The 57,671-nt window shown below is 70.0% G+C and carries 32 protein-coding genes and 1 pseudogene (2 of these 33 only partly in view); 13 read left to right on the top strand and 20 right to left on the bottom strand.

Annotated elements, in window-relative coordinates; genetic code table 11:
* From ACFVHO_RS15080 to ACFVHO_RS15090, 3 genes are all read left to right on the top strand, one after another.
* Window positions 1–516 carry the 3' portion of an RNA polymerase sigma factor SigF gene (locus ACFVHO_RS15080; RefSeq protein WP_385713618.1) on the top strand. 369 nt of this gene lie to the left of the window's left edge, so only the last 516 of its 885 coding nucleotides appear in the window; its start codon lies off the left edge, out of view; it ends in the stop codon at window positions 514–516.
* 243 nt (window positions 517–759) lie between these two features.
* On the top strand, window positions 760–1,632 hold the full coding sequence (locus tag ACFVHO_RS15085) for an RNA polymerase sigma factor SigF (protein WP_385713620.1): 873 nt from the start codon (window positions 760–762) through the stop codon (window positions 1,630–1,632).
* A gap of 99 nt (window positions 1,633–1,731) precedes the next feature.
* Complete coding sequence (locus ACFVHO_RS15090) at window positions 1,732–2,604, top strand: hypothetical protein (RefSeq protein ID WP_385713622.1); 873 nt, start codon at window positions 1,732–1,734, stop codon at window positions 2,602–2,604.
* A gap of 84 nt (window positions 2,605–2,688) precedes the next feature.
* Here ACFVHO_RS15090 and ACFVHO_RS15095 read toward each other — a convergent pair whose 3' ends face one another.
* The 4 genes from ACFVHO_RS15095 to ACFVHO_RS15110 all read right to left on the bottom strand — a co-directional run bounded on the left by ACFVHO_RS15095 (window position 2,689) and on the right by ACFVHO_RS15110 (window position 4,774).
* Window positions 2,689–3,357 (bottom strand): TrkA family potassium uptake protein, encoded by a 669-nt coding sequence (locus ACFVHO_RS15095; RefSeq protein WP_030357312.1) that lies wholly within the window; start codon window positions 3,355–3,357, stop codon window positions 2,689–2,691.
* On the bottom strand, window positions 3,357–4,025 hold the full coding sequence (locus tag ACFVHO_RS15100; RefSeq protein WP_030357311.1) for a TrkA family potassium uptake protein: 669 nt from the start codon (window positions 4,023–4,025) through the stop codon (window positions 3,357–3,359). The genes ACFVHO_RS15095 and ACFVHO_RS15100 overlap by 1 nt, the downstream gene beginning before the upstream one ends.
* A gap of 156 nt (window positions 4,026–4,181) precedes the next feature.
* On the bottom strand, window positions 4,182–4,421 hold the full coding sequence (locus ACFVHO_RS15105; RefSeq protein ID WP_385713624.1) for a hypothetical protein: 240 nt from the start codon (window positions 4,419–4,421) through the stop codon (window positions 4,182–4,184).
* Window positions 4,418–4,774 (bottom strand): winged helix-turn-helix domain-containing protein, encoded by a 357-nt coding sequence (locus ACFVHO_RS15110; protein WP_033263899.1) that lies wholly within the window; start codon window positions 4,772–4,774, stop codon window positions 4,418–4,420. The genes ACFVHO_RS15105 and ACFVHO_RS15110 overlap by 4 nt, the downstream gene beginning before the upstream one ends.
* 249 nt (window positions 4,775–5,023) lie before the next feature.
* On the opposite strand from ACFVHO_RS15110, the gene ACFVHO_RS15115 reads away from it, so the two are divergent.
* The 3 genes from ACFVHO_RS15115 to ACFVHO_RS15125 all read left to right on the top strand — a co-directional run bounded on the left by ACFVHO_RS15115 (window position 5,024) and on the right by ACFVHO_RS15125 (window position 10,992).
* Entirely contained in the window at window positions 5,024–7,282 is a 2,259-nt protein-coding gene (locus ACFVHO_RS15115) for an MMPL family transporter (RefSeq protein WP_385713626.1), read from the top strand.
* Between the two features lie 176 nt (window positions 7,283–7,458).
* Entirely contained in the window at window positions 7,459–9,507 is a 2,049-nt protein-coding gene (locus tag ACFVHO_RS15120) for an APC family permease (protein WP_385713628.1), read from the top strand.
* Between the two features lie 153 nt (window positions 9,508–9,660).
* The gene (locus ACFVHO_RS15125) at window positions 9,661–10,992 is read left to right on the top strand and encodes a class I SAM-dependent RNA methyltransferase (protein ID WP_385713630.1); all 1,332 of its coding nucleotides are present in this window, start codon (window positions 9,661–9,663) and stop codon (window positions 10,990–10,992) included.
* 168 nt (window positions 10,993–11,160) lie between these two features.
* Here the strand turns inward: ACFVHO_RS15125 and ACFVHO_RS15130 are convergent, their stop codons facing one another.
* Entirely contained in the window at window positions 11,161–12,885 is a 1,725-nt protein-coding gene (locus tag ACFVHO_RS15130) for a TIGR04141 family sporadically distributed protein (RefSeq protein WP_385713632.1), read from the bottom strand.
* Between the two features lie 119 nt (window positions 12,886–13,004).
* Between ACFVHO_RS15130 and ACFVHO_RS15135 the strand changes: the two genes are divergently transcribed.
* Entirely contained in the window at window positions 13,005–14,660 is a 1,656-nt protein-coding gene (locus ACFVHO_RS15135) for a class I SAM-dependent DNA methyltransferase (RefSeq protein WP_385713633.1), read from the top strand.
* Window positions 14,661–14,673: 13 nt separating this feature from the next.
* Here the strand turns inward: ACFVHO_RS15135 and ACFVHO_RS15140 are convergent, their stop codons facing one another.
* The 7 genes from ACFVHO_RS15140 to ACFVHO_RS15170 form a co-directional block, all read right to left on the bottom strand.
* Complete coding sequence (locus ACFVHO_RS15140; protein WP_385713635.1) at window positions 14,674–16,815, bottom strand: UvrD-helicase domain-containing protein; 2,142 nt, start codon at window positions 16,813–16,815, stop codon at window positions 14,674–14,676.
* A complete protein-coding gene (locus tag ACFVHO_RS15145) occupies window positions 16,815–18,059 on the bottom strand; it encodes an McrC family protein (protein ID WP_385713637.1) in 1,245 nt (414 codons plus the stop codon). Before ACFVHO_RS15145 ends, ACFVHO_RS15140 begins: the two co-directional genes overlap by 1 nt.
* Before the next feature lie 8 nt (window positions 18,060–18,067).
* The gene (locus tag ACFVHO_RS15150) at window positions 18,068–19,876 is read right to left on the bottom strand and encodes an AAA family ATPase (protein WP_385713639.1); all 1,809 of its coding nucleotides are present in this window, start codon (window positions 19,874–19,876) and stop codon (window positions 18,068–18,070) included.
* A gap of 66 nt (window positions 19,877–19,942) precedes the next feature.
* Window positions 19,943–22,447: an Hsp70 family protein gene (locus ACFVHO_RS15155; protein ID WP_385713641.1), complete on the bottom strand. Its 2,505-nt coding sequence runs from the start codon at window positions 22,445–22,447 to the stop codon at window positions 19,943–19,945.
* Between the two features lie 62 nt (window positions 22,448–22,509).
* Window positions 22,510–23,127 (bottom strand): nucleotide exchange factor GrpE, encoded by a 618-nt coding sequence (gene grpE / locus ACFVHO_RS15160; protein ID WP_385713643.1) that lies wholly within the window; start codon window positions 23,125–23,127, stop codon window positions 22,510–22,512.
* A 292-nt stretch (window positions 23,128–23,419) separates the two neighbouring features.
* Window positions 23,420–24,835 carry a hypothetical protein gene (locus tag ACFVHO_RS15165; RefSeq protein WP_385713645.1) on the bottom strand — a complete coding sequence of 472 codons (1,416 nt, stop codon included), beginning with the start codon at window positions 24,833–24,835 and terminating at the stop codon, window positions 23,420–23,422.
* Window positions 24,836–25,246: 411 nt separating this feature from the next.
* Window positions 25,247–25,747: an ATP-binding protein gene (locus tag ACFVHO_RS15170; protein ID WP_385713647.1), complete on the bottom strand. Its 501-nt coding sequence runs from the start codon at window positions 25,745–25,747 to the stop codon at window positions 25,247–25,249.
* Here ACFVHO_RS15170 and ACFVHO_RS15175 point away from each other — a divergent pair.
* A pseudogene (locus ACFVHO_RS15175) lies at window positions 25,655–26,335 on the top strand (DUF5753 domain-containing protein); the annotation flags it as partial. The gene ACFVHO_RS15170 and the pseudogene ACFVHO_RS15175 overlap by 93 nt on opposite strands.
* A complete protein-coding gene (locus ACFVHO_RS15180) occupies window positions 26,332–26,523 on the top strand; it encodes a DUF397 domain-containing protein (protein WP_385713649.1) in 192 nt (63 codons plus the stop codon). The pseudogene ACFVHO_RS15175 and the gene ACFVHO_RS15180, both read left to right, overlap by 4 nt.
* Before the next feature lie 69 nt (window positions 26,524–26,592).
* Here the strand turns inward: ACFVHO_RS15180 and ACFVHO_RS15185 are convergent, their stop codons facing one another.
* From ACFVHO_RS15185 to ACFVHO_RS15200, 4 genes are all read right to left on the bottom strand, one after another.
* Window positions 26,593–27,606 (bottom strand): EcsC family protein, encoded by a 1,014-nt coding sequence (locus tag ACFVHO_RS15185; protein ID WP_385713651.1) that lies wholly within the window; start codon window positions 27,604–27,606, stop codon window positions 26,593–26,595.
* Between the two features lie 181 nt (window positions 27,607–27,787).
* Complete coding sequence (locus tag ACFVHO_RS15190; protein WP_385713653.1) at window positions 27,788–31,915, bottom strand: Eco57I restriction-modification methylase domain-containing protein; 4,128 nt, start codon at window positions 31,913–31,915, stop codon at window positions 27,788–27,790.
* Entirely contained in the window at window positions 31,915–34,884 is a 2,970-nt protein-coding gene (locus ACFVHO_RS15195; RefSeq protein ID WP_385713655.1) for a DEAD/DEAH box helicase, read from the bottom strand. The genes ACFVHO_RS15190 and ACFVHO_RS15195 overlap by 1 nt, the downstream gene beginning before the upstream one ends.
* Window positions 34,885–34,961: 77 nt before the next feature.
* Window positions 34,962–41,288 carry a protein kinase gene (locus ACFVHO_RS15200; RefSeq protein WP_385713657.1) on the bottom strand — a complete coding sequence of 2,109 codons (6,327 nt, stop codon included), beginning with the start codon at window positions 41,286–41,288 and terminating at the stop codon, window positions 34,962–34,964.
* A gap of 801 nt (window positions 41,289–42,089) precedes the next feature.
* On the opposite strand from ACFVHO_RS15200, the gene ACFVHO_RS15205 reads away from it, so the two are divergent.
* Complete coding sequence (locus ACFVHO_RS15205; RefSeq protein ID WP_385713659.1) at window positions 42,090–43,280, top strand: cation:proton antiporter; 1,191 nt, start codon at window positions 42,090–42,092, stop codon at window positions 43,278–43,280.
* 4 nt (window positions 43,281–43,284) lie between these two features.
* On the opposite strand, the gene ACFVHO_RS15210 is transcribed toward ACFVHO_RS15205, so the two are convergent.
* The 3 genes from ACFVHO_RS15210 to ACFVHO_RS15220 are packed head-to-tail and all read right to left on the bottom strand — an operon-like array spanning window position 43,285 to window position 47,614.
* Window positions 43,285–43,878 (bottom strand): MBL fold metallo-hydrolase, encoded by a 594-nt coding sequence (locus ACFVHO_RS15210; RefSeq protein WP_385713660.1) that lies wholly within the window; start codon window positions 43,876–43,878, stop codon window positions 43,285–43,287.
* Window positions 43,875–46,730, bottom strand: coding sequence for a molybdopterin-dependent oxidoreductase (locus ACFVHO_RS15215; RefSeq protein ID WP_385713662.1), 2,856 nt, complete (start codon window positions 46,728–46,730; stop codon window positions 43,875–43,877). Before ACFVHO_RS15215 ends, ACFVHO_RS15210 begins: the two co-directional genes overlap by 4 nt.
* Complete coding sequence (locus ACFVHO_RS15220) at window positions 46,727–47,614, bottom strand: FAD binding domain-containing protein (RefSeq protein WP_385713664.1); 888 nt, start codon at window positions 47,612–47,614, stop codon at window positions 46,727–46,729. Before ACFVHO_RS15220 ends, ACFVHO_RS15215 begins: the two co-directional genes overlap by 4 nt.
* Window positions 47,615–47,902: 288 nt before the next feature.
* On the opposite strand from ACFVHO_RS15220, the gene ACFVHO_RS15225 reads away from it, so the two are divergent.
* Window positions 47,903–49,564, top strand: a complete 1,662-nt coding sequence (locus ACFVHO_RS15225) for a PucR family transcriptional regulator (RefSeq protein ID WP_385713666.1) — start codon at window positions 47,903–47,905, stop codon at window positions 49,562–49,564.
* 59 nt (window positions 49,565–49,623) lie between these two features.
* Here ACFVHO_RS15225 and ACFVHO_RS15230 read toward each other — a convergent pair whose 3' ends face one another.
* The gene (locus ACFVHO_RS15230) at window positions 49,624–50,019 is read right to left on the bottom strand and encodes a molybdopterin-binding protein (protein ID WP_385713668.1); all 396 of its coding nucleotides are present in this window, start codon (window positions 50,017–50,019) and stop codon (window positions 49,624–49,626) included.
* 751 nt (window positions 50,020–50,770) lie between these two features.
* On the opposite strand from ACFVHO_RS15230, the gene ACFVHO_RS15235 reads away from it, so the two are divergent.
* Together ACFVHO_RS15235 and ACFVHO_RS15240 are read left to right on the top strand one after the other, a co-directional pair.
* Window positions 50,771–57,316: an amino acid adenylation domain-containing protein gene (locus ACFVHO_RS15235; RefSeq protein WP_385713670.1), complete on the top strand. Its 6,546-nt coding sequence runs from the start codon at window positions 50,771–50,773 to the stop codon at window positions 57,314–57,316.
* A 1-nt stretch (window position 57,317) separates the two neighbouring features.
* On the top strand, window positions 57,318–57,671 hold the 5' portion of the coding sequence (locus ACFVHO_RS15240) for an amino acid adenylation domain-containing protein (protein WP_385713672.1). It continues 16,092 nt past the right edge of the window; the window shows 354 of its 16,446 coding nt (coding positions 1–354); its start codon is at window positions 57,318–57,320; its stop codon lies beyond the right edge, outside the window.

The raw sequence follows: 57,671 nt of genomic DNA on the forward strand, positions 1-57,671 counted from the left end.
ACCTTCGCCATGCCCACGGTCGTCGGCGAGATCAAGCGGTACTTCCGCGACAACGTGCGCACCGTGCACGTACCGCGGCGGCTGCACGAGCTGTGGGTGCAGGTCACCGGGGCGACGGAGGACCTGACCACGTCCTTCGGGCGCTCGCCCACCACCGCCGAGATCGCCGAGCGGCTGCGCATCACCGAGGAGGAGGTGCTCTCCTGCATCGAGGCCGGGCGTTCGTACCACGCGACGTCCCTGGAGGCCGCGCAGGAGGGCGACGGGCTGCCCGGGCTCCTGGACCGGCTCGGGTACGAGGACCCGGCCCTGGACGGCGTCGAGCACCGCGACCTCGTCCGGCACCTGCTCGTCCAACTGCCCGAGCGGGAACAGCGGATCCTGCTGCTTCGCTACTACAGCAATCTGACGCAGTCCCAGATCAGTGCCGAATTGGGCGTTTCCCAGATGCATGTGTCGAGACTGCTGGCCAGAAGCTTCGCGCGGCTTCGGTCCGCAAATCGGATCGAGGCGTAACCGTATCGGGTGGAACAGCCTTTCGGCCGTTACCGACGGAGCCGGGGCCGAAAAAGTCTCAGACCCCCTCTTTCCTGCACGGACGTCACCCTCACTTGTCGACAAGTCACTACAGCGTGTTGCCGACATGTGACATTCTGCTGGAACCGCGTTTGCCGGGGCCCCGCCGCCGGTATTCAGGTGGAGGCTGCGTTCCTTCGACGGGGCGCCGGCCGCGACCGTCCGCGACCTCAAGGGGGTGGCATGTCCGCAGACCAGGGCAGCTCGAAGGTGCTCACGCTCACGCTCGGCAGCGAGAGCGAATCAGCGCCCGACGCGCTCAACGGTTCCGAAGCCGTGACCACGGCGCCGGGAGCCATCGACACCCGCACCCTGTCCCGCTCCCTCTTCCTGCGGCTCGCCGCACTCGACCAGGACAGCCCCGAGCGTGCCTACGTCAGAGACACCCTGATCGAGCTCAACCTCCCCCTGGTGCGGTACGCCGCGGCGCGCTTCCGCAGCCGGAACGAACCGATGGAGGACATCGTCCAGGTCGGCACCATCGGCCTGATCAAGGCGATCGACCGGTTCGACTGCGAACGCGGCGTGGAGTTCCCGACGTTCGCGATGCCGACCGTCGTCGGCGAGATCAAGCGCTTCTTCCGGGACACCAGCTGGTCCGTGCGCGTCCCGCGCCGGCTCCAGGAGCTGCGTCTGGCCCTCACGAAGGCCAGCGACGAGCTCGCCCAGCGCCTCGACCGCTCCCCCACGGTGCCCGAACTGGCCGCCGTGCTCGGCGTGTCCGAGGAGGACGTGGTCGACGGCCTCGCCGTCGGCAACGCGTACACCGCCTCGTCCCTCGACTCGCCCGCCCCCGAGGACGACGGCGGCGAGGGCTCCCTCGCGGACCGCCTCGGCTACGAGGACACCGCCCTGGAGGGCGTCGAGTACCGCGAGTCCCTCAAGCCCCTCCTCGCCAAACTCCCGCCGCGCGAACGCCGCATCATCATGCTGCGCTTCTTCGCGAACATGACGCAGTCCCAGATCGGCGAGGAGGTCGGCATCTCACAGATGCACGTCTCCCGCCTGCTGACGCGCACGCTGGCACAGCTGCGGGAAGGACTCATCGCGGACTGATCGTCACGGACCGAGGGGTTCGGCCCCGCATCCGTTGCCGACGGCATGGATCCTGTTGACAGGGTTCCTAATTGACGGAGCGTCAGCCACACTGGCGCGATGCTTCGTGGTGCGTGGAGTGGCGGACGTGGCCGCCGGGGCGCGATAGCGGGTGCCTCGGCGGTCGTGCTGGGTCTGGGCGGGCTGCTCGCCGCGTGTGGCGGTGACGGGCGGGACGGCTATGTGGCCACCGGTGCGGCCGGGGGCGGGCCGGAGAAGGGGTCCGGGAAGGCCGTGGGCCCCAGCGGGGACGTGGAGTTCGTGCCGCTGGACGGGGAGGCTTCGGGCGGGAAGTCGCCCGGCGGACGCGCGAGTTCGGGTCCTGAGGGCCCTCAGGGGCCCCAGGGCGTTACGGGCGGGCCATCGACCGGACGGGCCGGGGACGGCAGGGAGGACGGCGGCGGAGACGGCGGCGCCGGAGAGGACGGCGCCGGGGACAGGAACGGTGACGGGGGCCAAGGCAGCGGCACCCGCCCCGACTCCCCGCGCGGCGGCACCACCGACCCCAGCACTCCCCCGAAGCCCAGGCCGAACCCGAAGCCCGATCCGGACCCGAACCCGGACCCCAAGCCGAATCCGGACCCCAGGCCGAACCCGAACCCGGACCCCAAGCCGGAACCCCCCACCCCCGCCGCCCTCAAAGTCGGTGAGCCCCGGCGCGCCGCCGGGGACAAGCGGTGGTGCGAGGACGTGACGGTCGCCTTCCGCAACACCGGGGGCTCCGCCGTGCGTTCGGGCAGCGTGACGCTCGGTACGCACATCATCGGCGCCCTCGGCGTGGACTGGGGGACCATCGAGTCCACGCGGAAGCTCCCGGCGCCCATCAAGGCCGGGAGGACCGTGAAGAAGACTTGGCCTGTTTGTGTCGACTGGTGGCGCGTTCCGCTCGGCATGCACATCGAGACGCGCGACGTCGACGTGGAGTGGAAGTAGCTCCCGAGGAGGCCGGGAGGTGCGGCCGCGGGGGGGGCCCCCCGCGCGGGGCCCCCCCCCCCCCACCTGCGTAGAGCCCAGGGGCTAGACGTCGCGACGTACGGACAGCAGATCCTCCAGCTGCTCCTCCCGCGCCTGCGCGGCCACGAAGAGAAGCTCGTCGCCCGCTTCGAGCGAGTCGTCCGGCGTCGGCGCGAGCACGCGCGTACCGCGGATGATGGTGACGAGCGAGGTGTCCTCGGGCCACTGGACGTCGCCGACGCGGGTGCCCGCGAGGGCGGACTCCGGCGGCAGCGTCAGCTCGACGAGGTTCGCGTCGCCGTGGCTGAAGCGCAGCAACCGGACGAGATCGCCGACGCTCACCGCCTCCTCGACGAGCGCGGACATCAGACGTGGCGTGGACACCGCGACGTCGACGCCCCAGGACTCGTTGAAGAGCCACTCGTTCTTGGGGTTGTTGACGCGCGCGACGACCCGCGGGACGCCGTACTCGGTCTTGGCGAGCAGCGAGACGACGAGGTTGACCTTGTCGTCGCCGGTCGCGGCGATCACGACGTTGCAGCGCTGCAGCGCCGCCTCGTCCAGCGAGGTGATCTCGCAGGCGTCGGCGAGCAGCCACTCGGCCTGCGGGACGCGCTCGACGGAGATGGCCGTCGGCGCCTTGTCGACGAGGAGGACCTCGTGCCCGTTCTCCAGGAGCTCACCGGCGATGGAACGGCCCACCGCGCCCGCTCCGGCAATGGCGACCCTCATCAGTGACCGCCTTCCTCGGGGCCTTCGGCGAACGCCGCCTCGACCTTCTCCACCTCGTCGGTGCGCATCATCACGTGCACCAGATCGCCTTCCTGCAGCACCGTCTGCGAGGTCGGCAGGACCGCCTCGCCGAGCCGGGTGAGGAAGGCGACGCGCACGCCGGTCTCCTCCTGCAGCTGGCTGATCTTGTGCCCGATCCAGGCGGCCGACGCGTGCACCTCGGCGAGCTGTACGCCGCCGGTGGGGTCGCGCCACAGCGGCTCCGCGCCGGACGGAAGGAGCCGGCGCAGCATCTGGTCGGCGGTCCAGCGGACCGTGGCGACCGTGGGGATGCCCAGGCGCTGGTAGACCTCGGCGCGGCGCGGGTCGTAGATACGGGCCGCGACGTTCTCGATGCCGAACATCTCGCGGGCCACGCGGGCGGCGATGATGTTGGAGTTGTCACCGCTGGAGACGGCGGCGAAGGCACCGGCGTCCTCGATGCCGGCCTCGCGCAGGGTGTCCTGGTCGAAGCCGACGCCGGTCACACGGCGGCCGCCGAAGCCGGAGCCCAGACGGCGGAATGCGGTGGGGTCCTGGTCGACGACGGCGACCGTGTGCCCCTGCTGTTCCAGGGTCTGCGCGAGAGCGGAACCGACTCTCCCGCAGCCCATGATGACGATGTGCACGTCGTTACCCCGCGCTCCTCATGGCCCTCGTGACCTGCGTAAATGCCCTACTCATGACTCTCGCCCTCGAATGTTCCCCGGGAATGCTCGAGTCCACGTTAACGGCTTCCGCACCCGGGTCGGATCCCGCGGGACGGTCCGAGGCCGGGCGCGGGCTCACTCGACGGCGCGCAGCATGCTCTCCATGGACTGGACCCGGACGTTCAGCTCGGTGAGCTGGGTCCGTATGGCTTCCTGCTGGGCCGCGACCGAGTCCAGCGCCTTGCGGTAGCCCTCCATCGCCTGCGCGTACTCGATGTCGCGCTCGCGGCTGCGCTGCGTCTGGAACTTGGCCACCGTCACAATTGCGCCGGCAAGGATCAGGAAGAAAGCGATCGGGATGATCGCGTCGCTCATTGGGGCGTCCCCTTTGGTGAGTGCTTTCCGGCTTCGCCCGTCCCGTCCGGTGGAGCGTCCGCCCCGTCGAGGCGGGCAGCCGCGAGAATCGTATCGACGTTCAACTGCACGTCAAAGGGCGCGAGTTCGAAGTACTTGAGGGCCTTGCCGTCGTCCGACAGCTCCAGCCTGCCGATCACGAGACCGGCCTTCTCCAGGCGTTCCAGATGCATGTACAGCAGGGGGCGGGAGACGCCGAGGCGGCGGGCGAGTTCGCTCACGTACAGCGGACCCGTGGCCAGCTCCGTGATGATCCGGATGCGCTGGGCGTGGCCCACGGCCGCCAGAAAGGCCAGCAGCTCCTCGCTGTTCATGGCCTGCATGGCCCGCCTTCGCGCCGTCCCGATACCCGTCGGCCAAGGCTTACGCATGGCTTGAACCACTGTCAAACCCTCCGTCGATCGGACTCATCCATTCCTGCGTGCCTGCTCACGGATCCTCCGTGCCTGTTCACGGGCCCAGCCTCGTTCGATCCTGACAGTTGACGTCTCAGTCCTTCACCTGTCAGTCTCAACTTACACATGGAGGACGGGAGAGTCGCTATGGCAGCGAGGGGGCCGGACATGAGGCGCGGAGCGAGGCAGTCGATGACGGTGCGGGTGGCGCGGTGGAGCGCGCTGCATCCGTGGCGGGCGATCGTCGGCTGGTTCGTGTTCGTGGTGCTGTGCCTGGGAGCGGGCATCACGGCGGGGATGAACCAGGCGACGTCGGCGGACTTCCGCGTCGGCGAGGCCGGGCGCGCGGAGGCCATGGCGGCGCGGGGCGACCTCCAGATCAAACCGCTGGAGCAGATCCTCATCAGCGCCGAGCCGGGGCAGCGCCTGGACGCGCGCGCCGCCGACGCGGCCGTCCGGGACGTCACCCGGCGCATGCGGGCCCTGCCCGAGGTCGACGAGGTCGCCGCGCCGGTCCGCTCCAAGGACGGCAGGGTCGTCCGGGTGCCCGTCACCCTGAAGGGACCCGAGCAGGAGGGCAAGAAGAACGTCATCCCGCTCCGGGCCGCGACCGAGAAGGTGAAGAAGGCCCACCCGGACGTCGTGGTGGAGGAGACCGGCGCCGCGTCCGTGAGCAAGGGCGTCAACGACCAGCGCGGCAAGGACCTGGCGTTCTCCGAGATGATCACGCTGCCGGTCACGCTGATCACGCTGGCCCTGGTGTTCGGCTCGGTCCTGATGGTCGGCGTACCGCTGCTGCTCGCCATCACCTCGATCATGGCGACCATGGGCCTGGCGATGCTCGCCTCGCACCTGCTGCCCGACACCGGCGTCGGGATGAACATGATCCTTCTCATCGGCATGGCCGTCGGCGTCGACTACACGCTCTTCTACCTCAAGCGCGAACGCGAGGAGCGGGCCCGCGCGGGCGGCAGGCTCTCCTCGGAGGCCCTGGTCGAGGCCGCCGCCGCGACCGCGGGCCGCGCCATCGTGATCTCCGGGCTCGCCGTGATCGTCTCCACCGCCGCGCTCTACCTGGCCGGGGACGTCATCTTCGACTCACTGGCCACCGGCACCATCCTGGTCGTCGCCGTCGCCGTGGTCAGCTCCGTGACCGTGCTGCCCGCCATGCTCGTCAAGCTCGGCCGACGCGCCGAGCGCCGCGCGGAGAAGCGCCGCGCGGCGGGCAAGACCGTGCGCTCCGACGCCGAGAAGAAGCCGGGCCGGGTCTGGAACGCCCTGCTCACCCCCGCCCGCAAGCGCCCCGCGCTCACCCTGTGCCTGTCCGTCCTTGTCCTGCTCGGCCTCGCGGCCCCCGCCGTGACCATGAAGCTCAAGGACCCGGCCCGGGACAGCTTCTCCCGCGAGATCCCCGCCATGCAGGGCTACGACCGGATGCTCGCCGCCTTCCCCGACCTGCGCATCCGCTACCAGGTCGTGGTCACGTCCGAGCCCGGACAGGCCGGGCAGGTCACCGACGCCCTGCGCGCACTCGACCGCAAGGCCGCCGCCGACCCGCTCCTCGCCCGCCACGACCGCCCCGCCATCAAGACCTCCTCCGACCGCCGCGTCAGCACCCTGGACCTGGGCGCCCCGCACGCCACGTACTCCGACAAGGCCGTCCGGGCCCTCGACCACATCCGCGACGACTACCTGCCCGCGACCGTCGGCAAGCTCGACGGCGTCGAGACCGCCGTCAGCGGTGACGTGCCGCGCGGCGTGGACTACGTGGACCACCAGAACCAGAAGCTGCCGCTGGTCCTCGGACTGCTGCTCCTGATGACGTTCGCGATGACGGTGTACGCGTTCCGGTCCGTCGTCCTCGGACTGCTCGGCGTCGGGCTGAACCTGCTGTCCGCCGCGTCCGCGCTCGGGCTCCTCGTGCTCGTCTTCCAGGGGGAGTGGGCCGAGGACCTGCTGTCCTTCGTTTCCCTGCACGGAATCTCCTCGCGCGTGCCGCTCTTCCTCTTCGTGATCCTCTTCGGGCTCTCGATGGACTACCAGGTGTTCGTGGTCAGCCGGATCCGTGAGGCCGCCCTGAACGGCGTGCCCACCCGGCAGGCCGTGATCGACGGGATCGCGGCGTCCGCCAAGGTCGTCACCAGCGCCGCCATCGTCATGGTCACCGTCTTCGCCAGCTTCGTGATGCTGCACATCCTGGAGATGAAGCAGATGGGCTTCGTCCTCGCGGTGGCCGTCCTGCTCGACGCGTTCGTGATCCGCGTCATGATCCTGCCGGCGGCGCTGCTGCTGCTCGGCCGGGCGACGTGGTGGCCGTCGAAGGCGGTGCGGCGGGCCGAGGAGCGACTGACCCGCGGGTACGCGGCCCCGGCCGACGAGGGCGCGGAGCCGCCGATGGCGGGAGCGGGAACGGCCCCCGGGCGGTGAGCGCAGGCGCCGCGCGCGGCCGCGGACGCTGAGCGGGTGGACCGGACGGTGTGAGCACACCGACCGGTCCACCCACTCACCTTTTGAACATCTCTTTAAGCTTCTGGCCAGAAGCTCTTGACAGGTCCGGGGTACTGGGTGGGCGGCGCGCTGACGGAGCGCTTACGATCCTCTGCGTGTCCAAACTGACCGACGTGCCCAAACGGATCCTCATCGGGCGCGCACTGCGCAGCGACCGGCTCGGAGAAACGCTCCTGCCGAAGCGCATCGCCCTCCCCGTGTTCGCGTCCGACCCGCTGTCCTCCGTCGCGTACGCGCCCGGCGAGGTGCTGCTCGTCCTGTCCGTCGCGGGTGTGTCGGCCTACCACTTCAGCCCCTGGATCGCGGTCGCGGTCGTCGTGCTGATGTTCACGGTCGTCGCCTCCTACCGCCAGAACGTGCACGCGTACCCGAGCGGCGGCGGTGACTACGAGGTCGCCAACACCAACCTCGGACCCAAGGCCGGACTGACCGTCGCGAGCGCGCTGCTCGTCGACTACGTCCTGACCGTGGCCGTGTCGATCTCCTCGGGCATCGAGAACCTGGGCTCGGCGGTCCCGTTCGTCGTCGAGCACAAGGTGCTCTGCGCGGTCGGCGTCATCGTGCTCCTGACCCTGATGAACCTGCGCGGCGTGAAGGAGTCCGGCAAGCTCTTCGCGATCCCGACGTACGTCTTCGTGGCGGGCGTCTTCATCATGATCGCGTGGGGCGCCTACCGGGGCCTGGTCCTCGACGACACCATGAAGGCCCCGACCGCCGACTTCGAGATCAAGGCCGAGCACGAGGGCCTCGCCGGCTTCGCCATGGTCTTCCTGCTCCTGCGGGCCTTCTCCTCCGGCTGTGCCGCGCTCACCGGCGTCGAGGCGATCAGCAACGGCGTCCCCGCGTTCCGCAAGCCCAAGTCCAAGAACGCCGCGTCGACGCTCGCCCTGATGGGCGCGCTCGCCGTGACCATGTTCTGCGGCATCATCGGCCTCGCCATGGCGACCGACGTGAAGATGGCCGAGAAGCCCGCCAAGGACCTCCTGGAGAACGGTGTCCCGCTCGGCGGCGACTACGTCCAGAACCCGGTGATCTCCCAGGTCGCCGAGGCGGTCTTCGGCGACGGCAGCTTCCTCTTCATCGTCCTGGCCGCGGCCACCGCGCTGGTCCTCTTCCTCGCCGCGAACACCGCCTACAACGGCTTCCCGCTGCTCGGCTCGATCCTCGCGCAGGACCGCTACCTGCCGCGCCAGCTGCACACCCGCGGCGACCGCCTCGCCTTCTCCAACGGCATCGTGCTGCTCGCGGGCGCCGCGGCCATGCTCGTCTGGATCTACGGCGCGGACTCGACCCGTCTGATCCAGCTCTACATCGTCGGCGTCTTCGTCTCCTTCACGCTCAGCCAGATCGGCATGGTCCGGCACTGGAACCGCCACCTGGCCACGGAGCGCGACCCGGGCAAGCGCCGCCACATGATCCGCTCCCGGGGGATCAACGCCTTCGGCGCCTTCTTCACCGGCCTGGTCCTGATCGTCGTACTCGTCACGAAGTTCACGCACGGCGCGTGGGTGGCGCTGCTCGGCATGGTCATCTTCTACGCGACCATGACCGCGATCCGCCGCCACTACGACCGGGTCGCCCACGAGATCGCGGCCGCCGAGGGCCCCTCGGACGACAGCGTCCGCCCCTCCCGCGTGCACTCCATCGTCCTCGTCTCCAAGATCCACAAGCCGACGCTGCGGGCCCTCGCGTTCGCCAAGCTGATGCGCACGGACACCCTGGAGGCGCTGAGCGTCAACGTCGACCCGGCCGAGACCAAGGCCCTGCGCGAGGAGTGGGAGCGGCGCAGCATCAGCGTGCCCCTGAAGGTCCTCGACTCGCCCTACCGCGAGGTCACGCGCCCGGTCATCGAGTACGTGAAGTCGCTGCGCCGGGAGAGCCCGCGCGACGCGGTCAGCGTGATCATCCCCGAGTACGTGGTGGGCCACTGGTACGAGCACCTGCTCCACAACCAGAGCGCGCTGCGCCTCAAGGGCCGCCTCCTGTTCACCCCCGGAGTGATGGTCACCTCCGTCCCCTACCAGCTGGAGTCCTCCGAGGCCGCGAAGCGCCGGGCGCGCAGGCGCCAGGAGTGGAACGCGCCGGGGTCGGTGCGGCGGGGGCCGGTGGAGAAGCGGGCGAAGGAGACGAGCAAGAAGGGGTGAGGGCGCGGCCCTCCCTGGCGAGCGGCCCGCGAAGGGCAACGTAGACTGGTGGGCTGTCGTCCGGCCGTCCGTTTTCTCGATGTTCTCGACGCCGCCGACCACCGTCCTTACCTCTTGCGTTCCTTACCTCTTACGTTGTGGAGTCACCCCGCCATGCAGGCTGAACCGAAGAACTCTCTGGTGGGCGAGGAGTACGAGGTCGAGGTCGGACCGGTCGCGCACGGCGGGCACTGCGTCGCCCGTACGGCCGAGGGCCAGGTGCTCTTCGTACGGCACGCGCTGCCCGGCGAGAAGGTCGTCGCGCGCGTGACGGAGGGCGAGGAGGGCGCGCGCTTCCTGCGGGCCGACGCCGTGACGATCCTGGACGCCTCCAAGGACCGCGTCGAGGCGCCCTGCCCGTTCGCGGGCCCCGGCCGCTGCGGCGGCTGCGACTGGCAGCACGCGAAGCCGGGCGCGCAGCGCCGCCTCAAGGGCGAGGTCATCGCCGAACAGCTGAAGCGTCTTGCCGGGCTCACGCCCGAGGAGGCGGGCTGGGACGGCACCGTCATGCCCGCCGAGGGCGACAAGCTCCCCGCCGGCGAGGTCCCGGCCTGGCGCACCCGGGTCCAGTACGCGGTGGACCCCTCCTCCGGCCGGGCGGGCCTGCGCCGCCACCGCTCGCACGAGGTGGAGCCGGTCGACCACTGCATGATCGCGGCCGAGGGCGTCACCGAACTGGGCATCGAGTCGCGCGACTGGCCCGGGATGGCCTCGGTCGAGGCGATCGCCGCGACCGGTTCGCAGGACCGCCAGGTGATCCTGACCCCGCGCCCCGGCGCCCGCCTGCCCCTGGTCGAGCTCGACAAGCCGGTCTCGGTCCTGCGCGTCGAGGAGAAGGACGGCGGCGTGCACCGCGTCCACGGCCGCCCCTTCGTCCGCGAACGCGCCGACGGCCGCACGTACCGCGTGGGCAACGGCGGCTTCTGGCAGGTCCACCCGAAGGCGGCGGACACCCTGGTGACCGCGGTCATGCAGGGCCTCCTGCCGCGCAAGGGCGAGACGGCCCTCGACCTCTACTGCGGCGTGGGCCTCTTCGCGGGCGCCATCGCCGACCGCGTCGGCGACGAGGGCGCGGTCCTCGGCATCGAGTCCGGCAAACGCTCCGTCGAGGACGCCCGCCACAACCTCGCCTCCTTCGACCGCGTCCGCATCGAACAGGGCAAGGTCGAGTCGGTCCTCCCGCGCACCGGCATCACCGAGGTCGACGTCATCGTCCTCGACCCGCCTCGCGCGGGGGCGGGCAAGGCTACGGTGCGGCACCTGGCGGGGCTGGGGGCGCGGCGGATCGCGTACGTGGCTTGCGATCCGGCTGCGCTGGCTCGGGACTTGGGGTACTTCCGGGAGGGGGGGTACAAGGTGCGGATGCTTCGGGCGTTTGATCTTTTCCCTATGACGCATCATGTGGAGTGTGTGGCGATCCTTGAACCGGCGGCGAAGGGCTCCTGAACTGCGGTTTTGCTCGTGCGCATTATGCGCGGTGTGGGCGTTACAGGCGATATCCTGACGCTCGTTCCGGTGGGGCGTCAGGCGAGCCATCGGGCAGGTCAGGCCCTGCCGAAAGGGCGAGCGTCGAAGGGGAAGTCCGGGGGCAAGCGAAACTGACGGCCGTGGCTGTCATCCCGCTGCATCGGTCGCCACCTCGCACTGAGGCTGTGAAAGTGCGTCGGTGCCGCCTTCAGGGATGCCGATGACCTCGACAGTCACCCCTCGTGCCGCCAGCGCCTTCGCGGTCTGCGCGATGGTGATCTGGGAGAAGCCGAAGATGGAGTCCGGGGTCAGGCTCGTGCGGTTCTTGAGGAGCATCGCAAGGACGATTCGCTTGGGCGTGTAGTCATCGGGAAGCAGGCGTGCGCCTCGACTCAGCCGGGCCACCTTAGCGGTGAACTCGCTGCGGACCTGGGCGGATTCCTGGAGCAGTTCCACCGCAACCCTGGCCTGGCTGAACAGATGGCTCAGCGGACTGGAACCGCCTGCCCGCTTGACGAGGATCAGGGTGTCGTCGGGCGCGAGCAGGTCGCAGATCTCGACCTGGTCCCTGGGGCGGAGAGGGTTGGCGACGTTCTTGGTGTCGAGGCAGAGCCAGCGGGGCTGACCGTCAGCCACCTCGCTGTTGTACTCGTCAGCCACTCTGTTGTTGTAGGTGTTCTCCGACTCGCCGTCCTCCCAAGTGGGGAGGGAGACGGAAGGCAAAGGAGAGAACAGCGCTCGCACCGTGGCCCGGCACTCTTCGACATAGGCGGCTCCGGCCTCGTACCACTCGCCGTCCATCAGGAAGAACCGTCTGGAGCCGAGGGACACACCGGTCTCCAGCCAGGTCAGCGCGCTGGTGACGGCGAGCGTGTCGGTGATCCCCTTCCGGCGGCCCCTGGCCAGGGTCACCGTCCCTTCGCGCAGTGCCTTCAGACGCCGGCCGGGCGGTGCGAGCCGAGCCCGGGTGATCACGTACCCGAGGTCGAAGTCATCCGAGCGCAGGGCTCCGTTGTCACTGTTGATCTGGGTCGTGTACGCGGTGGCCTCGGCGTGCGCCGTGTGATGTTCGGACGGGACACAGGCGGAGATGCTTCCGTCGTCGGGACGCCCGAGACGGTCGTCCAGGGTTTCGCCGAGGGTGTCGAGGGTCTCCGGGTCGCTGACCGGGACAATGTGGTCAATGAACTCCAGCTCTTGATGCGGGATGTCCTCGCGGCAGATCCTGGCGATGGTCCGCAGGTCGGAGAGCAGGGCCTCGGGTTCGATTCCGAGGGCGATCCGCAGCCCGCACCCACCTTGGGCGCTCACGGCTTTGCCGAGGCTGTACCGCGACCGGGTGAGCGGCAGGTTATCGAGGTATCCGCCCAGGCTGCGCACGATGCGCGAGTGGTCGCGAATGCCCAGCAACGGGACCGAGGCACCGCCCGGAACCAGGGAGATGTCCGTGCGAGCTTGCCCGAGAGATCTCGACACGGCTCCGCGGATCAAGTTCGGGTCCATCTGCCGGATGGCGAACGAGAGGCCGAAACGCTTGTCCTTGAGGTGTTCGGGGATCAACCGGTACCCCTGGTCACAGCCGATGGCATACACCATGCCATCGACTGCGAGCAGCAGTACGGCGGCGGTGCGGCGGACGCTCTCGTTGACCGCGATGCCCGTGGTGCGTGACATGGGCTCGCACCACGGGGCCTCAGCGTGTTCGATCCCACAGGTGATGTACACAGCCGGGACCCCGAGTGCCTCCGGCAAAAGTGGATCTACACCGAGGCTGTCCAGAAGTTCGACGTCAAGGGCGTCCAGCATGGCTTCGCTGTTGGGGGCGACGCCAGGCAGCCGATAGACGGTGCGTACTTCGGTGTGCGAGGGCATGGCGCGGCTCCGTAGGCCAGAAGGGAATTGAGTACACGCAACAGAAAAGCATCTGAATGTGTACATTGTCAACGGACTACATTCTGGAATGTGAGTGCCGTTCCGTGTACGCTGGAGGTATGACGGACAACGCCGCTCCATCGGTCGGCCCTCTGATCACCGGCGCCGAGATCGCCCGGCTGGCCGGAGTCACCCGGGCCGCTGTCTCCAACTGGCGCCGGCGCTACGACGACTTCCCCGCGCCGGCCGGAGGTGCCGCGAACAGTCCGCTCTACGCGCTCGCCGAGGTCCAGGAGTGGCTGTACCGACAGCGCAAGGGTCAGGAGGTGTCACCCGAGGTCGAGTTGTGGCAGGCCATGCGGGCTGCATACGGGGAACAGATGGTCTCGGGCCTGGCGCAGGTCGCCGCGGCCCTGGCCGGGCAGACAGGACCGGGGTTGGGGGACAACGTCGCCACCCGTGTACAGGCGCTCGTCCGAACCGGATCGTCCGTCGACCTTGTGAACGGACTTACCGAACGATTTATGGACTCCGCTCGGCGGGCCGGGTCCGACCAGGTGACCCCTGAGCGCGTGGTGCGTGCCGTCCGCCACTTCGCCCCCGAACTGCCGTCCAGCGCCACGGTCTTCGACCCTGCCTGCGGAATCGGGGTGCTCCTCCTATCTGTAGCCTCCGATGCCGGGACGCGTTGCTGCGGCCAGGAGATGGATGACGACAGTGCTCGCTTCGCACAGCTCCGCGCCGATCTCCTGGGCCGCTCCGGCGTACGCGTCGTGACAGGCGATTCACTGCGTGCGGACGTATGGCCGGACCTCAAGGCGGATCTGGTCGTCTGCGACCCTCCGGCCGGTGTGACCGAGTGGGGGCGGGAGGAGTTGCTGCTCGACTCCCGCTGGGACCTCGGCACCCCGTCCAAGGCCGAGGGGGAGCTCGCCTGGCTCCAGCACGCTTACGCCCACACCGCGCCCGGCGGCCACGTCCTCATGGTCATGCCGGCCTCGGTCGCCTACCGCAAGGCCGGCCGCCGCATTCGGTCGGAACTCGTCCGCCGGGGCATCGTGCGACAAGTGGTCGCCCTGCCGCCGGGGACGGCGACCTCGCATGCCCTGCCTGTGCACCTGTGGTGTCTCCAGCGTCCCGGGAACACGGAAGGGGTGGACACGCGCCACACCGTGAGCATGGTCGACCTGACAGAGAATCCACCCGACGGGGATCTGGAACCACGTCCCGACCAGGTGGCCGACGTGCCGCTGATCGAACTCCTCGACGACACCGTCGACCTGACGCCTGGGAGACATCTCCGTTCCCGGCACCGCGACTACCCTGCTGAATACGCCTCCCTGCGCAAGGAGTTGGAGGATCAGATCCGTCGACTCGCTGCCCTTCTGCCCGAACTCGCGACGGGCGGCGGGCCGGGCTCCCTGGACGGCGCCACCACCAGCGTCGCGGATCTGGCCCGCGCCGGGCTCGTGGCGTACGAGGGTCCGGAGCCCGTCTCGGCCAGCGAGCAGCTCGACACGGACTATCTGCAGGGGTTCCTGCGCAGCTCGGCCAACGCCCGCAGGTCCACGAGCGCGAGCGGGACCTACCGCTTCGACAGCAGGGGCTCACGCATCCCCCGTATGGGCATCGACGAGCAGCGTCGGTACGGCTCCGCCTTCCGCGCCCTGTCCGCGTTCGAGGCGGGGATGTGCAAGGTTGACGAGCTGAGCCGACAGCTCGCCGAGGTCGCCCGTGACGGTCTGGCCACGGGCGCCCTGACACCGGAGGAATGAGCCGGTTCGCCGGTCAGCCCACGGGCGGGAGGAAGGGACTCGCGGTCCCGCTCCACGTCACCTTCAGGGTTTCGCGAGCGCGTGTGCAGGCGACGAAGAGCAGGCAGCGCTCACGGAGCAGGTCGGCGTCGTGTTGGAGTGGGTCTTCCTCACGCGCGGTGATCTCACGGGCGAACGGGACCGTGCCTTCGGCGACACCGAGCACCGACACCGCCCGGAACTCCAGCCCCTTCATCGCGTGCATCGTCGCCAGCCGCACGCCCTCGGACTCTTGAGTGACCTGCCCTTTGACTCGTAGCACCGGAATCCCCGCGGCCTTCAACTTCTCCTCGGCCGCGTCCAGGGCGAGGTTGAAACGCGCGCACACACCGATCTCGTGCGGCGCGAAACCCTCGGCGACCAGGTTTCGGACCCGCTCCACCAGCGCCTCCGTCTCCTCTTGCCGGGTGGCGTACCCCCGCACCCGAGGGCGGCCGCCGTGAAGCAGCGAGCGGTACCCGGCCAACGAGTCCGTCCCCTCACCCTCGAGCGCATCGACCGTGACAGGCGCGAGGAGGCGGGCCGACCAGGCCAGGATCTCTTCCGTGGAGCGATAGTTGACGCGCAACCGGAAGCTGCGGCCGACTGAGGCGATGCCCAACGAGCCCAGTGACACCCGGGAGTCGTAGATCCGCTGATGCGGGTCACCGGTGATGAACAGGTCGTCGGAGCCGGGGGAGACGGCGGCACGCAGCACCCGCCACTGCGCGGGGTGCAGGTCCTGTGCCTCGTCCACGACGATGTGGGCGTACGGAGCCGGCCCGGCGCCGTCGGCGAGGAGTTCCGCCGCACGGGCGCAGATGCCCAGGTGCGTGGTCTCGCCGCGGTCGCGCAGGAACTGCTCGAACCGCTCCACGCACCTCCACACCTCCCGGCGGCGCGCGGCACCGAGACCGGTGCCGCGGCCGCGGCGGCTCGCGCCGAGGTAGGCGTCGACATCGCGGAGGTTCTGGCCGAGGACGACGTGCCGGTACTCCTGGGCCAGGAACCGGGCGGTGAACGGCAGATCCAGCTGCTTCACCACCTTCTCCCACAACTGCCGCTGCTCCCGGTCCCCGATCGGCTTGGGCGCGGTCGCCGAGTGGGTGCGCACGACGCCGTTGGCACAGGCGTCGACCGTCGTCACATCAACCCGTGCCAGCAGCTTCTCGTCCTCGTCGAGGAGCAGACCGAGCATCTCGCGCAGTCCGGTGGCGAGCGCGTTCGTGTACGTGGTGAGCAGGACGCGACCGTTCTCGGAGCGGCCGAGCAGATGCTTGACCCGGTGCAGCGCGGCCACCGTCTTGCCCGTGCCGGGGCCCCCGGTGACCTGGACGGGACCGCCGTACGACGTGCGGTAGGCGACGCGCCGCTGGGAGGGGTGCAGGAAGACCCGCCAGGCCGCGAACGGCTTCGCCAGCATCTCCTCCAACTCCCGTGGCCCGGTGACCAGTCGGATGCGGGCGGACGTGTTGGTGATCACCGTGGCCAGGTCCTCGACCGGTTCGGCGGGCGCGTCGGCGGGGCGACGCACGGCTACGACGTCCCGGTAGACCTCCTCCGGGCTGAAGCCCTCGGCGAGGTACTGGAGCACCTCCAGCTGGTCCTCCGGCAACAGCGTGGCGAAAGCCTCCAGTTGGGCCTTGTCCACCAACGATCGTGCGGCGCGCAGGACTTGGTCGTCGATGCCGAGCTCGCGCAGCGTGCCGTCGGAGACGTCCGCGAACAGCAACCGGGGAGCCGTGCGCGCGGCCGTCTCGTACAGCGGTGTCAGCTCGTCCAGGGCGACGGCGTTGCGCACCTCCAGGGCGCGCGTCGCGGAGTTCGCGCTGTACAGGCGCTTCGTCGCCCAGGTGTAGGCGTCGTCGTGCGGCAGGACATTGACCAGGAGGAACATGTCACTGCCGTCGTCGGGGGCGAGGACGACACCACGCCAGAAGTCGGTGATGCGGATCGTGCGCATCCGCGGGTCACGGGCGTTCTGGACGGACTCCAGGTGCAGCCCCTTGTCCGCGTTGAGTTCGGCCGAGCTCATGGCCTGGAACTTCGCCATGGCCTTGCGCACTCCGGCCCGGACCGGCTTCTCCAAGGCGTCGTAGCCGTCCCAGAAACTCTGGGCGAAGGCGAGCCGAGGCATCAGGTACCTTCCCTTCTGCCGGACGCCAGACGTCCGGCGATCTCCCGGAAAGCCGTGAGGAGTTGTTCTGATTCGCGGGAGAGATCGAGGCTGTGTTGATAGATCCGCATCGCCCGCCTGTCCGCCCCCGCAGCTGTCCCCCGCACTTCGTGGACACGCTCGGGCTGCCGTCCGGCCGCGTACACCAGGTGGGCCTCGCCCAGACCGAGCACCGTGGCGTACGCGAGCGCCTGGTACAGGTCGGCGTTGAGAAGCCCGTCGGCCTGCTCGACCTTGTACTTGGCGTCGACGACGGCGAGAGGAGTACGGCCGTCGCCACTACGGACGACCAGGTCGGGGCGCATCCCTACGCGGCCCGCCATGTCGAGGTGATGAGGATCCTGGAGGCGTGCGGTCAGACCGTGCTCCCGCAGCGCCTCGCGCAGGCCGACCGTGACGAAGTCCTCGAACAACTTGTTCATATCCAGCAGGAAGCCGTCCACAGCGAGCGGGTCGGCTCCGGCCGTCCGGTGCTCCGGCGAGGTGCCCCGTAGGACGGCTTCCGCGAGCCGAAGCGCGGGCTGGTAGCGGGAGTTGAGACGCGACGGCTGCCAACGTGGCAGTTCCTGCCCCCGTACCAACGGCAGCGCGTCGGCGAGTCGTACCCGCTGATGAGCGAGGCGCCGCCGGACGGGGCCGGGAACGTCCGGCAGCCGCAGCAGCCGCTCGGTGGCGGCGCGCAGGATGCGGTTCTCGGCGGTGTCGGCGGTGTACGCGTCGTGGGCGATCTCCACGGGCGGCGTACGGCCGAAGCGCCGCCGGATCTGCTCGGCCTCACGCAGCCTTCCGCGCACGACCAGCGCGGTCTCCTCGACCTCCCGGTAGCCCTGGAGGACACCCTGTCGCAGGGCCCCGTCGATCTGCCGCTCCACGGCATGGGCGAGGGCGGGCACGACATCGTTGTAGGAACCGGTGTCCACGGTGCCCTCGCCGCTGTCGCGCCAGGCGCGGGCCGGGTCGAGGCTGAACCCGAGGAGGAAGAACAACCGGCTCACCGGGGTCTTGGGCATGATCCGTACGACCTGACCGCCGGCCGTGCGGACGGCGCCGACGCGGCTGCCTGCCCGCAGCAGCCAGTGCCCGCCACGGCCGGGATCGGGGGTCGCGCTCTGCAGGATCCCGGAGGCGGCCAGAGCCCGCCCGGCCTGGGTGTCCAGCGCGACGGAGACGGCGGGCCCGTACTCGCGCAGCGACACCTCAGGCATGGGCAGTGTCACGGGCGCTGCTCGCGCAGGGCGTCGAGGCCGTAGCGAGCGGCGACGTCGAGGCCCTCGCCGTAGTGGTGCTCCTCCAGCAGCGGCAGGATCTTTGTGCGCCACGTCCGATCGAGGCCGCCGTCGCGGTACACGCCCGGCTTCATCAGGTACGACGGTCCGATGGCGAAGTCGGCGTCGTCGACACGGGCGTTGAGGGCGTCGAGCAGGCGGGCGGGTTCCAGGTCCTTGCCCTCGCGCTTCAGCCAGCGGGCGAGCAGCCCGGCGGTCGGTTCGGTGCGCGGGGACAGCTCCACGAACGCGAAGCGGCGCCGCATCGCCGCGTCCACGAGGGCGATCGACCGGTCGGCGGTGTTCATCGTGCCGATCACGAAGAGGTTGGGCGGCAGCCCGAAGTCGTCCCCGGAGTAGGTGAGTCGGACCGACCTCGTCCGGTACTCCAGGAGGAAGTACAGCTCACCGAAGACCTTCGCCAGATTGGCGCGGTTGATCTCGTCGATGATCAGGAAGTGTGGGATGTGCCGGTTGCCGTCGCGGGAGGCGAGATCGGCGAGCTCCCGGAGCGGGCCGGCCGTCAGCCGGAAGGCCACCTCCCGCGTATCGGGATCCTCCACGGGCCGGAAGCCCTCGAAAAAGTCCTCGTAGGCGTACGAGGGATGGAATTGCACGATCTTGACCTGCTCCGGACCGCCGCCGAGGTACTCGGCCAGCTTCATCGCCAGGTACGTCTTGCCGGTGCCCGGGGGGCCGTAGAGCACCAACTGTCTTTCATCGATGAGCAGTTCCCGCATCTCGGCCAGCCAGTCGCGGTCATGGACGAGGAGTTCGGCAGCGAGTTCCTCGGTGATGTCCGGCAGGGTCAGCTCCCGGGGCGCCGACCGTTCCCCGGTGGTGTCGGCCGCCTCTGGGGCCACGTGGTCCCCCGGTCCGGTGAGCACGTCCAGGGCGTCCAGGACACCGGTCAGGTCGACGACATCATGCTGAACGGACAACTTCTGCTGCAGCTCCTCCGGCAGCTCCTCGTACGCGTGGCTCTTCGTGAACCAGGAGACGGTCCTGCGCAGATTGGACAGACCGCCCTGCGACGAGGTCTGCACGGAGTCGCCAGTGAGCTGCCCGATGTGAAGTCGACCATCGCCTATGGTGGCCACGGTGTCGCCGATCCGCATCTGGGTCAGGAAGGCGTGCAGTTCGTCGACGAGACCCCGCTTCTGGTTGTACGAGGCCGATCCCTCGTACCCGTCCTCCACGAAGCGGCGCAGCATGCTCTTGGTCGGATCGCTCTCCTCAAGGGGCGGCAGATGCGCGGCCGGGAGCGAGACGAACCCCTCCTGGAGCCACAATTGCCGCACCAGGTTGTGCCCGGAGACATTGGAGCCGCGCACCAGCCATGCCTTGCGCGGGGCACGCCAACCGGTGGAGAGATAGTCGGCGAGCGGATGGCCTTCCGTGGTGCGCCAGGACTCCGGGCCGGAAGCGTCGTAGCCGTACACGAGCGCGGCGGCGGCCGAGGAGGAGTTGCACTCGATGTCCCGGGCCGCCCTCCACCGTTGCTGGTCCTTCGGCAGGCTGGGGTCGGCCGTCGCGTCGACGAGGCCGCCGCTCGCGCGCAGATCCGCGCGGTTGCGGCGGGTGTGGTCGCCGAGCCCGGGCCAGGCCTCGGCGGCCACCAGGGAACCTTCCCGCAGCAGGAACTTGTGCGTGCCGTTGCCGCCGAACTCGGCCAGCAGCTGCCCGCGCGCCTCACCGCCCTGGGGGAGCTTGATGCGGAACTCAGGAGTGCCGGGAAGGAGCTCGGGCTGCGACATGGCTCCACTCTACCTGTTGACACTGTCAATGGACTCTGGGTTGGTGAACTACGGTTCCGAGAGCCGTCACCGCTCCGTCGGCAGCACGCTCCCCACAGACGGCGGGGTGGTCACGTCCGCGAACTGGCCGTGGCCTTCCTTGGCGAGGCCCACGAGCCGTACGAGTTGGGCATCCTGCGCCGCCTGATCGCCGCGTTCCACCGCGCTGCGCAGCTCGTCGCGGGCGGCCACGATCTCCTTCCGCAGGGTCGCCGGATAGGCGTCCTGTTCGGCCAGTCGGATGGTCATGAGGGAGGTCCGGACCGCCGGGTCGATACCGGCCCAGAGGTCCTCCACGCGTTCGGTGTTCGCCCGCATGGCGTCTGGGTCCATGGCCTTGCGTGCGTCCATGACCGCCTCGGCGCCTTCCCGTAGTTCTTCCAGGAGCGGCGGCGGCAGCAGCCCGCGCCCGCTCCGGGAGGTGATGCTCGCCTGCGCGTGGGCACTTCGAACCCGCGTGCACAGGTCCAGGGTGGTGCGGGCGGATTCCAGGAGCCCGTCCAGGGAACGGCCCACGGTCTCTCCCTTGGCGAGCGCCGCCAAGTCGGCCTGGGCCTCGGTGAGAGCGTCGAGTTCGGCGGCGGTCAGATCGTGCTTGAAGCCGACCAGGAAGCGGGCGTACCGGTCGTGGAGTTCGGCTGCCTTCCGGCCCGTACCTGTGGAGACCAAGCTGCGGCGGAGCTCCGCGCCTCGCCAGTCGCCGGAGCCGAGGCGGTACTGCAAGGCGACGGTCCGGTCGGCATCGAGCTTCGCCTGAACGGTGAGCGGCACCTCTCCGCGGAGCCCCTCGGTGCGTTCGTCGACGAAGCTCCCGCAGAACTCGTTGCGCTGCGCCGAGCGCAGGTGTGGTCCTTCCCAGAGCTGGAAGCGCACGGATGCGCCGTTGTCGCTGCGTACCGCGAGGTCGTCGACCCGGTGCCATTCGGTCGGGTAGTGGGTGCCGCCGGGGAAGAGGACCTTGAGGGTGCCGTCGTCCAGCTCAAGACCGATGTGCTGGGCCGTGACCTGCTGGGGGAGTGCGGTGCCGAAGTCGCCGCCGCAGAACGAGCAGTTGCTGAGACCGGGGACGTTGACCATTGCGCAGCCGGGGCACTTCAGTCCCCCCATGTCCAGTGGCGCGTCGCAGTCGAGGCACGCGGTCGCGGAGGCGGGGTTGTCGTCGCGGCCGCACTCCGGGCACTCCGTGCGGATCTTCGCCGGGGTGGCAGCCCGTAGTCCGGACAGAACCGTGGCGCACACGGGGCAGACGGCGGTGAGTTCGGGTGCAGGCACGTGGCAGCCCGGGCAGTCCACGGTGGCGGCACCGAGGAGCGGGGTGTCACAGGACGGGCAGGCGTCCTCGGTGACGGGGATGCCCTCGATGGTGCAGCTCTCGGCAGGGCAGTCGAGGGTGTCGAGGAGACCTGCCTCCACGGCGGCACCGTGCGCGACGGCCATCATGGGGTCCACCGCGTCCGAGACCGTGTCCTCGCCGAAGAGCCCCTGAAGATCACGCCGGACGGCAGGGATGCGGGTGGAGCCGCCGACCAGGAGGACCTGCTGGATGTCCTCGGGCAGAGAGCCGCTCTCCGTCAGCACCGACGAGACCGTGTCACACATCCGGCCGAGGTGCTCGGTGAGGAGCTTCTCGAAGTCGGTACGCCGTACCGTCCCCGACCAGGATCCGCCCTGGTGACCGAGCGGTGCGAGCGTCACGTCGAATGCGTCCCGCGCGGACAGTTCGACCTTCGCGCGCTCGGCGGCGGCCCGGATGCGGGAGGCGTCGCCTTCGCCGCCGTGGTCACGTCCGTCGAGCCGCTCGCGCAAGTGGCGGTCCAGCAGCGCGTCGAAGTCCGCACCGCCGAGGAGGTTGTCCCCACCCAGCTGATCCACCGAGAAGTAGCCGGGGCCGATCGTCAGCAGGGACACGTCGAAGGTGCCGCCGCCAAGGTCGAAGACGAGCAGGGTGGCGTAGTCCGGGGTCCCGTTCTCGCCCGGCCTGATACCGAAGGCGTGCGCGGCGGCGGTCGGTTCCTTCACGATGCGCGCCACATGGAACCCGGCCAGCCGTCCGGCTTCGCGCACCGCATGGGTCTGCGGCTCGGCGAAGTACGCCGGCACTGTGATCACCGCACGCCGGAACGGCACTCCCGCTGTGTCCTCGGCATCCTTCTTCAGCCGTCGCAGCAGGACGGCGGAGACCTGCACGGGGGAGAGGTAGTGCTCGCCGAGCCGGATCTCCACCGAGCCGTCGGCTCCGGCCCGCACCGGCGGCGCGTCGTCCGGACGCGTGGCGAGTGCCTGCTGTACGAGGTCGTCGTCCCAGCGCCGCCCGATCAGCCGCTTGACCTCGGTGATGACGGAACGCGGATCCCCCGCACGCCAGTTGAGAGCCTCCTGCCCCACCAGCAAGGCGCCTCGGGAGTCGATTCCGAGGGCGGACGGGGTGGCCGGATCGCCGTGCCGGTTGGGCAGGACGGCGGGGACGCCGTCGTGCAGCCAGGCCGTGACGGAGTTGGTGGTGCCGAGGTCGATACCGAGAGTCCGGTGCATGGCAGGGTGCTTCCTGATCGTCATGGAGCGTCGGAGGCGAACGGGGCGGTGCGGTGTTCGGTTCAGGTACGGCGGGAGCGGCGTCCGCGCCAGGCCGAGGGCTTGTGTTGCAGGCGGCGCCGTTGGGAGCGGGTGGTGCGCTGTGGCTGCGCCCGCTTGCCACCTGAAGCGGCAATCGTGACCGAGGGCTCGGGCTCGGGTTCGGGCTCCGGTGCCGGTCCAGGCACGGAGATGACCACCCGCGGGGCCCGCAGGACGGCGCCGCCCAGGCGGAAGCCGGTGAGCTTTTCCCTGAGCACCGTGCCTTCCGGCCAGGTCGGATGCGGTTCCGTACCGACGACGCGCATCTCCGCCGGATCGACGACCCGGCCCATCACGTCCACCGGGACGACGTCGTGCTGGGCCAACTCGCTGCGGAGCATCCGTTGCGCCGCATCGACCTGCTCGCTCAGCGCGATCGCGGCCGAGACCGCCTCGCGTGGGGACCGCGCCTCCTGCAGGGAACCGGCCCGTCGGCGTGTGTCCGCGAGGACGTCGTCCAGCGGCAGCAGCGCGGTCAGCAGGTCACGCAATCGGGCCTCGGACTCATCGCGCTTGCGGGACAACCCCTCCACCCGGCGCCGCAGCTTGTCGACTTCGGACGGCGGGCTGGTGGCCACGGCCGGGGCGGGATCGGTCACGGACACTCCTCGGAGGCTTGCGGGGGCAAGGGCGGGGTGAGCATTTCGGCGACGAGTGCGGCGACGGGACTGCGAGAGGCTTGGTCGGCGCGCTCGATGAGCCCGTGCCTGACCGGATCCTGTCGGGCCTTCGCCAGCGCTTGTGCCGCCTGCCTGCGCAGGGGCTGGGGGCGGGTGCCCGGCGCGATGCTGGGCACGAGTTCGTGAAGCGTGGGGCCGAACCACGGAATCGGGGGGAGTTCGCTGTCACCACCGTTCGGGGCGGCGGACGTGTCGGTGGATGCGCCGGTGGTCAAAAGAGAGCCTCCTGTCCGGTGTCGCCATGACCGTGCCTGCCGGAGCGAGGCCCGGGGCTCGGGCCGAAGAGCAGGCCCTGGTCGGGCAGCCCGGCGCCGATCCGCTCCGCGCACACGCGGTCGTGCTGCGCCCCGTCAGGATCACCGGCCTGCTCGCGCTCCTGGGCGCGGTTCAAGTAGGCGGATTCCACGGTCTGATCGAAACGGGCACTCACACCGGTCCGCATCAGATCCCGGAGGAACAGCTCGATGACGTCCGACGGGGACGCGGTGGCTTCCAGGTGCTCCGCGAGCAGGCGAACGGCGGTGTCCAGCTGCTCCCTGACCTGGCTGGTCCGGCCAGGGCCCGCGATGCCCACGGCCATGCTCAGCAGTTCGACACGGCGCTCCATGGTGGTGCGGAGGCCGTCGGTGTCGGGGGCAGCGGTGGCGGTCATCGCCAGTTCCGCGTAGTGGTCGCCGAGCCATTTCCGGGCCGGTTCGCACTCGGGGTCACGTTCGAGCAGACCCTGCACGTCGTCGACACAGAGCTTGTCCCCCCGATCGAGTTCCGCCCTCAGGTGGCCGTCGAGGCCCGACCGGGCGTCCGGGTCCCCGGGCGTCACGTCCAGGGCGCGCGCGAAACGCCTACGGCTCTGCGCCGGGTCGCTCGTGAAGACCCGCCGGCCCTGACGCACCAGCTCGGCGGTCAACTCAGCGGCCACGGATGTGTCCTGTGGCAGGAGGGCATGGGCCAGGTCGAGGCCCTGGATCCGTGTGACGGGTGAGTTACCGCGACCGGTGTTGGTCCGCCCGACGTTCGCTGCGGCGCGCAGTACGGCCTGCTGTTCCTTGGCCGCGAGGCTGCGTCCGAGCTGCGCTGCCGTACTGAAGTCGGAGAGCGCCGAGGTCCACTCACCGGCCCGCACCCGGTCCTGGGCCCGCCCCGCCAGAGCCTGGCCCAGCGCGTCGGCGCAAGCACGGTGGTCGGGGGCGTCCACGGTCCAGGCGGTCGTGTCCGGATGGCGCGCGGTGTAGGTGTCGAGGAGGTCGATATGGCGGCCATGCCGTACGAGATGACCGGCGGCGAGCCCGAGGGGGATGAGACCGTCGGGCTCTGCGGCGGAGGGGACGACGACGGGGTCGAGGCCGTCGCGCTCGGCCTCCCAGGCTGTCCGCCAAGCGGAGAGGGCGTCGCGGCCGGCTCGGACGTCCAGGGCGTGCAGCAGGTCGGTGACGCGTCCGTGCAGATGTTGGCGGGCTTCCTCCCAGAGCTTCTCGGGTACGGGGGTGTCGCGCCGTTCGCTGAGGAGCCCGTGGAAGTCGCCCGGATCCTCCTCGTCCAGGAGGTGTGCCCACAGGACGATCGCGAGCGCGGCGGTAGCGGCTTCGGTGTGCCGTCCCTCTTCGCTCAGCCTGCGCAGGGCACTCACTGCAAGAGAGTGGACGATGCCTGTGTCCGCTCGGCCCAGGTCGTCTCGGTCAGGGCACCATCGGGCCGCCTCCGGCCAGCTGCCCGCACGAGCGGCCAGGGCGGCGCGGAGTATGGCGTAACGCATCGAGGTGTCGTCGGCGTCAGAGGTGCCGAACTCGTGCTGAAACCGCTGGAGGAGCGGTCGTACGGGGCGGAACTCCGCACGCAGAAAAGCGTGTTCGGCATCGAGCAGGAGGCCGTGTGCCGTGACGGTCCGGTCGGGTTCGCCGGTGTCTTTCACCTGCACGGTCTGTCGTCCCCCATGATCCCCGTCCTACAAGGGACCACCGTAGGGAGGCGTGTTGGCAACGTCAACGCGCGATCGGGAGGGATGGCTGATTTGCGTTGGGTGCCTCTCAGGCCGGACTGGTCAGTTCGGCTCGCACGGTCTTGCCGCTGGGTGGGGGAGCGTTTCCCAGTGGTCGGCGATCGCGGCGACGAAGGCGAGGCCGCGTCCGTTGGTGTGGAGTGCCGTGTCGGAGGAGGCGACGGTCGCGGGACGCGGCTGCGGCCATCTGTCGCCGCGTGCATCGGTTACGTCGATGCGGAGCCGGCCGGCCGAGGTGTCGAACGCGAGGGTCAGCCGGAAGCTACGACCGGACAGGCGCCCGTGGAGTACGGCGTTCGCGGCGAGCTCCGCGACGACGATCTCGGCACGCTCTGTGAGATCCGGCGGGGCGCCCCAGGACCGCAGTTGGCTCACGCTGGGCAGCCGGGCGAGGCGGGCACCACGCGGGGTGGGGGAGAGCAGCTGCGTGAAGGTGAGGGAGGAGGTGGTGAGTTGGGGCGCCGGATGCCGGACGAGGCGTTCATGGAGCGGGCGAAGGGGGCGACCGGCGGCACGGGTGGGCTGTGGCGGGCTGCGCGTCATTTGAGCCAGGGGGAGGTGGGGCTGGCGGCCTGGTTCCGGCGGTGGGCTCGGCTGGAGCGGGAGGCGGTGAGTCTGTGTACGTATGAGTGTCGGCTGGTGCCGGGGTTGTTGCAGTCGGAGGCGTATGCGCGGGCGGTGTTCGACAACAGCATTCCGCTGCTGACCGATGAGCAGACGGAGGCGCAGCTCACTGCGCGTATGGAACGGCAGCGGATGTTGACGGAGCGTTCGACGATGCCGTTCAGCTTCATCGTGGAGGAGTCGGTGCTGCGGCGCAGGCTGGGTGGAGTGCGCGTGCATGCGAGCCTGCTGAATCATGCGCTGGAGCTCACCGCGCCGCGCAACGTGACGTTCCAAGTGGTGCCGCTGGAGTCGGAGTTCCATGGGTGCTTGGACGGGCCGGTGCAGTTGTTGGAAACCCCGGCGGGGCAGCGACTCGGTTACTCCGAAGGTCAGCAGAATGGGCGGTTGATCTCCGATCCAAAAGAGGTGAGTCTGCTCTGCCGACGCTATGACACACTGCGCTCGCAGGCCCTGAACCCGATGGAATCACGGGACCTGCTGGAGCGACTGCGAGACGAGCTGTGAGCAGCGATACGACGGGACTCGCCTGGTTCAAGTCCAGCTACAGCGGCAGCCAGGGTGACAGTTGCGTGGAGATAGCGATCGCCGAACAGGCCGTCCACGTAAGGGACTCCAAGGACGTGAGCCGCCCGGCCTTCGCGGTGGGGCGTGAGGCGTGGTCGCGGTTCGCGGGGTTCGTGGCGGACGTCTGAGCGGAGGGGTAAGCGCGATGGCGTTCAGTGAATTCTGCGGAGTGTCATCGCGTGCATGCTGGCCATGTTCTATCCGGCGTCTGCTTGAGGATCGTCATCCTCGTCGGCCGCCAGTGCGGCTGGTAGAGGCAACCCGTACTTGTCGCACAGAAAACGCGTCTGGCAGTACCGCTGGGCGTCTGCAGCCACTCTGCCGAGGATCGCGGCATTCATTCCGGCACCGATGAGCACACCCACGACTGGCACGACCTTGGCGACGTTCTGCACGGGCACCCTGGAGCCGGCCGGACCCAGCTGCTGCATCAGCTTTTCAAGGGCGGCCAGGAGACGGTGGTCCTGCCGGAGCTTCGCCGACCACTTCACGCGTCCTTTGACCGCGCTCGCCGCCCGTGCGGTCTCACTCAGCGGCTTGGCTTTTGCCGCCTGCGCCATGAAGGACCGTCGTACCAGGCGTTCGATGAAGTCCTGTTCCTTAGGGTCCTTGGCGTCGTAGCCGTAGGCGTATGCGATGCGTGACGCGATCGACGTGCTCAGGACCTGGACGACGAGGATGTCTGCGGTCATCGCGGCGGGGATGCCGGCGACGGGGATCATGGCGAGCAGGCCCATGGCGCCGCCTTCGAAGGCCCCGGCGGTCCTCCACTTGAGCGTGTTGCGGGTCAGCAGCCGGTCGCAGACCTTGAGGTCTTGCTGCCGTATTTCGGTGAAACTGTCGATGTTGAGGCCCTGCTTGTGGGCGAGCTTCTCGACGTTCGTCGGGTCGTTGAGTTCCATGGCCCAGTCATTGACCAGTTCCACCAACGCTGCAGCGCCTGCGAGCGCCGGTCGCATGGCCTTGTCGGCGACTGCGTCGCCTGCGCGACGTATTGGCTCCGAGATCGCCTCTGGTACCGCGTCGGTCACCCGTCTCGCGGCGTTCCCCGCGACCTCTCCGGTGCGGTTGAGTGCGGTGTTCGCCCAATTCGGCAGGCCGCGGCGGTTGTTGCGGCGCTGCCAGTGTTCGTTGAGCGTGTCCCATACCTGGCTCTCGTATGCGCTCATCGGGGTTGTGGCGTCGAGGAGTTGGTCGGCGTGCGTGCTCATCGTGGTTCTCCGTTTCGGCTGTGATCGGTGGGGCCACGATGGGCTGGCCTTCGGCGCGTGGCTGAGGCCGCAGTGTGGAGGCTGCGGTGTTGTACGGGGCCACGCGGCGGTCAGCTCCTGGAGCGGGCCCGGGTGCGTCGGGCCCGCTCCAGGTCGATGTGCTGGCCGGGGTGACGTGCTGTCAGGCGGGGTGCCTGGGGCCCTGGCCGGGGGGCGGCGTGAGGGTCGAGCGGTAGGTGCCGGACTCGCCCTCGGTGAGGGGGTTCTCCAGGGTGAGGCCGGCGGCGGCCATGCGGTCGTACTCGGCGAGGATCAGGTTCTTGGTGCGGTACTCGCCGTGCGCCTTGATGTCGTTGTCGCGGGTGACGTTGAAGGTGTCCAGGATGTACGCCGTGTCGTCGCGGGTGATGCCGTAGAGGTGGAAGAAGAGGGCGTCCAGTTCGGCGCGGATGATGGCTCGGCGGTCTTCGTCCCAGCGGAAGGGGGTGCCGGAGTCGCCGAGGTCGTTGGCGAACGGGCGCATGTCGGTTGCGGTGTAGGTGAGTTCGAGCACGCGAGGAGAGATGAAGTCGGTGTGTGGTGTGAGCTGGTCGGGGGTGTGCACCGGCATCTGCTGGATGTACCCGTAGGTGAGGTGCGTGCCGCCGATCTTCTGGCGGACGGTGTAGTCGCAGGCCATGGATGACCAGGCAGCGGCAAGTAGCAGAGCATGGCTCGACAGGGCGGGGAGGGCCAGAGGATACGGATGGCCGAAACCGTGGGCCGGAGCGGCTGCCGCGATCAGCGTTCGTTCGTTGCTCTTGTTAGTGATGTCACGCCATCCCATCACCCAGCCCCGGTGCCACCCCTTGGCCGCTAGACGATTGTGGACGCCCGGTTCCATAATCGGTTTTCCATCACTGTCGACTTCCTCAGTCAGAAATTCTTGCTCAGGCACCCAGTAGCGGGGCACCGGTACAGCAGAAGCATCCTGATGCTGTTCCATCGTGAACCGAGGAAGCGTGCCCTTGTTGAGTTGCTTCTCCGTGGCATTCTCGTACGTAGAGAAGCGGTGGTCGTAGTGGTGGAGCATCTTTGCCTCGTATAGCGGGAGCATGCGTTCTTCGCCGCGAACGAACACGTTTCCGTCTAGGGTCCAGCCGCTCTTGAGTAGGTCGTCGAGCGTCTCGTCGTTCTGTGCGGCCGGGCGGAACAAGTGGGAGTCGTGCGACATTTCGAACATGCGCATGAATGAAATACCCCAAGGGTTCCCTCCTGCCCTATCAGCTTCCTTGATCAGGACAGGGATTCGACGGTAGATGCCCAGCGTGATATCCGCGTCTCGCTTGTAGTTGAACACGGGACAGGTTCCGGTGTTCGGGTTCATGGTCAGAATGTCCTCGGCTGTGAGCAGGTATCTTCGATCAGTGATCTGCTCGGGTTGCCGTACTTTGAAGGCCATCTGGATCGGCTCATGAAGATTGCCTGAACCGCGCAGCATGAACAGGCAGAAGCGCAGCTGGTTATGAACCTCGGGGAAGACTTTGTCCTCGTTCTCGAAGTCGTAGAGAGCCGCGACCTGACCCTTCGTGACAAGATCCTTGAAGAAATACTGAGTGCGCGAGTCTGTCGCAATGCCGGTGGGGATAATAACGCCGGTGCGTCCGCGATTAGAGGTGAGGATGCGATCACTCTCGGCGAAGAGTGCGTAGAGGTTGAGATTTCCTTGTCCGGTCAGGGGATACCGCGCTGAGGTACGCCAGAAGTGGCTCTCGCCGTACACCTTGCGCTTGGCGTCCTCGTATTCCCTGTACAGCCGGGCGGTGTCCGGGTCGTCCTTGAGCTCGCGGATCTTCTTCTTGCGCGCGGCCGTGTTGTTGGTTGCCGAAATCTCCGGAGCGCGTACAGCGAAGAATTCCGTCTCCGGAAAGTTCACACTATCCCACGGCGGATTCCCCACCACCGCGTCGAACCCCCCGGCCCACCCCGTTCCCGGCTGAACCCCAATTCCCGACTCCGGAACGGAGAAGACCTCCGGAAACTCCAAGTGCCAGTGAAAGAAGCTGTACTCATCCCGCAGTCGCAGAATGAACTTGTGCGTGTCATCCGGCACTGCAGACTGATCCCGCCCCCGCAACGCCCGAAACACCTGGTCGGTAGGCGCCTCCGGCGCACCCTCCCGCTTGGGCCACACAAACGCGGCGCACCATGCGTCGGCAGCATGCAGGTCCTGCACATACGCGGTCGATTCGGTGTAGGCCTGATAGGCAGACTCCTGAGCCCGCACCTGTTCCAAGAGGTTGGCAGGCGCAGCCGTAATGCTGGCTAGCTCGGCGGCGTAACGCTCGTTCCCCGGCAACGCATCCGCATCAAACAGCAGCTCGTCCTGCCCGCCCCGCTGAGCCTTGTTCCGCTTGACGAGCCCGGCCGCATACTTCCGATCGTCCCCCTCGATCGGCTTGAACGCGTCATCCGGAACACCGTCCGCCAACAACTTCGGCGTCGCTCCGATCAAGCCGTTCCCCTGCTTCACATGGGCATCCAGGAACCCGAGCGGCTTGCCCGGTTCCATCGCCTCGATCCACAAGGACACCTTGGCCAACTCCACGGCCATCGGGTTGAGATCGACGCCGTAGATGCACCGCGCGACGACCTCATGCAACGCATGCCGCATCGCATCGACCGTCGGCTCAGGGTTCCGCACCCGCACCGACGCCACCCGCTTGGCGATACGCCGAGCCGAAGCGACAAGGAAGTGTCCCGACCCACAAGCAGGGTCACACACCGTCAGCGACAGCAGCTCCTCGACGATGTCATCCGCCGGGTCGGGCCGCCCACCCTCAGTGGCCCGCTGCTCACCCCGCTTGACCGCATCGTCTATCACCGGGTCCAGCGTCGTATCCAGCAGACACTCGATCAGCGACGACGGCGTGTAGTAACTCCCTGTCGTCTTACGGCTGTTCCCCGCCACCTCGATCAACTCAAACGAGCGATCCGTCGCCGAGTGCTTCGGCTCCAGCTCCAGCAGGGACTCGTACACCGAGCCCAACTCCTCGGCATCCAGATGCCGATAGTCGACCGCCCGCCACCGCCGCGCACCCGGGTCACGGACCTGAGCGAGGTGCCGTACAGCCGCAAGCAGCGACTCATTGGAAAGCCTCAGCCCCTCCAGCGGTGCATCGGCCTCCTTCTGGGAGAACAACCCGCCAAGACCAGGCAGCCCCAGCTCACGGCGGCCACCCTCCGTCCCCAGCGCGTCAAGAACGATCCGCAGCGCCTCGTACTGATCACCATGAGCCGTCCCCTGACGCCGCCGCGCCCGCTCCCGCAGCCGTGCCGACGAGAAGTACCGCTCGTACGCCTCCCGCTGCCGCTCGCCGGCGTCCGGGTCGAGCAGCGCCCCACGGTCTTCCGCGACGAACACGAACAACAGCCGATAGACCAGCCGCAGCAACGCATCCCGAAGCGCTTTCGGATCTACGTCCTCCCGCAGCCGGACATTCTCCGGGTGCCGAAGGAACCCGGTACCCAGCACCGTCAGTGCGTTCTGAACCCCCAGTCGCAGCTGATCCAGAGCCCGCGCGCCCGAAGTGACCGCCTCCGTACGCCACTTCTCCAGCCAGCACCCCGAAGCGGCCGCCCCCTCCGGCACCTCGAACCGGGACGCGTGCAGCAGGCTGTACAGCAGCACGAACTCGCTGAACAGCTCACCGTCAAACAAGGCCTCAAGGTCGAACTCGACATACGCGGCCGTAGAGAAAGACGACGAGTCGCGCAGCAGACGCAGACGGCGGCCATTGGTGAGGACCGCCCACAGGTGGGCCTCCGTACGGTTCAGGCAGTCCTGGAGCATCGACTGCGCCGGGACCTGCCCCGCCGCCGGGCGCTTGTCCAACTCCTGGTTCCACGGGATCAGGTGGACCAGGGCTGGACCATGCCGGTGCGACACCGGGAACCGTTTCTCCGGGTCCGAGTCGGCCGGGATACCCGCCGCGCCGACCTCCGTCAGCGCACCGAAGTCCAGCTTCCGGAAGAGCTGCGCGAGCCAGTCGGTACCGGACCGGCCCGTCGGGTCGGGGGCGGGGGCCCCGGTGTTCGGGTTCGAGGGCAGGGCCTTGCGCAGGTCACGCCAGAGCGGCTTCAGATACTCCCAGGCGCGCTCGGCCTCGTCGCGTACCGGGACCGAGGCGGGCAGGCCGTAGTCGGCGGACTTGGTGCCCGGCAGGTTCCGCGCCTCGGCGATGCGCAGCAGCATGTCGGCGGGGAGCAACCCGCCGACCGTGGTGACGGCCGTGAAGGCCAGGGCGGTGCGGGTGGCGGTGACGGGCATCAGGCTTCGGCTCCGGACACAGTAGAAGCGGGCTGCTGCGGCAGGTAGACGTACACACCGAGGACGTCGGCGGGCTCCTGCGGGACGACCTTCAGGCCGCGGACGATCTCCTCGTTGGCCTTGCGCACGCGGCGGTGCGAGGCGTCGAGTTCGGCTGCCAGGCTCGTGCCGTACTCCGTGAGATGCCCGGCCAGATCCGGCAGACCGTCCAGCGCACGGCCGATCTGGTTGCGGGCGAGCTGCTCATGGGTGTTGGCACTGGCCCGCGCGGCCAGCAGCGCGGCGGCCGCTTCGTCGTCCAGCCAGCGGGCACGCGACGGCATTCCCTCGTAGGCGAGCAGCCGTGCGTCCTCCGCGACCAACTGCCGCTCACCGGTGCGGGACGGCAGCGTCAGATGGAAGCGGTAGCGGACCAGCAGGAGCGTGGTCCGGATCGTCACCGCGTCCGTCGTCACCACACCGCAGCGGCGTGCCGGGCGCGGGCCGGGGGTGTTCGCGTCGAGCGCCGAGTCCAGGACGTACGAGGCGATCGCACCGATCGCCGGGTCGGTGCGGACCAGCGCGGCCTCGCCCCGGCCGATCGCCGGTGTCGTACGGAACGGGATCTCCCGGTCCTCCTCGATCAGCCGACCCCCGAGGGTCGCTGCGAGCGCGTCCCGCAGGCCGGCCGGAGCGCCACCGGCCTGAGCCGTGAAGTCGCCGCTGTCGTCGCGCCCAGAAAATGTCGCAGTGCGGACCAGGGCGTCCAGGTCGCGCAGTGCCTCCAGGGCGAAGTCGCGCACCTCGTCGGCGCCGCCGAGCGCGGCCCGTACGGCGGCGACCTCCCGGGCCACCTCCTCCGGGTGGATGCTGCGCTGGGCGTACTTGGACTGGGAGGTCTTCTCCCGCTCGGCGGCCGAGGACCACTCGCGTTGGATGCGGTCGAAGGACTCCTGGTGGCTGTCGAGCTCGAACAGGCTCTCCTGGCTGCCCTGACGGCCGTGCAGCAGCAGCCACTCGACCACGGCGTCCGTCACCCCGGAAGCCGTCTCGTCGGGGACGGAGACCGAGATGCCCAGGTCTTTCTTGATCTGCCGGTGCTTGGCGAACAGCACCTCCAGGACCTTGCCGTCGATGCCGTTGTCCTCGCCGAACATGGTGATGACCCGAACCTGGTCGCGCTTCTGGCCGTAGCGGTCGACGCGGCCCTCGCGCTGGTCGTGGCGGGTCGGGTTCCAGGCCAGGTCGTAGTGGACGACGGCGTCGAAGTGGTGCTGGAGGTTGACGCCCTCGGAGAGGCAGTCGGTGGCGATCAGCACGCGGCGGACGGCCTGATCGCCCGCTTCCTCGGCGGACTCGGCGGATTCGGCGGCGAGCTGCTCGATGCGCTCCAGACGCTGCTGCGGGGAGAGGGTGCCGGTCACCGCGGCGATCTTCGTCTTCTTGCCGAGCTTGCCGTCGAGCTGGGCGGCCAGGTAGTCGGCGGTCGGGATGTATCGGCAGAAGACGATCGGGTGGTAGCCCTCGGCGATCAGGCTCTTCAGGTGCTTGGTGAGAGCTTTGAGCTTCACGTCTTCCGCCGGGCCGACCAACTCCGCTGCTCGCTGCGAGAGTTCGAGCAGCCGGGCACCCGCCTCCTCCGACTCGGCGGCGCCCGGAGCGACGTCCATGCCCTCCAGGCGGTCGTTCTCGGCGGAGTCGGCGGCGACCGGGGCGCCCAGCACGTCCGCCTCCTGCGCGGTGCGGGCGGCGGCGGACTCCGAGCGGGTCTTCAGGGTCTGGGCGGCGGCGGCCGGGGAGGAAACCATCGAGCGCAGCAACGCGATCACCGACCACCAGGCGACCCGGGCCTCCCGCTTGCCCTGCTCGCCGGCGGCCTGGACGCGGTCCCTGGCGTAGGCGATGGCGTCGTCGAGCAGCGCCCGGTAGGCGGGGCTGAGCTTGTACGGCTCGTCCTTCGTCCAGCGGTCGGACGGGAACGCGGTCCGCTCGGCCAGAGAGTCGTCGCTGAGGCCGTCCTCCTTGGTGAGGTAGGTACGGACGTCGGCACGCTTGCGGGCCACGAAGTACTCGGCGAGCTTCACCCGCCCGGCCTTGGACTCCAGGTCCAGCGTGGCGAGTTCGGGGCGCACCAGGCCGAGCAGGTTGCGGAAGGCGGACTCCTTGCCGGAGTGCGGGGTCGCGGTCAGCAGCAGGAGGTGGCGGTCGGCGTCCGCGGAGATCCGGCGCAGCAGCTCGTAGCGGAGCTGGTTGGAGGAGGACGAGGCGCTGCCCTGCCCGGCGTCGTCGGCGGCCACGCAGCTGTGGGCCTCGTCGACGATCACCAGGTCGGGGCAGTTCCGTACGAAGTCCTCGCGGTGCCGGGTCGACTTGATGAAGTCCGTCGAGATGATCGTGTACGGGTGCTTGTCGAACAGGGACTGGCCCAGCTCCAGGCCGCGTTCGAGCCGCGTCACCGTGGAGGCCAGGACCAGCTCGGCGTCGATGCCGAACTTCTCCCGCAGCTCACCCTGCCACTGCTCGGCCAGCGCGGGGGAGCACAGCACCGCCAGCCGGGTCGCCTCGCCCTGCGCGAGCAACTCCTTGGCGATCAGGCCGGCCTCGACCGTCTTGCCGATGCCGACGTCGTCCGAGATCAGCAGCCGTACCGTGCGCTGCCGCAGAGCCATCAGCAGCGGAACCAGCTGGTAGGCCCTGGGCTCCACCGCGATCGACGCCAGCGAGCGGAAGGGGCCCGCACCCGACCGGAACCCGATGCGCAGCGCCGTGCGCAGCAGACCGGCGGCCCGCTGATCGCCCAGGTCGGTCGGGCTCGGCGCCGCGAACTCGGCCGGCCGTACGTCCTCGAAGGCGGGGAAGACAGCCGCGATGTCGTCCTCGCTCCCGCCCAGCGGGCGCAGCACCAGCATGTCGGAGGCGCTCTCGGGCAGCACCACCCATTCCCGGCCCCGGGCGGCGACCAGGGAGCCGGCTGTGTACGTGAGGCTCATGAGTTGTCTCGGTTCCTAAAGGTCGTGAAGGTCGTGAAGGTCGGGAGCCGCTGAGACGAGCAACGAACGTGGTGCGGTCAACGGAGGTGGAAGTAGAGGGCGTTGGTGTCCGCGATGGTGTCCCAGTCGGCGTCCGTAGGGAACCGCACGACGTCCCAGCCGGCGTCCTCCAGGCGATACCCGGCCTCCATGTCGCGGGTGGAGTCGGGGGTGTGGCCCGGGAGGTCGACGAACACGGCGAGGTTGGCGCCGTCCAGCCGGAAGACGAGGTCCGGGCAGGCCCCGGCCTCCGGGACGAGGACTTCCACCTCGTCCGGCAGCCGGTAGCCCTTCGCCCTCAACCAGCCGAGCAGATCGCCCTGCGCGACCAGGGCCGCCAGATCCGCCTCCACCGGGGTCGGCGAGGTGCTCGCGGTGGCCAGCCTGCGGAACTGTTCGCTGCGGGACTCACCACGGTCCTCCCGTTCGGTGAGGGCCTCGGCCAGCCGGACCAGCAGCGGACGGGCGGCGTGCCGGCTCAGCTGGCGGTGGTGCGTCTGGTTGGCGTAGGTCAGCAGGCAGGCGTAGCAGCCACGTGCGCATTTCTCGCCGTCCGTCGGCCCGCCCTCGTCCTCACCGGTGTCCGGGTCGAAGTGGCAGATCTCCAGGGCGGTCCTCGAGGCCTTGGCGAGGGCGTCCTTCTCGTGCTGGATCCGGCGCAGCACACCGGCGCCGCCCTCGGCGGCCTCCGTGAACAGCATGCGGCGGCGCGGACCCTCGTCCGGCGGGAGCAGCTCCGCGGTCAGCTCGGAGTCCTCCAGTTCGAACGCCGCCTCGATGCCCCGCTCCAGCGCGTACAGGAACGACCATGCCACCGGCTCGGGCAGCGGCTCCTCCAAGGTGACCACGAGAATGTTGCGGCGGTCCTCCACGAAGGGCAGGACCCGCTTCTTGCGGCGCTTCTCGTTGCCGTCCTCGTCGACCACCGGCATACCCGTGCCCTCGATGGCGTCGGCGGCGGCCCGGTCGTTGAGCCAGCGGCCGTCGCCGAGGTCCAGCCAGTAGCCGTCCGGCTCATCCTCCTTGTCGCGGACGCGGCCGAGGTTGGTGATGCGCACGGTCGCGGAGTCGCCGTAGTCCAGGTCGAGAACGGGAGCCCCGTCGCCGTCGGCGACATGCGAGGTGAGGCGTCCCTTGCGGGCGCCGTGGTCCTGGAAGGCGTACGAGGTCTCCAGCCGGAAACCGGCCCGGCGGCGCTCCTCCTCGTCGGAGGAGATCCGCTCGCGCGGCGTGGTGTACACGGTGTGCAGGTGCAGAAGGCCGGTGCGCTTGCCGCGCAGTTCCTCCTTGCACATGTCGCACTGGTCGAGGCCGGGCTTGACGACGTAGTGGTAGCCGCAGCCGTCGCAGCGCCGGGCCTCCGCCGTCGCCAGCTCGCCCGAGGCGTCCGGCGGCAGTTGGACGCGGGTGACCTGGTAGCGGGCGCCCTCGTGGTAGATGAGCGCACCGGGGCCGAACTCGCGGATCGCGAGGAACCGGGGGCGCTGCAGATAGTCGCCGTCGGCGTTGCGACGGTTGCCGGAGCGCGGGATGTACGCGGCCAGCGGCAGCCGCGGGAAGCTGTAGCCGGGCAGGAACCCCTCGGACGCCAGATAGCGGTACGGGTTGAAGTCGCTCATCACCGACTTGCTGTCGGTGGAGCGGTTCAGCAGCAGATTCGTCTGGGTCTCGGCCTCCCGGCGGCGGCTGCGCGCCCGGCTCTGCTCGCCCTGTGTGAGGGTGTGGTCGACGACCCGCTTGTTCTGCTCGTACTGGTCGATGACAGCGGCCCGGAACAGCTGGCGCCACCGGTCGAAGGCCGCGTCGAACTCCTGCGGGGCCCGCTCGATCCGGTCCTCGATCCACTCGTCGTACCACCAGGTGGTCGACTCGAAGTCCGCGATCAGCGGAGCGAGCACGGTACGGGCGGTGGCGGTCGCGCGCCTGCGGGCGTCCTCGTCCAGGGACCGGTTGAGAATGTCGGAGCGGAGCGGGAGCGGCATCTGCGGATCGGGGCGGTCGTCACCGTCCGGGTCGTAGGCCACATCGACCACTTCCGGAATCGCGATGCCGAGCTGCATCTCCGTCTCCGCCAGCCAGATGCCCTGCAGATGCGAGCGGACGAGATCCTCGTTGGCCAGGTCGAGGCGCGGTGGGGCCACCTGACCCGACACCATGTCCTGGGAGCGCCGGAAGTAGTACTGGTCGTGGCTGTTGCCCGTCGCGCAGTACGTGGTCACGAGCGCGGGCTGACCGGAACGTCCCGCGCGACCCGAGCGCTGCGCGTAGTTCGCCGGGGTCGGCGGCACATTGCGCATCAGCACGGCGTTGAGCGAGGAGATGTCCACGCCCAACTCCATCGTCGGCGAGCAGTACAGGAGAGGCAGGTTGGCCTTTCGGAACTGTTCCTCGCGCTCCAGCCGGTCCTCCGGGAGGACCTGGGCGGTGTGCTCGCGTGCGTACAGACCGGCCAGTTCGGCGGCCGCGGTGCGGTACAGGTCGCGGAAGAACGGGTTGACGCGCGGGCCCTCGCCACTGCTGTAGGTGCGCGCGAGCGGGTCGACCGCGCCGCGTTCGCCGTTCCCGGCCCGCCAGATCAGCGCTGCGGCCGACACCCGGTAACCGGTGCGCTTCTGCGCCGCGCGGCGTCGGTAGGCCGGGCCGGAGAGCTCGGGGGTCGCGTCCACCTCGCGCACCAGGTCGGCGTCGACCAGTACCTTCAACAGGTCCTCGATGACGCCCTGGACGTCGTCCAGGGTCACGGACTGCTCGCGCAGCTCGGGCATGTTCCGCCGCAGGTACTTGCCGAACTTGCCGCGGGCCGACAGGAACAGCGCGGAGCGCTCCATACCCGGCCGCGAGCCGTACGGGTAGGCGGTTCCGACAGTCGGGCGGTCGCTCTCGCTCAGCACCCACGCCCCGGTCAGCCGCTCCTCGCTCGCCCGCTGCAGGGTGTCGAAGTCGTCGCGGAAGTACTGGACGTCGATGGCCAGCGCCCGACGCATGAAATCGAGCAGAGTACGGGCGATCTCCTCGCGCAGCGCCGGATCGGCGTCCCGCAGCACAGCGTGCGCGGACTGCCAGCGCTCGTCGGCGGCGGCGAGCCAGTCCAGGTCCTCGTAGTCGATCCTGAGCAGCCCCGTCTGTTCCAGGTTCGGCATCGTGATACGCCAGCCGCGTTCCAGGTCGCGGTAGAGGCGGTACCCGACGACGTCCCGGAAGGCCTTCACGGCCCGGCGCTCCATGGCCGGGGTCAGGTTCGCGACGTCCGTGAACTCGGCGGGCGTCAGACACATCACCTCGGTGACGGCCTCGGCGAGGTCGTCGTGGCTGAGGCCCTCCTCACCGGCCCGGACTGCGGCCTGGTACAGGGCGCCCCGCAACTGGGTCACCTGGGCGAAGTCGTTGAAGTGCCCGGCCTGCAGCGAGGCGTCCTGCCGGTTGTCCACGAAGGTCAGGAGCTTGCGCGCCTCCTTGCCCAGGCTCTCCTCCGGCACCGCCCGCAGGGACTTCACGATCGACGCGGAGATCAGCGAAGTCGCCGAGGAACGCCCCTCCTGGTCCAGGGTGGCCAGTTTGGCGAAGTCCCGGCCGCGGGTCTGCTCGTAGGACACCTGGCAGTGCACACAGAACAGGAACGGCGCCGGGACGAACGCCGCCACCAGCCCCTCACCCGATTCGTGGCCGTGGGCGTCCACGACGACCCGCTTGGGCACCCGGGGCCGGTAGGACTTCTTGACGACCGTCACACCCTGCGCGTCCGACTCCAGCCAGGACTCCGGCAACCGCCGGTCGTCCACGGCCTTCTGAGGGTCGGCCGGCCACTCGTAGTCCTCGCCGGGCATGCCCAGGTACAGGTAGCCCTCGCCCGCGCGGCCGCCCGAGGCGGAGGTGTCGCGCCGCGGCTCGTACCGAAATGCGCCGTTCTCCTCCGTCCGCCAGACGGTCAGGTACTCCTGGCCGCACTCACGGCAGAACGCCAGCGGGAACAGCGGCTCGCCGTCGCTGTCCGGCTGCTCCAGCTGGTAGGTGCGGGTCAGCGGCCGGGTGAGCGGATCCTCGAGCGTGGTGAAGACGGTGTCGCCCTTGGAGAGGAACTGGTGCAGCCGGAACGCGAACAGCGGCCGCTCGGTCACCGGATGCTTGGCCTGCGCGCCCGCCTCCAGGGTCGTGCGGATCGCCTCCCGCACGGTCTCCTCGGGCACCCCGGACGCCGCAGCCAGCTCGGCCGCCGCTTCCTCGACGGTTCCCGGGGCGCAGCGCCGCAGTCTTTCTGTCCCTTCCTCGCGCTCCAGACCGAACCGGGACTCGACCCAGCGGGCCAGTGGATCCTTCGTCAGCGCGTCGTACGAGCGGGGCGCAGCCGGCACCCGAAGCCGCTCGGCGGGCACGCTTTCGGAGGCCTCGTCGGTCGCCCGGACCAGGGTCTCGCCGATGACCCGCTTCGGCAGCACCGTCGTACCGAACAACCGGCCGGCGACCTTCGCCACCTCACGCTGCTGGTCTTCCCAGGAGCCCTCGGTGGACATGGTCGCCGAGGTGCCGATGCACTGGAGGGTCGCGGACGCGCGGCAGGCCTCACGCACCCGGCGGATGAGGAACGCCACGTCCGCGCCCTGTCGGCCGCGGTAGGTGTGCAGCTCGTCGAAGACGAGAAACTGCAGCCCCTCGGCCATGCGGATCAGGCTGGACCGGTCGTCCGGCCGGGTCAGCATCAGCTCCAGCATCACGTAGTTGGTCAGCAGGATGTCCGGGGGGTTCTTGCGCAGTTCCCGACGGTCCTCCTTGGACTCCTGACCGGTGTAGCGGGCGAAGGTGACCGGCTCCCGGCCCTTTCCGAAGCCGTGGCGCAGATACTTCTCCAACTCGCCCAACTGCGAGTTGGCCAGCGCGTTCATCGGGTAGACGACGATCGCACGCACCCGGCCACCCGCATCGGGGCCGACAGCCTGACGTTCCTTCAGCACACGGTCCACGATCGGGACGATGTACGACAGCGACTTGCCGGAACCGGTGCCCGTGGTGAGTACGTAGGAGTCGCCCGCCTGTGCGGCATCGATCGCCTGCCGCTGATGAAGGTGGAAGGTCAGCGGACGCCCGTCGGGGCGCGGCGAGCTCTCCTTCTTGTCGGCCTGGAAGATCTCCGCGCATTTCGGGTGGAGCACGCCGTCCCGTACGAGATCGGTGACCTGACCGCCGTCCGCGAAGAACGGGTTCAGCGACAACCAGGGGTCGGGCCACTGGGACTTCGCCGCCAGATCGTCCTCGACGAAGCCGGCGATGCGGGCGTCCCGGATCACCGTGGCGCTCTTGGTGAAGCTCTCGTACTCGCTGATGAGATCGGAGTGGATACCGAAGACGTCCATCGCCTCGGGCAGACGAGGCTCTCTGCGCGGCACGGGCGTGGATGCGGCAGGGGTGGGCTGGGGGAGGAGGGCGCGCAGTCGCGCCACCGGGTCCATGACCTGCCAGTGCGGAGCCAGCAGGACGGCCGTGTCGTCCGGTGCGAAGGCGAGCGGGACCAGCGTCTCACGAACCAAGGCGGCGTTGTCGGGCCGGAGTTCGGCCTCCTTCTCCAGGAGGCGATCCACCAGCCGGACCAGTTCGGCTGGCAGATCCGGGCGCACCAGGGTCAGCCGCGGCGGCCGCTCGTGCTGATGCTGTTCGGAGAGCTCGTAGGGGGTTCTCGCGGAGAACGGCGGCCGCCCTATCAGCAGTTCGTACAGGATGCAGCCGAGCGCGTAGAGATCGGCCGACGCGGAGACCCGTTCGGCACGGAACTGCTCGGGCGCCATGTAGCGAGCCGTGCCGACGCTGACGCCCGTACTGGTCAGCCGCGTCTGGTCAGGATCGTCGACGACCGAACCCATACCGAAGTCGAGGACCTTGACGGTGCCGTCGCGGGTCAGCATCGCATTGGCCGGCTTCAGATCGCGGTGGACGACCCCCGCGGTGTGCGCGGCGGCCAGCCCGGCGGCGAGCTGCGCCCCGAGGGCGGCGACCCAGGAGACCGGCAGCTGGGGTTCTTCGTCGATGAGGCCGGCGAGCGGATGGCCGTCCAGCAACTCCATGGCCAGATAGGGCAGTCCGCTGCCGCCCGGCGCCTCGTCCACACCACCGTCGATCAGCAGGGTGAGGTTCGGGTGCCCCTGGGAGAGCATGCGCATGATCCGCACTTCACGGCGGAAGCGGTCGATCTCCGTGCCGGACCCCGAGGCGTCGACAGCGATCCCGGTCCGGCTCCGCAGCACGGTCTTCACGGCGATCTGCCGGTGCGGGGAGTCCGGGGCGGCCTGAAGGTCTTCGGCACGGTGTACCTCGCCCATGTTCCCGCGGCCCAGGATCCCCGTGATCCGGAACCGCCCGGCGACCGTCTCCTGGCCCACTGGCCCTCCCTGCTCTCACCCGTCGCATACAAGGTGGGTACATTCCGTAGGGAGCGTATACCTTCACCTTGTTGACGAGCATCACGTCAACCTGTTGACGTTGTCAACAGGTTGGCCGTGTTGTATCTTGGTTGGAAAGGCTCGCTCCTCTGTTCTCCATGCCTACAGTCATCCGGGGCGAACGGGGCCGCGGGATTGTCGTATCCGGTCAAGGAACTGCTCACGGCCGCGCGATTGGAGATCGCAGCGGAGCTGCGCAGCGGCGGCAGGGTCTCGCTCTCGGCCGGGCGCAGGGTGGCCACCGCCGACGGCAGGCATGAGTACCTCTTCGACTGCAAGCGGTGGCTGGACGCCCTCGACGGCAAGGCGGCGCTGGTGCGCATGTCAAGGTCGACGGGCGAGTGGACGCCCGCCGGGGTGTGCCCCCGTTGTCCGGACCGGATCCCTCGCGCACCTCGCCCCTGCGCGGCGACCGCCCGGTACACCTCGGTCAGCCCGGTGTCCTCCAGGGCTGTTTCGTCGAAGCCTGTCAGCCTTGCCGAGAGAGCGGCGAGGCGAGGTAAGTCGCCTGTGATGTGCACGCGGGCACCGGTGCCCAGATGCCTGCCGGTGCATGCGCCGCGCTCTCGGAAGGGCTTGTTCGCAGCTCCGGGCGAGACGGGGATCGGCCACCACTCCCGGTCTCGTCCTGATTGTTCTCGGAGTCGGCCCCGCGCAGCTCGCCCCAAAGGGTCGCTGACCTGGCGGCTCGCCCCGTGCGGCGCCCCGCCTTAGGGGTTCTCGCCTGCGACCATACCCCCCGTGATTGCCTCGATCATCGCTGTCGCCGCCACCCTCGTCCTCTGGTCCCTGCTGGCTGAGAAGTTCGAGCGCTGGCGGGTCACCGCGCCGGTTGTCGTGGTGGTGGCGGGGGTCGTGGTCGGGCTTACGGTGCGGGACAGCGTGGGGGAGACGCTCAATACGCATGCGGCTTTGCGGGCGGCTGAGATCACGTTGGCTGTGTTGTTGTTCGTTGACGCGGCTGATGTTCGTGGGGGGATGTTCGGGCGGCATCCGGGGGCCGCACTGCGGGTGTTGTTGGTCGGGTTGCCGTTGAGTTTGGCTTTTGCCGTGGGGGTGGGGGCCTGGTTGCTGCCGGGGGTGGGGTGGCCGTTGTTGTTGGTGATCGCCTGTGTCGTGGTGCCCAGTGACTTCGCGCCCGCGCAGGCGATCCTGAGGGATCGGCGGCTGCCGGGTCGGGTGCGGGACGTGCTCAATGTGGAGGGCGGGTACAACGACGGGATCGTGTCGCCGGTCTTTCTCTTCGCGTTGGTTCTCGCGGGGCATGCCACGAGCGGGCGGAGCGCGGGGGATGCGCTCGGGACGGCCGGGCCTTCGGCCTTGAAGGCGGTTCTCGTGGGGCTCGCGCTCGGGGCCTTGCTGGGGTTCTGCGTCAATCGGGCCGAGCGGGCCGGGTTCATGAGTGCGCAGGCCAAGCGGTTGGTTCTCGTCGCGGCGCCGCTGTTGGCCTATGGGTGTGCGGTGGGGGTCGGGGGGAATGGGTTTGTTGCTTCTTTTCTGTGCGGGTTCGTTTTTCATGCCGTGCGGCGTACCGAGGAGACGCAGCGGGAGATGCAACTGATTGACGACGTCGGGTTTCTGCTCGGGGTCGTCATGTGGTTCGTTTTCGGTACGACGGCCGTGTTCGCCTTGTGGGGCGGGGTGGAGTGGCGGCTGGTGCTGTTCTGCGCGGCTGCTTTGACCGTGGTGCGGATCGTGCCGGTGATGCTGTCGCTCATCGGGTCGGGGGTGCCCGTCCGCGAAGGGTTTCTCATCGGGTGCCTTGGGCCGCGCGGGACCACGTCCATCGTGTTCGGGCTGTTGGCCTTCAATGAGCTCAGCCTCGACGATGACGCGGTTCTTGTGCTGACCGTCCTCGTGGTCACCGTGCTCGGCAGCGTCGCGGTGCACGGCCTCGGGTCTCCCGTCACCGCGCGGAAGTACCGGCCCTAGGCGGCTACAGCGGTGTGGTCTCGTCCGGCGTGAACGGTGCTCCATGGCCCGGGACGATCACGTCCGCTGTGTCGCGTACGCGGATCCGGGACGCGCGCAGGACCTCGCGGTCGGGCGCCACCGGGTCGTCCGCCGGGCCCGCCGAGTGCCACCAGAGGTCACCTGCGAAGGCGATCACGCCGGTGTCCGTGCCCGCGAGGAGCGTGATGTCCTCGGGGCTGTGGCCGGGGGTGCGGATCAGGCGGAGGGACGGGGTGAGTTCGTGGCCTTCCGCGTCCCGGTTCGTCCAGGTGTTGTCCTGGTACTCCACCTTGTGGTCGTGGATGCGGGCCTTCGGGAACAGGCCGACGTTGAGGGTGTTGTCGGGGTGGTGGTGGCTGAGGACCACGTCGGTGATGTCGTCGGGGGCGAGGCCCAGTTCGGCCAGGGGGCCGAGGATGTCGTCGCGGCTCGCGACCATGCCCGGGTCGAAGATGATGTGGCGGTCCGCGTCGCTGATGTAGGAGACGGTGGCGGCGACGCCGGGGCCCGTGGAGCCCACGTAGCCGGTGGTCAGGATCTTGTAGGTGGCGGTGCGGCCGAGCTGTGTGTTCGTCATGGCTTTGATTCTTCCGAGGTCCGTCGGCCCCCACGAGTGGCACGTCTGCCTGTGATCGCAGGATTTGTGCCAGGGAGGGGAGAGGACAGCGCCAGCCACACCCGGTCGCGGGTCACGGGGAGCGTGGTAAAGCGGGTGCCCGTCGCGTCGCGGAGGGCGTTGGTCAGGGCGGGGGCCACCGGGTTGAAGGGGCTTTCGCTCATGGACTTGGCGCCCAGGGGGCCGATCGCGTCCCTGGTCCGCGTGAAGTGGACCTCGGTGCGGGGAACGTCCGCGTACTGCGGGAGGCGGTAGCGGCGGAAGGCGGCCGTGGTGACCTCGCCGCGGTCGTCGACGCGCACCTCCTCGAAGAGGGTCGCGCCGAGCGCCTGGGCGACGCCGCCCTCCACCTGCCCGCGGCACTGCATCGGGTTCATCACCTGGCCCGCGTCCGCGGCGTGCACGCTGCGCAGGACGCGGATCTCGCCGGTGCCGGGGTCCACGGCGACCTTGAACCAGTGCGCGTTGAACGCGACCGAGCGCGGGGTGCCGCCCCAGTGTCCTTCGGCGGAGAGCTCGGACCCGGCGCCCGCGGCGTGGGCCGCCTCGTGGAGTTCCTTGAGGGTGACGGTGCGGCCCGCGCAGTCGAAGGCCTCCGCGCCCTGGTGGCACAGGTGCCGGGCCACCCCGGTGTGCCGGGCCGCGAACGTGCGCAGGCGTTCGGCGAGCGCCGTCGCCGCGAGCAGCACCGCCTTGCCCGCCACCACCGTCCCGGTCGAGCCGAAGGCGCCCGTGTCATGACGTACGACATCCGTGTCCGACTGACGGATCGTCACCCGGTCCTCCGTGGTGTGCAGCGCGCCCGCCGTGATCTGCTGGTGGACCGTGGTGGTGCCGTTGCCGAACTCCGCTGTCCCCACGGCCACTTCGTACGTGCCGTCGGGCAGCAGGGACACCCGGGCGTCGGCGAAGTGGCCGCCGGGCGGGCCCGTCGCGATCATCGCCAGGGCCGCGCCCTGCCCGACCAGCCAGCCCTCGGGAGGTGCCGGGGCGGTCTCCGGGGCCGCCGCCATCGCCTCGCGTACGACCGACAGGCACTGGTCCAGGCCGTACGAAGCGATGTGCAGGTCCTCCTCCTCGCCGATCGGGCCGAGCATCGGCTCGCCGGGGCCGATGACGTTGCGTTCGCGGACCGTCAGCGGGTCCAGGTCCAGGCGGCGGGCCAGCTCGTCGAGGAGGGACTCGACGGCGAAGGTGACCTGGCCGAGGCCGTAGCCGCGGAAGGCGCCCGCGGGCACGCAGTTGGTGTAGACGGAGTACGCGTCGACCTTCTTGTGCGGGGCGCGGTACATGGCCATCGATTCGCCCACGCTGTGGAACATCACCGCCGGGCCGTGATTGCCGTACGCGCCCGTGTTCGACACCACCCGGTAGTGGAACGCCGTCAGGGTGCCGTCCGCGCGGGCGCCGAGCTTGATCGTGACCTTGAACGGGTGCCGGGTCGTGGCCCCGTGGAACTGCTCGGGGCGGGTGTACTCCAGCTTCACCGGGCGCCGCAGCCGCAGCGCCGCCAGCGTCACGACGTCCTCCGTCAGCATTTCCTGCTTGCCGCCGAACCCGCCGCCGACCCGGCCCGCGACCACCCGGACCTCGTCCTCCGGCAGGTCGAACAGCGCGCACAGCGCCCGCCGCGTCAGGAACGGCGTCTGCGTGGACGAGCGGACCGTGAGGCGCTCCCCGGTGCCGCCCGCCTCCTCGGGCTTCGGCTCGAAGTACGCCACGCAGCCGTGCGTCTCCAGGCTCGCGTGCTGCACGCGCTGCGTACGGAACGTCTCCTCGAGGACGATGTCCGCCTCCGCGAAGCCCTGTTCGACGTCGCCGATCTCGCCGTGCACCTCGCCCACGACGTTGTCCGCGGCCCGCGCGATGCGGGACTCCGCGCCCTTGTCGCCGTGCAGGGCCGGGGCGCCCGGCAGCATCGCCTCCTCGGGGTCCACGACGTGGGGGAGCAGCTCGTACGTCACCTCCACGCGCCGGCAGCCTTCCTCCGCCGCCTGCTCGCTGTCCGCGACGACGGCCGCGACACGCTGGCCCACGTACCGGACCGTGTCGTCGAGGACGCGGGTGTCGTCGGGGTCCTCCGTGGGGTGCTCGTGGCGGGCCGACGAGTACAGGCGGTCGGGGGCGTCCTCGTGGGTGAGGACGGCGTGCACGCCCGGGACGCGCAGGGCGGCGCTCGTGTCGACGGCGACCACGCGGGCGTGCGGATGCGGGGAGCGTACGAGCTTCATGTGCAGCAGGCCCGGTACGTCGACGTCGAAGGTGTAGCGCGCGGTGCCGGTGACCACCTCGGGGCCCGCCGGTGCGCCGAGGTTGCGGCCGACGGCCTCTCCGGCGTCCGGGCGTTCGGTGTGCGTGACGCCGCGCACGGCGTCCTCGATGGCGCGGTAGCCCGTGCAGCGGCACAGGTTGCCCTTGAAGGCGCGCGGCAGGTCGTCGAGCTTGCCGTCGTCGTGCGCCGTGCCGCGCTCGGCCTCCAGGGCGGCCGTGGTCATGAGGAATCCGGCGGTGCAGAAGCCGCACTGGAAGCCCTGCGCGTCGAGGAACCGCCGCTGGACCGGATGGAGTTCGCCGTCCGGCGCCGCCAGGCCCTCGACCGTGGTGACCTCGCGGTCGGCCGCCCGCACCGCCGGATAGACGCAGCTGTGCACGGGTTCGCCGTCCACATGGACCGTGCAGGCGCCGCAGTCACCGGCGTCGCAGCCCTTCTTCACGCCGAACCAGCCCTGCTCGCGCAGATACGTGCGCAGGCACTGGCCGGGGCGCGGATCCGTGGTGCTGGGGCGGCCGTTGACGTGGAGGCGGAAGCTCATCGGGGGCTCTCCTCGGAGTGGGGCGCGGCGGGGGCGGGAGCCTCGTCGTGAGGCGTCGGGTCCTGAGCCAGGGGGTGGCTCAGTTCGCGGCGTATCTCCTCCGCGAACCGGAACGCCATGTGCCGTCGCCACTCCGGCAGCCCGTGGATGTCGTCGAACCACTCGTCGTCGCCGACGGCCGCGGCCAGCGCCGCCCGCAGCCCCGCCGCGTCCGGCACCAGCGGGAACCAGAGCCGGACCGGCCGCACCGTGGCCGCCGTCACCGTCACCGCCAGCGAGCCGTCCACCGGGTCGAGGGCACCGATGACCAGGGCGCCGGAGCGGCCGAGGCCGTACAGCGACGCCTGCCGGAACGCGGTGCGGCAGCGCAGGGCGCGGGCGGGCAGGGTGACCGAGCGCAGCAACTCGCCCTCGGCCAGGACCGTGCGGCCCGCGCCGGAGACGAAGTCCGCCGCGGCGACACGGCGCACCGCGCCCGTCTGCGGCCGCAGCAGACACACGCCGTCCAGCGCGGCGGTCAGCGAGATCATCGGCCCGGCCGGAAGGCCGTTGCAGAGGTTGCCGCCGACGGTCGCCATGTTCCAGATCTTGAACGAGGCGAGGAAAGCGCGGCAGCACTCCTTGAAGAGCGGTGCCGCCGGTGCGGCCAAGGTCGCGGCGAAGCGGGACAGGGCGGCGATGGTGCAGGTCGCCGCGATCTCCAGGGCGCCGTCCTGCCGGAGCGTCACCGGCTCCCAGCCCATTCGGCTCAGGTCCACGAGACGGCGCAGGTGCGGCTGCGGTTCGGAGAAGAGGTACGTTCCGCCGCCCAGCCAGGCGTCGCCCGGCTGCCAGGGTTCGCGGCGCCGCGCGTCCCGGACGTCGAGCACGGTGTTCAGATCCACGGCTCCCCCTGTCGTGCGCTCATGGCTCCCCCTGTCGTCGGCCCGCCCGTCGCCTTCCGGCCACGGTCGGCGGGTGTTCCGGCCATCGGCTGTTCTCAGTGAAGCCCGCGGGGCGGGGCCGAACCACTGGTCCCGTACACGGAAAAACACCGGACCCGCGGGGTGCTGCTTGTGTGTTCAACCAAGAGGCGTTCTGCTCGAACACCTGGGCATTTACGATGAGGCTTCTCGTATTCGCCTCGTGAATGTGAGATGCGGGTCGTCCCGCAGCCGCGCAAGGAGCACCGCATGCACGTCGACCATCTCCGCCAGCTCGACAGCCTCGGCATCACGCTCGTCTGGGGCGACGAACACCTGCTCGGCCGGGAGATCAGCGGGGTCACCGCCACCGATCTGGAGGACCCGGAGCGCTTCCTGCGGCCCGGCGAGATCGTCCTCACCGGGCTCGTGTGGTGGCACCCCGACGACGGCCGCGCCAAGGCCGAGCGGTTCGTCGCCGCCCTCAGCGCGGGCGGCGCGGTCGCCCTCCTCGCCGGGGAGGAGACCCACGGCGCCGTCCCCGCCGAACTCGTCGACGCCTGCCGCGCCCACCGCGTGGCCCTGCTCTCGGTGCCCGCGCGCACCAGCTTCCGTGCCGTCACCGAGGCGGTGTACCTGCGGCAGTGGGGCGACCTGAGCCGCCTCCCGGCGCCGCACCACGCCCTGCCGGAGAACGTACGCGGCGAACTCGGCCGTCTCCTGGAGCGTGGCGCGGGCCCGGCCGAACTCCTGGAGAGCGCCTTCGCCCACCTCGGCGCGCCGCCCTGCCACCTCCTCACGAGCACCGGCCGCACCGTCGCCCGCACCTCGTCGGCCCCCGCCCTGTCCGCCCGCGACGCCGCGCGGCTGCTGCACTCCGCGTCCGGCACCACGCTGCGCGTCCAGGCCGAAGCCACCGCGTACGACGCCTGGCAGCTGCACCTGCCGGAGGCGGACGCGGCGCCGCCCCGCGTCCTGCACGAGATAGCCGAGGTCCTCGCCCAGCACCGCCACCACCACGACCGCCGTCGCGCCGCTCGCGCCCGGGCCCACGAAGCGCTCGTCGACCTGGTCGTCCGGGCGGACGCCGGGGCACCGGACACGGACGCGCTGGCCGACGCGCTGCGGGCCTGCGGGCTGCCGGGGCGGGGGAGTTACCGCGTGGTGGTCGCGGGTGCGGGTGCGGGTGCGGGAGTTGGGGGCGCGGGGGGCAGGGTGGGCGCGAGTGCCGCCGGGGGCGCCCCGCCTCGTCCCGGGCTCGCCCTCGACGCTCTCGCCGAAGCCACGCGCCACCTGACGTCCGCGCCCTTCGCGGTGGCGGAACGCCCGGGTGTCGGGGCGGTCGCGATCATCCCCGTCGACGCCGACGCCGACGCCGACGCCGACGTCGAGTCCGACGCCGATTCCGACGGCGGTCTCCGGGACGGCCTCAGGGACGTGTGGCCGCTGCTCCAGGCCTGTCGGCCGGACACCGTCCTGCACGCGGGCATCAGCGCCCGGATCCCGGCCCCGGCCGGTCTCGGCCGGGGCGTCGTCCAGGCCCGCTACGCCCTCGCGGGAGCCAGGACCACCGCCCCCGAAGCCTCTGCCCCCGAAGCCGCTGCGTCAGGGGCCTCTGCCGTCACCGCCGTCGACGACCTCTCCACCCTGGAGGCGCTGCTCGCCGGGGTCCCCGACGACGTACGCGCCGCCTACCTGAGCAGCACGCTGGGCCCGCTCCTGGGCGAGTCACGGGCGTCGAACGGCGTGCTCCTGGAGACGCTGGAGGTGTTCCTCGGCAACAACGGCTCCTGGGCCCGCACCGCCAAGGCCCTGCAACTGCACGTGAACACCGTCCACTACCGCATCCAGCGCGTGGAGTCCCTCACCGGCCGGGACCTGTCCCGCCTCGACCACAAGCTGGACCTGCGCGCCGCCCTGCTCTGCCGCTGAGGCGCGAACGGCCTTCGGGGCGCGGACTTCAAGGACCGGGCTTCGGGGGGACACGGCCCTCAGGGAACGTCGACATGGACATTCGTCGACTTCACCCGTGCCGTGACCAGCACCCCGACCTCCAGGCCCAGTTCCGCCACGGACTCCCGCGTCACCAGCGAGACCAGGCGGTGCGGTCCGGACTGGATCTCCACCTGCGCGGCCACGTCGTCGAGCCGGACCGCGGTGACGATCCCGGCGAACGAGTTGCGCACGGAGGTGGCCACGCCGTCCGGCACCGGATGCCGGTCCGCGGCCCGCTCCTTCGCGAACGCCGCGAGCGCGGGTCCTTCGATGGTCCGGTTCCCCGTGCCGTCCCGCTCCATCCGCAGCCGGCCGCCGTCCGCCCACCGGCGGACGGTCTCCGCGCTCACGCCGAGAAGCGCCGCTGCCTGTCCCATGCTGTACGACCGCACAGCCGCACTCTACGGGGAGCGCACCGCCCGCACCGCTGGGCGGAATGAGAACTTCCGGTTGGGCTCCCGATGTCCGACTTGTGTTGTCCTGGCGACGGGACACGGCAAACCACCGTGTGTCCGCGAACTGAATGTTGACGTTTTCGCGGAGTGCGCTTCGGTGGCGCAAAGTGCCCGTACGGGCCGTTCCTTGCTCCTGCCGAAGGGTCCTCATAGGCTCGTTGCGCGGGATCGGGGGCATTTCCCGCCGGGGGTTCCGGAGTGACCGCCGTCCGGTCTTCTCCATTTCACTCAGCATTTCCGTCGAGCGGCCCAATCCGCGCCCGCGCACAAAGATGTGCGCATGTTATTCGTTAAGAGTCTTCCGTGGTGGGACTTTGGGGTTGACGCATCGGCGTGAAGGTGTGCGGAGGGCTCCGGGGAAGGGCAATCGGAGTGATCTTGATGGCGGTTGACTCCGTAGCCGCGAGGTACGAGCCTGTCGGAGCAACGGGAGTACAAGAGCTGCCCAGCGAACGGGTTCTGGCTGCTCGGCCGAACCGAACGAGCGATACGGGCGAACAATTGCGTCGGTGAATAGGGCTTTCACGCCCTGTTTCGTGCGCGCTTGCCGCTCGGCCTCCGCAGCACGGAAATCAATGACCCTGGCTTCAGGTCCAACGTCTAACCACTGTGGGGGATGGTCGCTTTGCGTTCTTTTGAGCAGGGTGCGTCGCGGGGCGAGCTCAATGACACGGAGGTTCCGGTACCGGTGGGGACGATTCCTGAACTGTTCGAACGGCAAGTCGTCGCGGCGCCGGATGCGACCTCTGTGGTCTTCGGCGACGAGTCGCTGAGCTTTGCCGACCTTGACGCGCGCGCGAATCGCCTCGCGCGTTTCCTGATCGAGCGTGGCGTCGGCGCGGAGACCGTCGTCGGCGTGGCACTGCGCCGGTCGCCCCAGTGGTGCGTGACGGTGCTCGCCGTGATGAAGGCGGGCGGCGCCTATCTGCCGGTGGACCCGGCCTATCCCGCCGACCGCATCGCGTACATGGTCGAGGACTCCGAGGCCGTCCTTGTCCTGGTCGACGAGGACACCGCCGGGCTGCTGCCCGAACTGCCCGCCCCCGTCGTCCGCCTCGACGACCCGGAGGTCACCGGCGCCGTCGCCGCGTACGACTCCGGAGACGTCGGCGACGCCGAGCGCGCCACCCCGCTGACCGTCGCCAACGCCGCGTACGTCATCTACACCTCGGGCTCCACGGGCCGTCCCAAGGGCGTCACCGTCACCCACACCGGCATCGCCAACCTCGTCGGCGCCATGCTCGACCGGATGAACGTCACGCCGGACAGCAGGATCCTGCAGTTCTGCTCGCCGAGCTTCGACGTGTCCGTGGGCGAGCTCGGCATGTCGCTGCTCTCCGGCTCGACCCTCGTCATGGCCGACAAGGACGCCCTCGCCCCCGGCGCCCCGCTCGTCGAGACCATCAACCGGCACGCCGTGACGCACGCCGTCATGTCGCCCGCCGTGCTCGCCGCCCTGCCGACCGGCTCGCTGCCCACCGTGCGCAGCCTCGCCGTCGCGGGTGAGGCGACCGCGCCGGAACTCGTCGCCACCTGGGCCGCCGACCGCCGGATGATCAACGGCTACGGCCCCACCGAGACCACCGTCGCCGTCACCCTGAGCACCCCGCTGACCGGCGACGGCCAGGCACCGCCGATCGGCGCGCCCCTGTCCAACACCGAGGCGTACATCCTCGACGACGACCTGAAGCCGGTCCCCGAGGGCAGCCCGGGCGAGCTGTACATCGCCGGCGCGCCTCTCGCCCGGGGCTACCTCGGCCGCCCCGCCATGACCGGCGAGCGCTTTGTGGCCTGCCCGTTCGGCGGGCCCGGCGAGCGCATGTACCGCACCGGCGACCTGGTGCGGTGGGGCGACGACGGCCAGCTCGTCTTCCTCGGCCGCGCCGACACCCAGGTCAAGATCCGCGGTCTGCGCATCGAACTGCGCGAGATCGAGGCCGCGTTGCTCGCCCACCCGCGCGTCGCGCACGCCGTCGTGACCGTCCACGAGGGCCGGGGCACCGGCAAGCAGCTCGTCGGCTACGTCGTCCCTGCCGGAGCCGGGGACGCGGAGGCCGCGCGGGAAGAAGCCGCCAAGAGCGGCGGTACCGGCCACATGACCTTCGACTCGGGCTTCTCCACCGGAGAGCTGCGCGGCTACCTCGGGCAGCGGTTGCCGGACTTCATGGTGCCGGCGACGGTGATGGTCCTTGACCGGTTGCCGTTGACGACGAACGGCAAGGTCGACAAGAAGGCGTTGCCGGAGCCGGAGTTCAAGGGCGGGGCCTATCGGGCGCCGCGCACGGCGGAGGAGGAGGTCCTGGCGGGCGCGTTCGCCGCCGTGCTCGGCCTGGAGCGGGTCGGCATCGATGACGACTTCTTCGCGGTGGGCGGGGACAGCATCCAGTCGATCCAGGTGGTCTCGCGGGCCCGTGCGGAGGGGCTTGAGGTCAGCGCGCGGGAGGTGTTCGAGTCCCGGACGGTGGCGCGGCTTGCGGAGGTGGCGGTCGCCAACCGGCTGTCCGGTGCCGCGGTGGTGTTGGAGGAGCTGGAGGGCGGCGGGGTCGGGTGGATGCCGCTGCTTCCGGTCGCGCAGTTGCTGCGGGGGTGGGGGCCCGGGTTTGACCGGTTCTTGCAGGCGATGGTCCTCGACCTCCCGGAAGGGATCGAGGCCGGGCAGTTGGCAGCCACGCTGGGTGCGGTGATCGACCGGCATGACCTGCTGCGCGCACGGCTCGTGGAGTCGGACGGCGGGGGCGGTCTGGAGGTCGCTCCGGCCGGATCCGTCGACGTCACCACGCTCCTCAAGCGCGTCGAGTGCGATGGGGTGTGGGCGAGTGAGGGCTGGCACGCCTCGCTGATGGCCGAGCTGGAGACGGCCGCCGCGTCCCTGGACCCCAAGGCGGGCGTCGTCGCGAGGTTCGTGTGGTTCGACCCCACCGACGCCGGTGACGGGGCCGCCCCCGGGCGGTTGCTGGTCGCGTTGCATCACCTGGTGGTGGACGGGGTGTCCTGGCGCATCCTGATGCCCGACCTCGCGCTGGCCTGGGAGCAGGTCCGCGACGGCCGCACCCCGGAGCTCGCGCCGGTGGCGACGTCGATGCGGCGCTGGGCCCACGCCCTGGCCGAGGAGGCCACCAGCACCAAGCGGACCGCCGAACTGGAGCTGTGGCAGCAGATCGTCGACGGCCCCGACCCCGTCCTGGGCGCACGCCGCCTGGACCCGGCCCTGGACGTCATCGCCACGCTGACCGAGACCCGCGTGCAGCTTCCGACGCAGGTCACCGAGGCCCTCCTGACCACGGTTCCGGCGGCGTTCCACGGTGAGGTCAACGACGGCCTCCTCGCCGCCCTGGCCCTGGCGCTGGCCAAGTGGCGCCAGACGCGCGGCACCGACGAGTCGTCCTCGCTGATCCGTCTGGAGGGCCACGGCCGGGAGGAGGCGGCCGCGCCGGGCGCGGACCTCTCCGAGACGGTGGGCTGGTTCACCAGCGTCTTCCCCGTCCGCCTCGACCTCACCGACGCCGACCTCGACGACGCCCTCAACGGCGGCCCGGCCGCCGCGCGCGTGCTGAAGGCGGTCAAGGAGCAGCTGCGCGCCATCCCGGACAAGGGCATCGGCTACGGCCTGCTGCGCCACCTCAACCCCCACACCGCCCACGTCCTGGCCGCCCACGGACACGGCCAGGTCGGCTTCAACTACCTCGGCCGCTTCTCCACCCACACCGACATGCCCGCCCACGCCCAAGGTCTCGGCTTCACCCAGGCCACCGACGTGGAGGAGCTCGCGGAGCTCGACGCCGCGCAGGACCAGGCCATGCCCGCCCCCGCCGAAGTCGACATCAACGCCTCCGTCACCGACACCCCCGAAGGCCCTCAGCTCGGCGCCCTGTTCACCGCCCCCTCCGGTGTGCTCACGCAGGAGGAGGTCCGTGAGCTGGCCGACCTGTGGTGCACCGCCCTGGAGGGCCTGGCCCGGCACGCCGACCAGCCCACAGCAGGTGGCCTCACCCCCTCCGACATCCCCCTCGTCACGGCCACCCAGAGCGACATCGAGGCCTGGGAGGAGCAGTTCCCCGGCCTCTCCGACGTCTGGCCTACCTCCCCCCTCCAGTCCGGCCTCCTGTTCCACACGCTGATGGCCGACGGCTCGGAGTCCTCGTTCGACGCCTACCAGGTGCAGTACGCCCTCCAGCTCTCCGGGCGGATCGAACCGGCCCGGATGCGCGCCGCCGGACAGGCCATGCTCGACCGCCACCCCGCCCTGCGCACCGCCTTCGTCAACGACGCGTCCGGCGACCTCGTCCAGCTCGTCGTGGACGGAGTCGAGCTGCCCTGGCAGGAGGTCGACCTCAGCGGCACGGCCGAGGGCGAACGCGACGCGGTGTTCGAGAAGTTCATGGCGGACGACCTCAAGGCCCACTTCGAGATCACCAGGCCGCCGATGCTGCGGCTCTCCCTCATCAAGCGGGACGAGGAGCGGTTCGAGCTGGTCCTGACGGCGCACCACGCGCTGTTCGACGGCTGGTCGCTGCCCCTGCTCATCCAGGACGTGCTCCGCTTCTACGGCACCGGCGGCGACACCTCGGGCCTGCCGCCCGCGCGGACGTACCGCGACTACCTCGCCTGGCTGGCCCAGCAGGACCCCGAGGTCTCCGCCGAGGCCTGGCGGCACGAGCTGGACGGCGTCGACGAGCCGACCCTCCTCGCGCCCGGCGCGGAAACCGGAAGCCACAGCTCCGGCATCGCCCAGGTCGACGTACCGCTGACCCCGGCCGAGGCCACCGAGCTGACCCGGCGCGCCGCGGACCTCGGCGTCACCCTGAACACCCTGGTGCAGGGCGCCTGGGGCCTGCTCCTCGGGCAGTTGACGGGGCGTCAGGACGTGGTGCTCTCGTCCACGGTCGCCGGGCGTCCGCCCGCGCTCGCGGGGGTCGACTCCATCGTCGGCATGTTCCTCAACACCCTGCCCGTACGCGTCCGTTGCGCACCCGGGGACACCCTCGCCGACCTGCTCACCGGCCTCCAGGACCGGCAGGCCGCCCTCCTGGACCACCACCACTACGGCCTCACCGAGATCCACAAGACCACCGGACTCAAGGCCCTGTTCGACACCCTCGTCGGGTTCGAGTCCTTCCCGCTGGACCGCGGCACGATCAGCGAGGTCAGCGCCGCCGCCGGCATCACCATCACCGGCATCCGCGCGTTCACCGCGAGCCACTACCCGGTGACGGTCTTCGTCTACCCGGACGGGGAGTACCCGCGCCTGAACGTCCAGTACCAGCAGGACGTGTTCGACCGGGACGAGGCCGACACCCTCGCCGCGCGCTACGGCCGGATCCTCGCCACCGTCGCCGCCGACCCGCACCAGGCCGTCCGCGCCGTCGACGTACTCGACGCCGCCGAGCGCGAGCGCCTCATCGTCGGCCTCAACGACACCGCCGAGCCGACGCCCGAGCTGACGATCCCCGGCTTCTTCGAGGAGCAGGCGGCGAAGACCCCGGACGCGGTCGCCGTCGTCTTCGACGACCAGCAGCTCACGTACGCGGAACTCGACACCCGCGCCAACCGCCTCGCCCGCGAGCTGATCGAGCGGGGTGCGGGCCCCGAGACCGTCGTCGGCCTCGCCCTGCCGCGCTCCGCGGACCTCGTCGTCGGCATGCTCGGCATCCTCAAGTCCGGCGCCGGATACCTGCCGATCGACCCCAAGTACCCGAGCGCGCGCCTCGGTTCGATCCTCACCGAGGCCGCCCCGCGGTTCGTGCTCACCGACTCGGCGACGACCGGGGTGCTGCCCGCCTCCGACGTGCCGCACGTCCACCTCGACGAGCTGGCCCTCGACGAGGCGCCGGGCGGGCCCGTCACCGACGCCGACCGGACCTCGCCGCTGCGCCCCGACGGCATCGCGTACGTGATGTACACATCGGGCTCCACCGGCACCCCCAAGGGCGTCGTCATCACGCACGCCAACGTCGTCAACGGCGTGACGCGGCTCGCGCGGCGGGTCGCCGGGGGCCCCGGCTCCCGGATGCTCGCGGGCACCTCCGTCAACTTCGACGTGTCGGTGTTCGAGACGTTCACGACGCTCTGCTCCGGCGGCACCGTCGAGGTCGTCCGGGACGTCCTCGTCCTCGCCGAACGCGACAGCTGGTCGGGCAGCGTGATCAGCACCGTGCCGTCCGTCTTCAACGAACTCCTCGAACAGATCGCCGCCAAGACGAAGGTCGAGACGCTCGTGTTCGCCGGTGAGGCGCTGCCCGCCGCGCTGGTGGCCCGCATCCGCGAGGCCATGCCCGGCGTGAAGGTCGTCAACGCCTACGGCCAGAGCGAGAGCTTCTACGCCACCACCTTCGCCCTCGCCGCCGACGAGCCCTGGACCGGCTCGGCCAGCGCCCCCATCGGCACGCCCATCGGCAACATGCGCACCTACGTCCTCGGCCCGGGCCTCACCCCCGTCCCCGCGGGCGTGGTCGGCGAGCTGTACGTGGCCGGGAACATCGGCCGCGGCTACTACGGCAGGGCCGTCCTGACCGCCGACCGGTTCGTGGCCGACCCCTACGGCCCCGCGGGCGCGCGCATGTACCGCACCGGTGACCTGGCCCGCTGGACCGCGGACGGGCAACTGGAGTACGTCGGGCGCGGCGACGCGCAGGTCAAGGTGCGGGGCTTCCGCATCGAGCCCGGCGAGGTCGAGGCCGCCCTCACCGACTTCCCCGCCATCGCGCAGGCCGCGGTCGTCGTCCACGACGGCGGCGAGAGCGTCGGCAAGCGGCTCGTGGGCTATGTCGTGCCCACCGAGACGGACGGCGCGAGGAGCACGGTCGACATGACCGAGCTGCGCGACTTCGTCATGGGCCGCCTGCCCGAATTCATGGTGCCCGCCGCGGTCGTGGTCCTCGACCGCTTCCCGCTGGCCCCGAACGGAAAGCTGGACCGCAGGGCCCTGCCCGAGCCGGAGTTCGCGGGCGCGGCCTACCGCGCGCCGCGCAACGAGAAGGAAGAGACGCTCTGCACGCTGTTCGCCGAGGTCCTCGGCGTGGAGCGGGTCGGCATCGACGACGACTTCTTCGACCTGGGCGGGAACTCCCTGTTGGCCACACGGCTCACCAGCCGCATCGGCAAGGCACTCGGAGTGAGTGTGCCGATCCGGGCGATCTTCGAATCGCACAGCATCGCCGAACTATCGCGCACGGTGCAGAACGCCACGGCGTCGCGCCGACCCAAGCTGCGCAGGATGAACAGGAGTGGACAGTAAAATGATCCCGTTGTCTTTCGCGCAGCGACGGTTGTGGTTCATCAGCCGCTTCGAGGGCCCCTCGGCGACGTACAACCTCCCCTTCCTGCTCCGCTTCAGCGGCGAGCTGAACACCGCCGCCCTGGAAGCGGCCGTACGCGACGTGGTGGAGCGGCACGAGAGCCTGCGCACCCTCATCGTCGAGAACGCCGACGGCGTCCCGGCGCAGGAGGTCCTCGCGCTCGCCGACGCCCGCCTGGAGATGCCGCTCGTCGAGGTGGCCCCCGAGGCACTCGAAGCCGCCATCGCCAAGGAGGCCGAGTACGTCCTCGACCTCGCCACCGAGATACCCCTGCGCCCGACCCTGCTCAAGTCC

The sequence above is a fragment of the Streptomyces sp. NPDC127108 genome (genome assembly GCF_042677545.1).
In the GTDB taxonomy this organism is placed as follows: domain Bacteria; phylum Actinomycetota; class Actinomycetes; order Streptomycetales; family Streptomycetaceae; genus Streptomyces.

Coding starts and splice junctions, on each gene's coding strand:
- ACFVHO_RS15155 (WP_385713641.1), bottom strand. CDS start 22,447: ATGCACCGGACTCTCGGTATCGACCTCGGCACCACCAACTCCGTCACG.
- ACFVHO_RS15210 (WP_385713660.1), bottom strand. CDS start 43,878: ATGACGAACACACAGCTCGGCCGCACCGCCACCTACAAGATCCTGACC.
- ACFVHO_RS15085 (WP_385713620.1), top strand. CDS start 760: ATGTCCGCAGACCAGGGCAGCTCGAAGGTGCTCACGCTCACGCTCGGC.
- ACFVHO_RS15170 (WP_385713647.1), bottom strand. CDS start 25,747: ATGACGCGCAGCCCGCCACAGCCCACCCGTGCCGCCGGTCGCCCCCTT.
- ACFVHO_RS15095 (WP_030357312.1), bottom strand. CDS start 3,357: ATGAGGGTCGCCATTGCCGGAGCGGGCGCGGTGGGCCGTTCCATCGCC.
- ACFVHO_RS15150 (WP_385713639.1), bottom strand. CDS start 19,876: ATGTCGCAGCCCGAGCTCCTTCCCGGCACTCCTGAGTTCCGCATCAAG.
- ACFVHO_RS15110 (WP_033263899.1), bottom strand. CDS start 4,774: ATGAACAGCGAGGAGCTGCTGGCCTTTCTGGCGGCCGTGGGCCACGCC.
- ACFVHO_RS15130 (WP_385713632.1), bottom strand. CDS start 12,885: ATGCCCTCGCACACCGAAGTACGCACCGTCTATCGGCTGCCTGGCGTC.
- ACFVHO_RS15215 (WP_385713662.1), bottom strand. CDS start 46,730: ATGAGCTTCCGCCTCCACGTCAACGGCCGCCCCAGCACCACGGATCCG.
- ACFVHO_RS15145 (WP_385713637.1), bottom strand. CDS start 18,059: ATGCCTGAGGTGTCGCTGCGCGAGTACGGGCCCGCCGTCTCCGTCGCG.
- ACFVHO_RS15140 (WP_385713635.1), bottom strand. CDS start 16,815: ATGCCTCGGCTCGCCTTCGCCCAGAGTTTCTGGGACGGCTACGACGCC.
- ACFVHO_RS15185 (WP_385713651.1), bottom strand. CDS start 27,606: ATGAGCACGCACGCCGACCAACTCCTCGACGCCACAACCCCGATGAGC.
- ACFVHO_RS15190 (WP_385713653.1), bottom strand. CDS start 31,915: ATGCCCGTCACCGCCACCCGCACCGCCCTGGCCTTCACGGCCGTCACC.
- ACFVHO_RS15090 (WP_385713622.1), top strand. CDS start 1,732: ATGCTTCGTGGTGCGTGGAGTGGCGGACGTGGCCGCCGGGGCGCGATA.
- ACFVHO_RS15195 (WP_385713655.1), bottom strand. CDS start 34,884: ATGAGCCTCACGTACACAGCCGGCTCCCTGGTCGCCGCCCGGGGCCGG.
- ACFVHO_RS15135 (WP_385713633.1), top strand. CDS start 13,005: ATGACGGACAACGCCGCTCCATCGGTCGGCCCTCTGATCACCGGCGCC.
- ACFVHO_RS15105 (WP_385713624.1), bottom strand. CDS start 4,421: ATGAGCGACGCGATCATCCCGATCGCTTTCTTCCTGATCCTTGCCGGC.
- ACFVHO_RS15225 (WP_385713666.1), top strand. CDS start 47,903: ATGCACGTCGACCATCTCCGCCAGCTCGACAGCCTCGGCATCACGCTC.
- ACFVHO_RS15115 (WP_385713626.1), top strand. CDS start 5,024: ATGAGGCGCGGAGCGAGGCAGTCGATGACGGTGCGGGTGGCGCGGTGG.
- ACFVHO_RS15125 (WP_385713630.1), top strand. CDS start 9,661: ATGCAGGCTGAACCGAAGAACTCTCTGGTGGGCGAGGAGTACGAGGTC.